47 protein-coding genes and 4 pseudogenes (1 of these 51 running past the window's edge) are annotated in these 57,671 nt (G+C 67.7%); 28 read left to right on the forward strand and 23 right to left on the reverse strand.

Translation table 11 applies throughout. The annotated features are described in order from the left end of the window. Positions 1 to 232 precede the first annotated feature (232 nt). Complete coding sequence (locus ACZ7G1_RS36690) at positions 233 to 1,621, reverse strand: MBL fold metallo-hydrolase (protein WP_470881332.1); 1,389 nt, start codon at positions 1,619 to 1,621, stop codon at positions 233 to 235. 77 nt (positions 1,622 to 1,698) lie between these two features. Beyond that, complete coding sequence (locus ACZ7G1_RS36695; RefSeq protein ID WP_470881323.1) at positions 1,699 to 2,022, reverse strand: rhodanese-like domain-containing protein; 324 nt, start codon at positions 2,020 to 2,022, stop codon at positions 1,699 to 1,701. Positions 2,023 to 2,211: 189 nt separating this feature from the next. Here ACZ7G1_RS36695 and ACZ7G1_RS36700 point away from each other — a divergent pair, with 189 nt between their 5' ends. Further along, positions 2,212 to 3,486 (forward strand): MFS transporter, encoded by a 1,275-nt coding sequence (locus ACZ7G1_RS36700; protein ID WP_470881321.1) that lies wholly within the window; start codon positions 2,212 to 2,214, stop codon positions 3,484 to 3,486. 404 nt (positions 3,487 to 3,890) lie between these two features. Here the strand turns inward: ACZ7G1_RS36700 and ACZ7G1_RS36705 are convergent, their stop codons facing one another. Together ACZ7G1_RS36705 and ACZ7G1_RS36710 are read right to left on the reverse strand one after the other, a co-directional pair. Then, positions 3,891 to 4,274 (reverse strand): hypothetical protein, encoded by a 384-nt coding sequence (locus tag ACZ7G1_RS36705; protein WP_470881320.1) that lies wholly within the window; start codon positions 4,272 to 4,274, stop codon positions 3,891 to 3,893. A gap of 99 nt (positions 4,275 to 4,373) precedes the next feature. Next, complete coding sequence (locus ACZ7G1_RS36710) at positions 4,374 to 4,859, reverse strand: hypothetical protein (protein WP_470881319.1); 486 nt, start codon at positions 4,857 to 4,859, stop codon at positions 4,374 to 4,376. Positions 4,860 to 4,990: 131 nt separating this feature from the next. Between ACZ7G1_RS36710 and ACZ7G1_RS36715 the strand changes: the two genes are divergently transcribed. Together ACZ7G1_RS36715 and ACZ7G1_RS36720 are read left to right on the forward strand one after the other, a co-directional pair. Further along, positions 4,991 to 5,194: a hypothetical protein gene (locus ACZ7G1_RS36715; protein WP_470881317.1), complete on the forward strand. Its 204-nt coding sequence runs from the start codon at positions 4,991 to 4,993 to the stop codon at positions 5,192 to 5,194. 570 nt (positions 5,195 to 5,764) lie between these two features. After that, a complete protein-coding gene (locus ACZ7G1_RS36720) occupies positions 5,765 to 6,994 on the forward strand; it encodes an IS110 family RNA-guided transposase (protein WP_470881315.1) in 1,230 nt (409 codons plus the stop codon). 20 nt (positions 6,995 to 7,014) lie between these two features. Here the strand turns inward: ACZ7G1_RS36720 and ACZ7G1_RS36725 are convergent, their stop codons facing one another. Further along, complete coding sequence (locus tag ACZ7G1_RS36725) at positions 7,015 to 7,590, reverse strand: SMI1/KNR4 family protein (protein ID WP_470881313.1); 576 nt, start codon at positions 7,588 to 7,590, stop codon at positions 7,015 to 7,017. Between the two features lie 139 nt (positions 7,591 to 7,729). Here ACZ7G1_RS36725 and ACZ7G1_RS36730 point away from each other — a divergent pair, with 139 nt between their 5' ends. Continuing rightward, positions 7,730 to 7,984, forward strand: coding sequence for a hypothetical protein (locus tag ACZ7G1_RS36730; protein ID WP_470881312.1), 255 nt, complete (start codon positions 7,730 to 7,732; stop codon positions 7,982 to 7,984). A 183-nt stretch (positions 7,985 to 8,167) separates the two neighbouring features. Here ACZ7G1_RS36730 and ACZ7G1_RS36735 read toward each other — a convergent pair whose 3' ends face one another. The 7 genes from ACZ7G1_RS36735 to ACZ7G1_RS36765 all read right to left on the reverse strand — a co-directional run bounded on the left by ACZ7G1_RS36735 (position 8,168) and on the right by ACZ7G1_RS36765 (position 13,054). After that, entirely contained in the window at positions 8,168 to 8,845 is a 678-nt protein-coding gene (locus tag ACZ7G1_RS36735) for an HNH endonuclease family protein (protein ID WP_470881330.1), read from the reverse strand. A 217-nt stretch (positions 8,846 to 9,062) separates the two neighbouring features. Continuing rightward, a complete protein-coding gene (locus ACZ7G1_RS36740; RefSeq protein ID WP_470881310.1) occupies positions 9,063 to 9,626 on the reverse strand; it encodes a hypothetical protein in 564 nt (187 codons plus the stop codon). A 176-nt stretch (positions 9,627 to 9,802) separates the two neighbouring features. Further along, on the reverse strand, positions 9,803 to 10,225 hold the full coding sequence (locus ACZ7G1_RS36745; protein WP_470881308.1) for a zeta toxin family protein: 423 nt from the start codon (positions 10,223 to 10,225) through the stop codon (positions 9,803 to 9,805). Between the two features lie 68 nt (positions 10,226 to 10,293). After that, a complete protein-coding gene (locus ACZ7G1_RS36750) occupies positions 10,294 to 10,590 on the reverse strand; it encodes a hypothetical protein (RefSeq protein WP_470881306.1) in 297 nt (98 codons plus the stop codon). 279 nt (positions 10,591 to 10,869) lie between these two features. Beyond that, positions 10,870 to 11,079 carry a DUF397 domain-containing protein gene (locus ACZ7G1_RS36755; protein WP_470881304.1) on the reverse strand — a complete coding sequence of 70 codons (210 nt, stop codon included), beginning with the start codon at positions 11,077 to 11,079 and terminating at the stop codon, positions 10,870 to 10,872. A 179-nt stretch (positions 11,080 to 11,258) separates the two neighbouring features. Beyond that, entirely contained in the window at positions 11,259 to 11,786 is a 528-nt protein-coding gene (locus ACZ7G1_RS36760) for a GNAT family N-acetyltransferase (RefSeq protein WP_470881302.1), read from the reverse strand. Then, on the reverse strand, positions 11,783 to 13,054 hold the full coding sequence (locus ACZ7G1_RS36765; RefSeq protein ID WP_470881300.1) for an XRE family transcriptional regulator: 1,272 nt from the start codon (positions 13,052 to 13,054) through the stop codon (positions 11,783 to 11,785). Before ACZ7G1_RS36765 ends, ACZ7G1_RS36760 begins: the two co-directional genes overlap by 4 nt. Before the next feature lie 162 nt (positions 13,055 to 13,216). On the opposite strand from ACZ7G1_RS36765, the gene ACZ7G1_RS36770 reads away from it, so the two are divergent. The 9 genes and pseudogenes from ACZ7G1_RS36770 to ACZ7G1_RS36810 all read left to right on the forward strand — a co-directional run bounded on the left by ACZ7G1_RS36770 (position 13,217) and on the right by ACZ7G1_RS36810 (position 21,123). Further along, a complete protein-coding gene (locus ACZ7G1_RS36770; RefSeq protein WP_471204410.1) occupies positions 13,217 to 13,615 on the forward strand; it encodes a hypothetical protein in 399 nt (132 codons plus the stop codon). Beyond that, a complete protein-coding gene (locus ACZ7G1_RS36775) occupies positions 13,612 to 14,034 on the forward strand; it encodes a restriction endonuclease (protein ID WP_470881297.1) in 423 nt (140 codons plus the stop codon). Before ACZ7G1_RS36770 ends, ACZ7G1_RS36775 begins: the two co-directional genes overlap by 4 nt. Before the next feature lie 328 nt (positions 14,035 to 14,362). Further along, positions 14,363 to 14,653: a hypothetical protein gene (locus tag ACZ7G1_RS36780; protein WP_470881296.1), complete on the forward strand. Its 291-nt coding sequence runs from the start codon at positions 14,363 to 14,365 to the stop codon at positions 14,651 to 14,653. A gap of 14 nt (positions 14,654 to 14,667) precedes the next feature. After that, the gene (locus tag ACZ7G1_RS36785) at positions 14,668 to 15,240 is read left to right on the forward strand and encodes an RNA polymerase sigma factor (RefSeq protein WP_470881295.1); all 573 of its coding nucleotides are present in this window, start codon (positions 14,668 to 14,670) and stop codon (positions 15,238 to 15,240) included. After that, entirely contained in the window at positions 15,237 to 16,865 is a 1,629-nt protein-coding gene (locus ACZ7G1_RS36790; protein ID WP_471204413.1) for an IclR family transcriptional regulator domain-containing protein, read from the forward strand. Before ACZ7G1_RS36785 ends, ACZ7G1_RS36790 begins: the two co-directional genes overlap by 4 nt. Positions 16,866 to 17,055: 190 nt before the next feature. Beyond that, entirely contained in the window at positions 17,056 to 17,634 is a 579-nt protein-coding gene (locus ACZ7G1_RS36795) for a hypothetical protein (protein WP_470881292.1), read from the forward strand. Between the two features lie 156 nt (positions 17,635 to 17,790). Next, positions 17,791 to 17,946 (forward strand): annotated as a pseudogene (locus tag ACZ7G1_RS36800) (transposase); the annotation flags it as partial. A 365-nt stretch (positions 17,947 to 18,311) separates the two neighbouring features. Continuing rightward, complete coding sequence (locus tag ACZ7G1_RS36805; protein ID WP_470881290.1) at positions 18,312 to 19,052, forward strand: hypothetical protein; 741 nt, start codon at positions 18,312 to 18,314, stop codon at positions 19,050 to 19,052. Positions 19,053 to 19,155: 103 nt separating this feature from the next. After that, complete coding sequence (locus ACZ7G1_RS36810; RefSeq protein ID WP_470881288.1) at positions 19,156 to 21,123, forward strand: hypothetical protein; 1,968 nt, start codon at positions 19,156 to 19,158, stop codon at positions 21,121 to 21,123. A 572-nt stretch (positions 21,124 to 21,695) separates the two neighbouring features. Here ACZ7G1_RS36810 and ACZ7G1_RS36815 read toward each other — a convergent pair. The 3 genes and pseudogenes from ACZ7G1_RS36815 to ACZ7G1_RS36825 form a co-directional block, all read right to left on the reverse strand. Next, positions 21,696 to 22,364 carry a hypothetical protein gene (locus tag ACZ7G1_RS36815; protein ID WP_470881286.1) on the reverse strand — a complete coding sequence of 223 codons (669 nt, stop codon included), beginning with the start codon at positions 22,362 to 22,364 and terminating at the stop codon, positions 21,696 to 21,698. A 302-nt stretch (positions 22,365 to 22,666) separates the two neighbouring features. Continuing rightward, the gene (locus ACZ7G1_RS36820; RefSeq protein WP_470881284.1) at positions 22,667 to 24,598 is read right to left on the reverse strand and encodes a DNA/RNA helicase domain-containing protein; all 1,932 of its coding nucleotides are present in this window, start codon (positions 24,596 to 24,598) and stop codon (positions 22,667 to 22,669) included. A 1,098-nt stretch (positions 24,599 to 25,696) separates the two neighbouring features. Continuing rightward, positions 25,697 to 25,984, reverse strand: a pseudogene (locus tag ACZ7G1_RS36825) (transposase); the annotation flags it as partial. A 102-nt stretch (positions 25,985 to 26,086) separates the two neighbouring features. Here ACZ7G1_RS36825 and ACZ7G1_RS36830 point away from each other — a divergent pair. From ACZ7G1_RS36830 to ACZ7G1_RS36865, 8 genes are all read left to right on the forward strand, one after another. Next, entirely contained in the window at positions 26,087 to 26,236 is a 150-nt protein-coding gene (locus tag ACZ7G1_RS36830) for a hypothetical protein (protein WP_470881283.1), read from the forward strand. A 1,071-nt stretch (positions 26,237 to 27,307) separates the two neighbouring features. Next, on the forward strand, positions 27,308 to 27,970 hold the full coding sequence (locus ACZ7G1_RS36835) for a hypothetical protein (RefSeq protein WP_470881281.1): 663 nt from the start codon (positions 27,308 to 27,310) through the stop codon (positions 27,968 to 27,970). After that, positions 27,883 to 28,683, forward strand: coding sequence for a hypothetical protein (locus tag ACZ7G1_RS36840; protein ID WP_470881279.1), 801 nt, complete (start codon positions 27,883 to 27,885; stop codon positions 28,681 to 28,683). The genes ACZ7G1_RS36835 and ACZ7G1_RS36840 overlap by 88 nt, the downstream gene beginning before the upstream one ends. A gap of 245 nt (positions 28,684 to 28,928) precedes the next feature. Then, entirely contained in the window at positions 28,929 to 29,228 is a 300-nt protein-coding gene (locus tag ACZ7G1_RS36845; protein WP_470881278.1) for a hypothetical protein, read from the forward strand. A gap of 46 nt (positions 29,229 to 29,274) precedes the next feature. Next, positions 29,275 to 30,198: a hypothetical protein gene (locus tag ACZ7G1_RS36850; protein ID WP_470881276.1), complete on the forward strand. Its 924-nt coding sequence runs from the start codon at positions 29,275 to 29,277 to the stop codon at positions 30,196 to 30,198. Positions 30,199 to 30,379: 181 nt separating this feature from the next. After that, positions 30,380 to 30,631 (forward strand): hypothetical protein, encoded by a 252-nt coding sequence (locus ACZ7G1_RS36855; RefSeq protein WP_470881328.1) that lies wholly within the window; start codon positions 30,380 to 30,382, stop codon positions 30,629 to 30,631. Positions 30,632 to 30,757: 126 nt separating this feature from the next. Further along, positions 30,758 to 31,954, forward strand: coding sequence for a hypothetical protein (locus ACZ7G1_RS36860; protein WP_470881274.1), 1,197 nt, complete (start codon positions 30,758 to 30,760; stop codon positions 31,952 to 31,954). Positions 31,955 to 32,468: 514 nt separating this feature from the next. Next, the gene (locus tag ACZ7G1_RS36865) at positions 32,469 to 33,449 is read left to right on the forward strand and encodes a DUF6292 family protein (protein WP_470881272.1); all 981 of its coding nucleotides are present in this window, start codon (positions 32,469 to 32,471) and stop codon (positions 33,447 to 33,449) included. Positions 33,450 to 33,848: 399 nt separating this feature from the next. Here the strand turns inward: ACZ7G1_RS36865 and ACZ7G1_RS36870 are convergent, their stop codons facing one another. After that, positions 33,849 to 35,153: a hypothetical protein gene (locus tag ACZ7G1_RS36870; protein WP_470881271.1), complete on the reverse strand. Its 1,305-nt coding sequence runs from the start codon at positions 35,151 to 35,153 to the stop codon at positions 33,849 to 33,851. 489 nt (positions 35,154 to 35,642) lie between these two features. Here ACZ7G1_RS36870 and ACZ7G1_RS36875 point away from each other — a divergent pair. Both ACZ7G1_RS36875 and ACZ7G1_RS36880 read left to right on the forward strand, forming a co-directional pair. Next, positions 35,643 to 36,257, forward strand: a pseudogene (locus ACZ7G1_RS36875) (transposase family protein); the annotation flags it as partial. A gap of 1 nt (position 36,258) precedes the next feature. Next, positions 36,259 to 37,218, forward strand: coding sequence for a transposase (locus tag ACZ7G1_RS36880; RefSeq protein ID WP_470881269.1), 960 nt, complete (start codon positions 36,259 to 36,261; stop codon positions 37,216 to 37,218). Positions 37,219 to 37,255: 37 nt separating this feature from the next. On the opposite strand, the gene ACZ7G1_RS36885 is transcribed toward ACZ7G1_RS36880, so the two are convergent. From ACZ7G1_RS36885 to ACZ7G1_RS36895, 3 genes are all read right to left on the reverse strand, one after another. Further along, positions 37,256 to 37,804: a DUF4262 domain-containing protein gene (locus ACZ7G1_RS36885; protein WP_470881267.1), complete on the reverse strand. Its 549-nt coding sequence runs from the start codon at positions 37,802 to 37,804 to the stop codon at positions 37,256 to 37,258. 377 nt (positions 37,805 to 38,181) lie between these two features. Next, the gene (locus ACZ7G1_RS36890; protein ID WP_470881326.1) at positions 38,182 to 39,111 is read right to left on the reverse strand and encodes an endonuclease/exonuclease/phosphatase family protein; all 930 of its coding nucleotides are present in this window, start codon (positions 39,109 to 39,111) and stop codon (positions 38,182 to 38,184) included. Positions 39,112 to 39,252: 141 nt separating this feature from the next. After that, positions 39,253 to 39,711 (reverse strand): hypothetical protein, encoded by a 459-nt coding sequence (locus ACZ7G1_RS36895; RefSeq protein ID WP_470881266.1) that lies wholly within the window; start codon positions 39,709 to 39,711, stop codon positions 39,253 to 39,255. Between the two features lie 102 nt (positions 39,712 to 39,813). Between ACZ7G1_RS36895 and ACZ7G1_RS36900 the strand changes: the two genes are divergently transcribed. Next, positions 39,814 to 40,155, forward strand: coding sequence for a C40 family peptidase (locus ACZ7G1_RS36900; protein ID WP_471204416.1), 342 nt, complete (start codon positions 39,814 to 39,816; stop codon positions 40,153 to 40,155). 556 nt (positions 40,156 to 40,711) lie between these two features. Beyond that, complete coding sequence (locus tag ACZ7G1_RS36905; RefSeq protein ID WP_470881263.1) at positions 40,712 to 41,230, forward strand: hypothetical protein; 519 nt, start codon at positions 40,712 to 40,714, stop codon at positions 41,228 to 41,230. A 78-nt stretch (positions 41,231 to 41,308) separates the two neighbouring features. Here the strand turns inward: ACZ7G1_RS36905 and ACZ7G1_RS36910 are convergent, their stop codons facing one another. From ACZ7G1_RS36910 to ACZ7G1_RS36920, 3 genes are all read right to left on the reverse strand, one after another. After that, a complete protein-coding gene (locus ACZ7G1_RS36910) occupies positions 41,309 to 42,025 on the reverse strand; it encodes a zf-HC2 domain-containing protein (RefSeq protein WP_470881262.1) in 717 nt (238 codons plus the stop codon). Beyond that, complete coding sequence (locus tag ACZ7G1_RS36915) at positions 42,022 to 42,594, reverse strand: sigma-70 family RNA polymerase sigma factor (protein WP_470881260.1); 573 nt, start codon at positions 42,592 to 42,594, stop codon at positions 42,022 to 42,024. Before ACZ7G1_RS36915 ends, ACZ7G1_RS36910 begins: the two co-directional genes overlap by 4 nt. A gap of 165 nt (positions 42,595 to 42,759) precedes the next feature. Next, the gene (locus tag ACZ7G1_RS36920) at positions 42,760 to 43,731 is read right to left on the reverse strand and encodes a DUF1996 domain-containing protein (protein WP_470881258.1); all 972 of its coding nucleotides are present in this window, start codon (positions 43,729 to 43,731) and stop codon (positions 42,760 to 42,762) included. A gap of 283 nt (positions 43,732 to 44,014) precedes the next feature. Here ACZ7G1_RS36920 and ACZ7G1_RS36925 point away from each other — a divergent pair, with 283 nt between their 5' ends. Beyond that, positions 44,015 to 44,947: an SCO0930 family lipoprotein gene (locus tag ACZ7G1_RS36925; RefSeq protein WP_470881256.1), complete on the forward strand. Its 933-nt coding sequence runs from the start codon at positions 44,015 to 44,017 to the stop codon at positions 44,945 to 44,947. A 588-nt stretch (positions 44,948 to 45,535) separates the two neighbouring features. Here ACZ7G1_RS36925 and ACZ7G1_RS36930 read toward each other — a convergent pair. Beyond that, positions 45,536 to 45,697, reverse strand: a pseudogene (locus tag ACZ7G1_RS36930) (ester cyclase); the annotation flags it as partial. 1,611 nt (positions 45,698 to 47,308) lie between these two features. On the opposite strand from ACZ7G1_RS36930, the gene ACZ7G1_RS36935 reads away from it, so the two are divergent. Both ACZ7G1_RS36935 and ACZ7G1_RS36940 read left to right on the forward strand, forming a co-directional pair. Then, positions 47,309 to 51,076, forward strand: coding sequence for a LamG domain-containing protein (locus ACZ7G1_RS36935; RefSeq protein ID WP_470881255.1), 3,768 nt, complete (start codon positions 47,309 to 47,311; stop codon positions 51,074 to 51,076). A 168-nt stretch (positions 51,077 to 51,244) separates the two neighbouring features. Then, positions 51,245 to 57,671, forward strand: partial view of a TreTu family toxin gene (locus tag ACZ7G1_RS36940; protein WP_470881253.1) — the 5' portion only. It continues 437 nt past the right edge of the window; the window shows 6,427 of its 6,864 coding nt (coding positions 1–6,427); it begins with the start codon at positions 51,245 to 51,247; its stop codon lies beyond the right edge, outside the window.

Raw genomic sequence — 57,671 nt, forward strand, 5'->3', positions numbered from 1 at the left:
ACGACAGGGCCAGGCACGTGAAGAGGGACCGACCCCCGTTTTGGGGGGGGGGGGGCTCCCCCCCCCCCCCCCCCCTCGCCCCCCCCCCTCCCCCCCCCCCCCCCCCCCCCCCCCCCCCCCCCCCCCCCCACCGGTGGGAGGGCGGGGGGCAGTGCGGCCCCCGGCTCCTCCACGGGCCGGCGGTGCACGGCGGGAAAGGTCCCGGACTCGTGCCCGACCGGCGATCGGGTGGTCAGACGGCTGCAGGCTCGGCCGCGAGGGCCCAGGCGGCCCAGCCGCCGAGGATGTCGGAGACGTCCTCGAAGCCGCGGTGGCGCAGCAGGCTGGCCGCGATGGAGGACCGGTGGCCGCCCGCGCAGTGCAGGACCAGGGGCCGGCCTGTGGGGAGTTCACCGGCTCGGGCGGGCAGTTCGCTCAGCGGGATGTGCAGGGCCTCGGGGATGAAGCCGTTCGCCTCGCGCTCGCCGCAGGTGCGTACGTCCACGACGAGCGGCGGGTTCTCCCCGGCCAGGGCGGCCTTCAGCCCGGCGGCGGTGAGGCGGCTGGCCGGGGCGACCTCGTCGGCCAGCACGCGAAGCGCGTCCTCGGGGTTGCGGACGTAGCCCACGACCCGGTCGAAGCCGATGCGGGCGAGACGGGTGACGACTTCCTCCTCCCGGTTCTGCGCGGCCATGACCACCAGCTCGTCGGCGGGATCGAGGACGGTGCCCGCCTGCTCGGCGAAACGGCCGTCGGCTGGCACGTTCACCGTGCCGCGCAGGTGCCCGGCCGCGAACTCCTGCGGATCGCGCGCGTCGACCACGACCGCCCCGCCGACGCGCAGTTCGGTGAACTCGGCGAGCGTCAGCGGCCGGGCCGCGACGGTCGCGTCGTACAGGGTGTGGTCCTTGCGGTTGAGGTCGGCGTCGTAGGCGAAGTAGCCAGGGGCGGTGGACTGCCCCGCCGCGACCAGGGCCACAAACTCCTCCCGGCTCATCGGGGCGCAGGCGTAGTTGGTCGTCCGCTGTTCGCCGATGGTGGAGGACTTCTCCGTGGACAGGTTCTTGCCGCAGGCGGAGCCCGCGCCGTGGGCGGGGAAGACGCGGACCTCGTCCGGCAGGCCCATGAGCTTGTTCTGGACGCTGTCGTGGAGCATGGCGCCCAGTTCCTCGGCGGTCACGCCGACCGAGGCCAGCAGGTCGGGGCGGCCGACATCGCCGATGAACAGGGCGTCACCGGTCAGCACCCCGTACGGAACCTCGTCGGCGGCGTGTTCGTACACCAGGACGCTGATCGACTCCGGGGTGTGCCCGGGAGTCTCCATGATCTGCAGGGTGACGTCACCGAGCGAGATCCGCTCGCCCTCGGCGAGGTGCCGGATGGGGTACTCGGTCTCGGCACGCGCGCCGTAGCCGATCCACGCGCCCGTCTCGGCCGCCATCTCCAGGTGGCCGGCGACGAAGTCCGCGTGGAAGTGGGTGTTGATCACGCCGACGACGGTGAGGTCACGGGCCCGGGCGTCGGCGAGGTACTCGGAGACGTCCCGGCGCGGGTCGACGACGACCGCCTGGCCGGTCTGCTCGTCGGCGATCATGTACGACGCCTGAGACAGGCAGTCGAGGTAGTACTGGGCGAAGAACACGGCGAACCTTTCGACGGAGAGAGCGAGCGCGGGGCGGAGCCCCACGGAAGTGCGGTGGGAGAGCGGTCGGCCGGCGTTCAGGCGGCCCGGGCGTCCGTGCCGCGTACGACGGGGCGGCCGGCGCGGACCCACCCGGAGGTGCCGCCCGCGACCGAGACCGCGTGGAAACCTGCGGCCTCCAGGTGCTCGGCCGCCCAGGCGCTGCGGTTGCCGCTCGCGCAGATGACGTAGACGGGCCGGTCCGCGGGGAGCGCGGCGAGATGGGCACCGAGCTCGGAGAGCGGTGCGGGGCGAACCCCCGGCACATGGCCCGCCGCGTACTCGTCCTGCTCGCGGACATCGATGGTGAAAGCGCCCTGAGCCAGCTCGGCCGCGAAGAGGTCCAGATCCACTTCACGCATGGAAGATCACCCTTTCGGATACCCCCCGGGGTACTTACGTCATCGACTGTAGGCAGGGCCAGAAGGGGAAGTCAAATACCCCCCTGGGTATCCCATGTCACAGGGAAGGTCGCGCGAGAAAAGGAGGAGATGAATACCCGTGGGGGTATGGTGATCTGCGGATACGAGAACGGAAGGGACGGCGGCGAGATGACCCAGAGGACCATGGCGGCCCCGCCGCCCTCCCCCGGCGCCGTCCGGCTGGGGCTCCGGGAGAACCGCGCGCAGTTCACGCTGCTCGTCGTCGTCACCGCTGCGGTCGGGGCGCTCGTCGGCCTGGAGCGGACGACGGTCCCCCTGATCGGGACCGAGGTTTTCGGACTCGCCGGGAACCTGGCCGTCTTCTCCTTCATCATCGCCTTCGGCCTCGCCAAGGCCCTCACCAACCTCGCCGCCGGCGTGCTCACCGCCCGCTTCCGGCGCAGACAGCTCCTGCTGGCCGGCTGGCTGATCGGCGCGCCCGTGCCGTTCGCGCTCGCCTGGGCGCCCTCGTGGTGGTGGATCGTGGCGGCGAACGTCCTCCTCGGCGTCAACCAGGGACTGACCTGGTCGATGACCGTCAACATGAAGATCGACCTCGTGGGGCCCGCCCGCCGAGGGCTCGCCACCGGCCTCAACGAGGCCGCCGGTTACGTGTCGGTGGGCGCCACGGCCCTGCTCACCGGCTACCTCGCCACCTACTACGGGCTACGGCCCGCGCCCGAACTCGTCGGCGTGGTCTTCCTCGCCGCCGGGCTCGGCCTCTCCCTGCTGGCCAAGGACACCGCCGCCCACCTGGCGCTCGAACTCTCCCGCCACCCGGCGCCCGGAGGCGGCCCGGTGGACAGACCCTCCTTCCGGGAGACCTTCGCCCTCGCCTCCTGGCGCGACCGCTCCCTGCGCGGCGCCAGCCAGGCGGGCCTGGTCAACAACCTCAACGACGGCCTGACCTGGGGCGTCTTCCCCCTCCTCTTCGCCGACCACGGCCTCGGCATCGCCGCCATCGGCCTGATCAAGGGCCTCTACCCGCTGCTGTGGGGCATCGGCCAAATCCCGGCCGGCCACCTCGCCGACCGGATCGGCCGCAAACCGCTCGTCGTCACGGGCATGCTGCTCCAGGCCGCGGCGCTGCTGTCGGCCCTCGCGCTGCTCGATCGCCCGCTCCTCGCCGGCGTCGTCTCCGCCGTCGGCCTCGGGCTCGGCACCGCGCTGGTCTACCCCGCGCTCATCGCCTCGGTCTCCGACCACGCCCACCCCGCCTGGCGCGCCCACGCCCTCGGCACGTACCGCTTCTGGCGCGACATCGGCTACGCCGCCGGCGCCCTGGTCGCGGGCGTCCTCGCCGACGCGCTGGGCCTGGACGTCACGGTCCTTGCCGCCGCCGCCCTCACCGCCGCGTCGGGCTTCCTCGCCGCCCGCTGGATGACCGACCGCCCCCGAACCTGACCGACCCACTCCGCCAGAACCCCTCAGGGCGTTCCGGGCCGAGGCGCCAGGCGGACAGAGCGCGGACTGGCTCTGATTGCCTCACCGACAGCGCCATCACCTGAGCGGGTGATGGCACCACACGTGTTGCGCGGTGTAGCGTCCACAGAACGCCGCTGAGCTGCAGTGAAGCCTCTATCTTGTCTCGCGCCACAGCTTCTGCCCCCGAGAACCCGCTCTGCCAAGAGCACCAGCGTGAAATCGCCGCCCTGCAGAAGCCCAAGCCCTCCGTCGGCTGACGCCCAAACTGCTCCGGGCCTGCCCGCCCGCGGGCGTTCTTTCCCGAGGAGGCGCTCGACGACCTCCCTCACTGGCTTCCCCGAGAAGCCTGGGTGATCCTCTAGGCGTCGCGCGGGGTGATCCACTCAGGCCGACTTCCGGCGTCGAGCCGGAGCCTTCTTCGCCGCGGTCTTCTTGCCCGGGGTCTTCTTCGCCGCCTTCGTCGCGGGCATCTCATGCACGGTCGCCTCGCGCCCAGGCCCTTCACCGCGGGCCTCCTTGGCCTTGGCGACTGATGCCTCCAGCGCGGCCATCAGGTCAACGACCGGTGTGGACGGCGCTTCCTCACCTGGAGCCGGAGCGGGGACGCGGTTCTCCGCCTTCGCCTCGATGACCTCAAGGAGCGCGTCGGTGTAGTGGTCGGTGACGTCCAGCTCGTCGATGGAGGCGAACGCCATCGTTTCCATCAAGGTGAGCGCACCTTCGATCTCCTCGTCGGTGAGCCACGCGGAGGGCCAGTGCCCCAGCACAGGGCACAAGGATCTGCGGTTGGTGCTGATCTCAGAGGTCGCCAAGGGTCATTCGAGCTGCTCTCAAGAACGCCCTACGCAGACGGCCTGTGGCGCGCCTCAGGCCTCGTTGAGCGCTTCACCGCTGGCCTTCAGGAATTCTCTCCGTCGCTGATTTACCTGTCGTTGCAGGTCCGTGTGTGTCTCGTCGGTACTGCTAGCAGCGTCCATGAGGGCTCGGATGTACCGTTGGCCAGCAGTGGCTACGGCCGTTGGTCCTTCGACCTGAAGCGCTGCCAGACCTTTGGCCAGTTGTGGCGTGAGTTCCTGTCTGGCCATGAAGGGAGAGCCGCTTTCCTGGTTACCTTCATCGGCTGCGACGAGGAACTGGACGTACACCTGCCGTCGCCGTTGATCCGATCGGGCCTGGCGCTGATCATCCAGGGTGGCTTGGACGGTCGAGACCAGCGCGTTCGCCTGCGCCTGCCCTGCGGCCTCCGCTGCGGCGGCTTGTCGGTGGCCGGCCTTCCACGCGAAGAACCCCGTCACGATGCTGCCCAAGATGGCCGACCCGGCGGCGATCAGGGCGATCCCCCACTCACTCATACGGCGGATCCTGCCACGCGACGCTGACGGCGCCGTCCCGAACAGAACTGGTCCGCAGTGTCACTGACTCCCACCCCCGGGGCGCGCTGCGCTAGCCTCAGGGATGTACCCGACCAGCGAGGGGGCCCGCCGTGGCGCACCTGACCTTCAGCGAGACCGAGCAGCGTGAGCTGCGGGAAGCCGCCCGTGCCGAATTCCCTGGGAACCCAGCGCTCGCGTACGTCCTGGAGAACTTGGCGGCCGAGGGCATTGACCTCGATCGGTGCCGGGACTGGGACGACATCAGGACAGAGAGGGGTCTGCCGGAGCGGGACGAGGCCTCCGAAGTTGCCTAATCCGTACTTACGAGCGTTCTGCAGGAGCGGGTGCTTCTCGGAGCGTTCGAGTACCAGACCGTGACATCCAGGTGCAGCCGGGCTGTCGAGGCCTCAACGTAGATCGGTGCGCGGTCTGGTGCGAGTGGTGGCGGTCACGTGGGCGCCGGACGGACGCCTAGAAGTTGCCAGGCGGTCGATGCCTCTGCTTAGAGCGGCGCCGTTCGACGTCTGCGTGACCGCCACCACAACTGGTGTTGGCGCCCGTCGGCGCTGGACGGATGCCCAAAACTCACCCGGCATCGATGCCTATTAAGAGAGCGGCGGCGTCCAGGGCCGTCGCGCGTCAACACCTCTCGACTTGATCACTCGTTGGGGTTGGTGGTGCGAGCCCGCCCGACGGTGACCTCTCGACACGCCCGAGCCATCCGAGCTCCCGCATAGACCGAGGCCCGTGGGGTGCGCTGGTGCCACGAACGGCTAGTGAGGTGGCGGCCCGACCGCACTGCGGTCGAGGCCTGGGATTAGGTCGCTGCGTGGCCCGCATGCGCTCGTGACCAGCGCAAACACCGAACTCTGGGGAGGGGAACCTTGATCTACTGCGGAATCGACTGGGCGGAACGAACCCACGACGTCGCCCTGGTCGACGACACCGGCCAACTGCTGGCCAAGCGGCACATCACCGACGACGCGGCCGGCTACAAGATCCTGCTGGAACTGCTCGCCGAGTACGGCGACAGCGAGGAGGACCCGATCCCGGTCGCGATCGAGACCTCCCGCGGCCTACTCGTCGCGGTGCTGCGGACCGGCACGCGCAAGGTGTTCGCGATCAATCCGATGGCCGCCGCCCGCTACCGCGACCGGCACAGCGTCTCGCGCAAGAAGTCCGACCCCGGCGACGCCCTGGTCCTGGCCAACATCCTCCGCACCGACATGCACGCCCACCGGCCCCTGCCCGACGACTCAGACCTCGGCCGCGCGATCGCCGTCCTCGCCCGCGCCCAGCAGGACTCTCTGTGGAACCGGCAGCAGCTCGCCAACCAGCTCCGGTCCCTGCTGCGCGAGTACTACCCCGCCGCCCTGGCCGCCTTCGCCGCCTGGACCAACGGGCTGTGCCGTCCCGAGGCCCGGGAACTGCTCAAGACCGCCCCGACCCCGGTCCGGGCCGCACGGCTGACCCGCACCCAGATCCAGGCCGCGCTCAAGCGAGCCGGCCGCCAGCGCGGCATCGAAGCCGAGGCCGAACGTCTCCGCGAGGCCTTCCGAGACGAATGGGCCCACCAGCCCCCACTGGTCGAGGACGCCCTCGGCAAGCAGATGCTCGCCCTCCTCATCCAGCTGGACGCCGCCTGCACCGCCGCCGACCAGCTCGCCGAGGCAGTCGAAGAGGCCTTCCCCCAGCACCCGGACGCCGAGATCCTGCTGAGCTTCCCCGGGCTCGGCATCCAGCTCGCCGCCCGCGTCCTGGCCGAGATCGGCGACGACCGCACCCGCTTCGCCGACGCCCGCGGCCTGAAGGCCTACGCCGGCTCCTCACCCATCACCCGTGCCTCCGGCAAGAAGTCCGCCATCACCAGACGCTGGGTGAAGAACGACCGGCTCAACCACGCCGGCTACCTCTGGGCCTTCGCCTCACTACGGGCGTCCACCGGGGCCAACGCCCACTACCGGCGCCGACGCGAACAAGGCGACTGGCACGCGGCCGCCCAGCGCAACCTCTTCAACCGCATGATCGGCCAGCTCTACCACTGTCTCCAGCATCGCCGCCGCTTCGACGAGAGCCTGGCCTTTCCAGCCTCAGCAGAAGCCGCGGCCGCGTAGACCAGCCAGCCGAGCCGTGCTCAGCAGGGGGTGACTTCGGGGTCAATCGGAGGCAGTCCCCAGGGGTCCAGGGTGCCGTTGCAGTACTCGGCGAGGAACTGGACAGCGCCGCCCTCGTAGTGCCACCAGCCTCCGTTCCTGGAGGCGATGGTGACGAGCCACTGTTCTGGGCTGTCACCCGTCGTGCTCCAGAGGAACTTGTCGCCTTCGTTCGACTCGGCCCACGGCAGGAGACCGCCCGGAGCGGGATGCGGCCGCAGACCGATCGACATGCCTGCCTCCCAGTAATCCTGGAGGACTCCTTCCAGATCACCGCGGATACCGCGAAGGCGGTAATGCTCCATACCCGGATCCGGGAGGCCCACGAGCAGAAAGTCCCCGATGGCGAAGGCCTCGTACCTCTCTGCGAGGCGCTTGAAATCGTCAGGCAGCGCAGTGCCCAGGCCGTCTTCGAGCACGGCCCAGTCGATCACGGCAGGCTCTGGCCGACGGTGATCAGTCAGCCCTGGAATCGCGCGCTCCAGCGCCTCGATCGCCTGCTCCGGACCCGTGAGGCGCTGCGCTGGTGCCTGCGTACCGATCAAATCGTCAGTCATGGCAGCACCGTGTCGTCCTGCTCGGCCAGCGTCTCCACGACACGCACCATGTCGACCAACGTTCCACCCCACCCGTTCGAATAGGCAGGTCACGCTACACGGGCCGACCATCCCCGGCTTGACGGCATAGCAACGTGAGGTGTCTAAGCACGCCCGCCGGCGCCCTCGCATCGTCTTCATCGAACCGGCCGAGACGCAGGTCCGCATGCTCTCCGCGAGCCAGACCGCAGTCCTGGACAGCACGCTGAACACAATCGCGACTGACCCAGCCGCCGTGAAGCAGCACGCGACCGCATCGGCTCTGCGGGATTTCCAGCACGACGGTGTCCGTGTGATCTTCTACGCGACCGCGCTCGGCAGCATTCTCATCGTCACCTACGTCGAGGTCGACTGAGCCGGGCGTCAACCATCGGCTGCGCCCTGTAGCTCATCCTGATCAACCACCCTCCAGCCGCGCCTGGCGGCGCTGCGCGACCACTACGGTGGGCCGTGGGTGGGTGCGCCGACTGGTCAAGCTGGTGTGCCTCCCCTGTGCCCCGCGCCTCACCCGGTGCGGGGCACAACGCGTTCCGGGCGGTTACGGGGCCGGTGTGTAGTGGACGACGGTCGACTCGCAAGCCTCCGCGTACACCGCGAGCGCGTCGGCCTCCGTCTGGTCTGCGGACAGACCCCAACGGAGCTTCGTCGCGGTCCACTCGCCGATGTACCGGCAGTGCGCCTCCGGCAGCGGCGGCATCCACTGGGCCGGATCCTGGTCGGCCTTGCTCCGATTCGTGCGCGCGGTCACAGCGACCAGCGAGGCGGCAGCGTCCTGGTCGTTGGCGTACGCCTCCCGTCGCGCGGGCGTCCAGGCGCTCGCGCCGGAGTCCCACGATTCGGCGAGCGGGACCATGTGGTCGATGTCGAGCTTGGCGGGGTCGGTGACCTCCTGGCCGTCGTAGTACGACGCCCACGAGCCGCCGGCGAGCTTGCAGCCGGCTGCTACTTCCGGCGCGACCACGGCCTCGGACAACAGCACCTCCGCCCGGGTGTTGCAACCGTCAGTCTTGTCCAAGCCTGCATTCCAGTGCTTGAACTTCTCACGCGAGTAACCGTCACGGGATTCGTCGGCGACGGAAATCTGCCGGACGGCGTCGGCAAGGTTCAGCACCTCCGCGGCCGCCGGTGCCGCCGGCGCGGCGGTAGCGGGTGTGGGAAGAGCGAGCGGGGACAGGGCGAGGGAGAGCGCGGCAACGCGCAGCATCTTCTTGATCACGGACGACAGATAGCGGCCCACGACCAGACGGTGGGTGGTTCTTCAGGCCGTCATCAGCCGTCCGGGCGAGGAGATTCACCGCAGAAACGCCACTCCCCATCGCCCTGAACGCGCGGCAGCCGGACGCAGGGCGCAGCATGGGAGCAGAGCCCGCCTGGGAAGCCGTCGCACGTTGCACTGGGCGGGCACACTGCCGTTCGGAGACGGCGCGGGACGTCTACCTGGTGCGCTTCGTGTCCGGTGTCTGGCGCAGGGCCCTACGAGCGGCGGCAAGGAACACTGCACGATGCAGGTCGACCTGACCTCTGGCGTCCCAGTACGTCGTCAACGGCTCCTGCGGGCGGTCCTCACCGGTGACGTACTGCGTGGCGATCCCTACCGTCAGGTTGTCGATCGTTTCCAGCATCGCCGTCACGGTCCCTTCGACGGCGTCAGGGCCGAGCATCTGCACACGCTCAGCGGCCCGCTGGAACGGCGCCCGCTCTGCCAGCGTCCGTTCATGAGCGTCAGTACCGGCCCCGTCCCACGTGTCCATACGGTTCAGGTAGGTCGTCGCTTCTTCGTCGAGGACTTTCTCCTCGAACTTCGGGATGAGTTCGTCCCAGAGGGCTATCAGTTCGACGTACGCCTCCTGGCGCTGGCCCCGGAGCCATTGGCCGTGCTCGACCTGTGCTTGGTCGCGAACTTGTCGGCGGCCCATCCACATGCCGATGAAGGCGCCGGCCAGCGCGACGGCTCCTGCCACTCCGGCCGCGATGACGGCCGCCCACCCCTGGTCCATGACGTCATCCTGCCGCACTGGTGGGGATCGCTGACCGCCCCGGAACCACACCTCGTGAACAAGGCCACCAGACCCTACTCATCCTCAGGTCCCTTGCTGTCGCTGAGGTGGCAAGAAGCCCGGGGGCCAGACCTGCAGTCTGGGCCCCGGGCATGTGGAGTGGCCGTCGGCTGAGTTCAGCGCCCTCGGCCCTGGCGGTGCTGCGGATCGGTTCGGACTGCTCGCGGCGAGTTCTCGTGCCGGGGCTCGCCGGCGACCGGTCCTCTGGGGCTGGTCGCCGACCGGCTTCTCGCGTCGATGGCGCGGACCTCGGTTGATACCGCCGTCGGCTGCCACAGTGGCCGGAGGGAGCGTTGCATCGCCGTGTAGGCGGCGGGGTGGAGGAGTGGCCGTGCGATGTCGACCAGCGCGGCAAGCTCCTGCCGCGAGGCGTCGCGCATGTCGCCTGTCAGCGATTCGATCCGCTGGAGGGTATGTCCCGTAACGTCAGCGAAAACCCGGGACATCGAGATGATCGCGGTCTTGCCTGCCCCGGTCTGCCCGGAGACGATGACGGCGATCGGTTGTTCCTGCGGCGTTCCGGCCAGCTGCTGCGGCACGATCCGCTCGCGGAAGATCCGTTCGCTCTCCTCCTCCGACAGGACTTAGCGCGTGCGGTCGACCTCCGTCACGGGGCGCTCCGCAGCTGTTCCAGGACCTGTGCTGACTCGGTGGTGATCGCGTCGACCTCACTGCGGTCTTCCGGGGTGAGGCTCTTGCGCCGGGCGGCCCATGTTCCCTGGGCCGCGGTCAGCTCGCCGGCTCGGTCGGTCTCGCCCGCTTCTTCGGCCTTGGCGATCAGCCGGGAGTAGGCGCCCACCACGTGGCTGATCCCTTCCAGGGCCACCTCATATGCTGTGCCGTCCTCGACCGGCCACGATGCTGTCCCCATCCCGGCCAGTATCGCGTTCTCCTTCGCCACCATGCTCCCCTGTCCTCTCGGTCACACACGGGCCGTGGTGGTCGCCACCACGGGACGAACAACTCGACTGTGTCAGAAAGTACCGACAACGCCCGCGTTTTTGAGACCCCCCTCCTCCTTGCGGGCAGCCCGGGCGGGGCGGCTCGGCTCTGGAGACCAGCACCCGCACCAGCCACTTCGCAGCACTTCGCCCCGCCGACCAGAAGGTCGACGGGGCGAAGTGATCAGGGCCCGGGATTAACCAACAGTGTCCTGATCAGGTCCGGCTCTCTCCGTGGGGCCTTAGAGCTCGCTGGCTGTCAGGGCGTCGATGGCGGTGGTGAAGGCGGTTTGCTCGAAGGTGAGGATCGGGCCTTCGGGGTTCTTCGAGTCGCGTACGCCGACGCGGTTGCTCGCAATGTTGACCTCGACGCACTCGTTCTGCGCGGCGCTGGCTGACGACTTGAACCAGGCGGCGGTGGGGAACTGGGCGGGGGGCTTGGCGGCGCTCATGCGTCGTACTCCGATCGTGTGGTGTTCGGCAGGTCCAGCGTCCGGCCCTGGTCGGCCGCCTGGCTGCGCAGGTCGTCGAAAATTTGGATGACAGCGGTCAGCTGCTTGCGATCGCCATCGATGGCGTACGAGCATGCTGAGCCGGGGCTCTCGCAAACGTTCCTTTGCTGGGCAGCGGCCTACGTGCTGGGCAGGCCGCGGACCATCACGGCGTACAGCGGGGAGTCGGCGAAGGGCTGGCGCTCGCCGACCTTGGTGTAGCCCCAGCTCTCGTAGAGGGCTTGGACGCGGGGGTGGGTGACGTCGACGAGGAGCGCTGCGAGCGGTTCGTGGCGGCGGCCGACGAGCTCGGTGTGCAGCTGGGTGGAGAGACCGGTCTGACGCCATTTCGGGCGGACCATCAGCTCTGAGAGGTTGAAGGTGTCGTGGGATTCGGGGGCGGGGGAGAGGTACTCGCGCCACCACTCGCGTTCGTGGACGGCGGGGGCGCCGTAGGCGTAGCCGGCGGGTTCGTCGCCGTCGTAGGCGATCACGCAGTCGAAGTCGGGCTGGCCGCTCCAGTGGTCGACGAACCAGGCGAAGCGGTCGCGGTCGTGGAAGTCGTCGGTCTCGGTGGCGTAGGCGTCCTCGTGGACGTCGAGGAGTATCTGCCGGATGTCGGCCGCTTCGGAGTGTCCGTAGCGGCGGAAGGTGTAGGAGGAGGTCACGGGCGGCTCCATTCGGTGCGGTAGCGGTCGGCCCAGTCCCTTGCGGTCGTCGAGCCGGGGGCGAGGGTGATCAGGTCGCGGTGGAAGTCGCCGATCAGCGAGCGCACGCGGCCGGGCAGCGGCGCGCCGCACATCTCGTCGAAGACTTTCGCGGTCGTGGCGGTGGCCTGCTCGATGTCGCCTTGGTGGAGCTGAGCCAGCGACAGGCGGGCGGTGGCCAGGGCGCGGTTGCGGCGGAAGGCGTTCGGCAGGACGGCCAGGGCTTGGAAGGAGGCGGCCTCGGCGTCGGCGGCGTCACCGAGGCGGTCGCGGACGATCGCGGTGAGCGCGAAGAGCTCGGCGCTTCCGTAGAAAGCGATCCAGCTTGGCCTTGGCTGTGCGAGGTCGGCCTTGTCGAGTGCGGCGGCCGCGAGGTCGAGGGCACGCAGTGCTGGGCGGGCTTCGCCCAGGTGTGAGTGGGCGACCGCGGTACGGGCGTGTGCGAGGCTCGCGTAGAAGGGATCGCGGCGGGTGATGGTGGTCGCCTTCGCTGCCTGGCCGGCCGCGAGCGCCTCGGAGGGCTCGCCTTGCTGGCGGGCGAGCATCGACACCGAGTTCCAGACCCTCATCGTCAGGGCCCCGTCCTGGGCGAGACCGGCCAGATACAGGGCTCGGTCCAGGTAGGTGCGGGCTCGGGCGCGTTCGCCGGCGTCCACGCAGGACCAGGCCGCGGTGGCGGTGAAGTCGGCGGCGAGTGAGAACAGGCGCTGCCGGGTGCGTTGGGTGGCGGACCGGCTTTGGAGCGAGATGGCTTCCTGGGCTCCGGCGAGCGCCGCTTTCTCGACCCGGTCGTGGCCGCCGCGCTGGTCGTCGAGGGCGTTGACGGTGTCGAGTTGCTGCCGCAGGCGCAGCACGTCACCGCTGCCCACGGACGGGGCGGCCCCGGTCAGGACGCCCGCGCCGACGGAGGGCGCGAGGCTGAGGAAGGTACGGCGGCGCAACGGGTCCTCCGGGGCGGCACGGTGCTTGCGGCGATCGGGCGGAGTGAACCCTAAGTCCACCGCTGACTGCCCGCTGACCTGCTCCAGAGCCATCCTGGCCTTGGCCTGCGGCCATGTCGTCTCGCCCGAGCGCCACTTGCGTACCGTCACCTCCGACAGCCCACCGCGCGTGGAGGTGCTCTGAGTGACGTCGCGAATGACGGCGTTCAGGGCATTGGCGAGTTCGAGGGCTGTCCAGCCGTTCGTCGCCATCCAGGCGACGAACGCCTCATTCCGCACGCGGGGCATCCCTCCACGGTAGAGGCGAACGGCCCTGCCGCGAGGGTCAAGTAATGGTCAATTCGCTACACGGCATGTGGGCAAGTCCTGCGACTTCGATATGCACCTTCCCGGTCTTGGCGCGGTTGTCTGGAGCAAGACGCCGACAGACCGCCTTCGGGAGGCGAAGCCGTGCCTGACATCCCCTTGAGAAGGCCCGCGCCTGCGCGGCGCGGGGCGGCCACGAAAGCCGCGCTGTATGCGACGGACCCCGACCCCAGTGTGGTGAAGGGGATGCTCGCCTCCGCCGCTGTCGTCGCCGACGCCCACGGCTGGACGACCGTCGAAAACGGAGAGATCTCCGACGACTGCCTCCTGACGCAGAAACCGCAGTCCCGGGCCGGCTGGGACCGCCTGCGAGGCATGGCCGAACGGGAGGAGATCAACGTGGTGGTCGTCCCGAGCCTTGGGCACATCGGATTCACCTGGCTGGAGTGGCAGGCGCAGCAGCGCTTCCTGCACCGCCACGGCGTATCCCTCGCCTCCGTCGAGTCGATGCTCGACGCCGTCCTGACGGGAATGAGCCGGTGACCTACGGCAGCGTCGTTCATGACCCCACCGGCTCCTGGGACAAGGACCTTCCGCTCGATCGCGGCGTCCACGAGCGGCTCGCGGCCACCGTGCTGACCTGGGGGCAGAGCGACGTCCCCGCCCCGCCCCAGGCGGACATCGAGCAAGCCTCACTCCAGCTCTCCGGATACGCCAACCTCGTGGTCGAGGAGCTCCTGGCGGCGCTGGACCGCCTCTCTGAGGGGCCGGCGCGGCCCACGGACGTTGCCCTGCGGACCGGCATCACGATCCGCGAGGCCATCCGGCGGCTCCAAGCACCCGCGATCCGCTGCGGCGACCCGCTGCACCAAGCACACTCCAAGGCCCGGCTCGTCGACGCCCTGCACAGCGCCCTCGACCGCACCCTCGCCGAGGAGCCCGCCCCCACACCGGGTGGCTGAGACCGCTGCCCGCCTGCTCCGTCCGCACGGAGCCGGCGCGCAGCTCGGGGCCCGCTGGCCGAGCGGGCCCCTCAAGCCTGAGGCGACGCCGCCGAGGCGAGTGAGAAGGGGGCACTGGTGGTGGAACGGGCTCGGATAGCCCTGCGGGGTACGTCCCGTATTCGCGGTCACATAGCGCCATGCTCCGGTCGAGAGTCGGTCAGTAGTAGTTGGCTTCGATCATCTGAGGAAATGTTCGGTCGCGCGGGGGATAACTGGGGAGCGGGATCGTCGGGTGGGGCGAAGGCGCTTGGTGCGCCTCCTGATACTGACGATGGAGATCAAGTCGATGACGTCGTGCTTGGCCGTGTCCGAGCTCGCCGCGGTGGCAGCGGCAGTGGTGCAGACCGCGGCCGCCGTGGTCCAGGTGTGGTGGGACCGGCGGTCGTACCGTGCCGGGACGGCGCTGGAGCCTGGAGCCGTCGACGCCGAACCCCTCCCGGCGACCAGCCCGGGACCGGTCGGCGTCAAGATCGCCGTCCTGACGCCCGCGCAGGTGGAGATCTCGGTCTTTCTCCCCTCCGGAGGTCATGCCGGCCTGGTGCCGCGGGGACCGGTGAAGGAGAACGGCCCGTGGTAGGCGGTGATATGTCCGTGCAGCCCTCTCTCACCGATGTGGAGCAGCGGCTGCTGGACTGCTACTCGATGTTCATGGCGACCGAGCCGCTGGTCCTGCGCAAGAAGTACTACCCGCTGCTGTCACGGGCGGCGTGCGAGGACATCGCGCAGGAGGCGTACGACCGGGTGGCGGCCAAGGCCGCCTGCGGCGGGCTGGACTCGGTGACGAAGCTGCCCGGATACCTCAGAACGGCCTCGCGGAACCTCGCCAAGGACGCGCTGCGCGTCCTGAAGAACGACCCCGTCTGCTACGACAGCGAGCTCGTGGCCGCGATCCCGCCGCCCCGGGTCTCCGCCGAAGACGTCGACCTCCTGGAGCGCCTCGTCGTGCCCCTGATCGACGCGATGCCCCGCACCCAAAGCCGCAAGATCGTCCAGCTGCAGAGCCAGGGCCTTGAGGACACCGACATCGCCAGCGTCCTGGGCATAGACAAGCTCCGGCTGCACAAGGACCGCTCATCAGCCGTCGTCGAGCTACGCGGCAAGCTGGGCAAACACATCCGTGACGGCCACCGCAAGCAGACACGACGCGTAGAGAAGGATGGGTGACAGCGGTGCGCCGCTTCAGCAAGGACAACGGCGCCGGCAGCCCCGCGCCCGAATCCCCTGGCGAGCTGCTCGCTCTCCGCAGGCAGTTGCAGGGACCCCCGGACTTCTGGGACCGGCCAGCCGGAGACTTCGGCCCCCTGGACCGCCTCCGCGCCCACGGCGTCGAAGCCCGCAAGAAGGCGAACTCCTTCTACCGGCTCGGGTCGAAGGCGCTGCTGCGCGGTGAGCTCGCCCACGCGGTGGACTGGCTGGGCACCGCCGCAGCCGCAGGACACCCCGGCGCGCTGTTCCGCCTGGCCCTGATCACACTGCGCACAGGACCGGAGTGGGTCGAGGACGCGCGCTTCCTCATTGTGGAGGCGGCCCAGCAGGGGCACGGCGACGCGCGGCGTCTCCTGCGCGACCTGGACGCCGTGGACCCGGAGTCACGGGCACGTCCCGAGGACGAGATCTTCTTCGACGAGGTCCGCGAGCACCTGGCCGCCGCAGAGCCGGCCACAGCCGAAGTGGACCCCAGCACACGACCAGAGGCCGATGGGCGCCAGGAAACCCAGGCGGGCGCGGGGACAGGCGTTTGCGACCTGGTCTTGGTCTCGGCGCCCATCCTGCCCACGATCCCCAGCCCGCCCTCACGCCCCAAGGACGACCCCGCCACCCGCAGGGCACACCTGCACGCTGTCCCCACAGGCCTGTCGCTGTCCTTGCCCGAGCCTCAGCAAGAGCCGCCCCGCAGACACCATCTGATCCTGCCGAGCAGCTCCTCAGGTTGGTCGGCAGGCGCCCTGCGCCCCGCCAGGCTGAATCAGCTGGCCCGGTCGGCGTCGCCGCTGGCTGCCGTACCGGAGAAGTGGCAGATCACCCAACGCGCGCGGGACATGCTCCAGCTCATCAGGCCCGACGGCATCGACACCCGCACCCTCGCCCGCCGCACCGGGGTAGCCATGAGCTTCGCCGTCCAGATCCTCAGCTGGCTGCGCGAGCAGAGATTCCTTGAGACCCGAGACGGCATCCACTACCCCGGCCCCCTGATGACGACGCTGACCACCAGCTCGCTTCTGACCGAGACACTCGCCGAGCTCCGCGACGAGCTCGGCGCCGCCGTGTACATCAGCTCCTACACGAACGGAGAGATCGTCATTCAGGAGTCGTCCTCCAGTGAGGCCGCCCCGGCCGTCGTCGAGCAAACTCCGTTCGGGGTAACAGCCCACGCGAACGCGGTCGGCAAGAGCCTGCTGGCCCAGCAGAACTTCGCCTCGCGGATGGACCACCTCAGCAGATACCCGTTCATCCAGCTGACCGACCGCACCATCACCGACGAACGCACGCTCTTCCAGCACCTCGACGGCGACGGCCCACACGCAGCCCAGTTCGACCTACTGGAGTACGCCGACACCGACATCTGCGTCGCCTACTCCCTCGGCCTGCCCAGCAGAGCCTCCAGCCTCGCCCTGTCCATGCCCGCCAATCAGTACCCACGCTTCATCGCCGCCGCCCGTACCCTCAGCCAACGGGCGACCGGGATCCTCCTGGCCCACCTCCTCGCCGACGAGATGAACCAGCCCACCACTCACCACACAGGCCAATGGGAGCGTGCCGCACCCGTGGCACGGCACGCACTGCCCTAGAACCCCTGGGGCCCGGCACCCTCGTACCGGGCCCCAGGGGCGCCGGCTTCGCCAGGGGCGCGTAGCGCCAAGCGCGCAACCGATGTGCTGCTGGAATATGCCAACTCTCCTGCGGGCAGCCGCCCCGCTACCCCATCGTGGCGAGGGCGGGCCGTCGGCACCGCCTCCGCCGACGACGAGGAGAAGCCCAATGGGTTGGCAGCGCGAGGGATACGAGACACACACCGGCGAAGTCGGGGTACTGCTGGCGGACGGCAGCGAACCGGGCCCGGTCGCCTTCGACCTGGGCAGCGGCTCCCACTTCAACGAGTCGACCGACTGGTGGGCATACGACGGCTCCCTGCGCCGCCCCACCGCGACATCCATGCGAGGCAGGTGCGCCTGCGGATGGCGCGGTCAGCGCACCTTCCCCCTCGACTGGGAACAGGTCCTGCGCGCCGGCCGCAACGCCTACGACACCTCCGGGCCCGAAAACGACTGGGAAGCGCACATGGACGACGTCGCCGCCCGCACGGTACCTCTGCCCGGCGATGTGGCGGGCCTGCTGCACACCCTGCGCGAGCGCCTGGACGAGCTCGTCGACGACGAGCCGCTCGTCGTGCTGAAGGCAGCCGGGAAGCTGGAGGCGATCCTCGCCGACTACGGCCCGATCGCCGCCCGATTCATCACCGGCCAAGACATCCCCCTGCCCAGGGTCGCTGAGGCCCTCGGTACCACGCAGAAGGCCGCCGCCTCCCGCTTGACCCACTACAAGTACGCCAGCCACTGAAAGCCCGCGAGGCCTCGTGCTCTGCAGCCAGCGCTGCATGGATGCACGCCGTACGGCTGACGTCCCGAGGTGTGAGTGACCTGAAAGCCCCGCACCGCACTAGGCACTGTCCGGCGGATCATGCGACTTTCCGATTGGTCGCGCGTTGGTTCGGTCATGGGGCGGGGAGATCCAACGAATCGCGAGTGGTCGCTTGTGGAGCCGCATCTGCCGCTTTCTGGCAGGCGGGGAGGGCGGTGGAACGATCACCGCACCGTACTCAACGGGATCCTGTTCCGAATCTGTACGGGCATCCCGTGGTGTCAGTTACCTGCGTGGTTGCAATGTGGTCGCCTCCTTGAGCTGGGGTGTTGCACTTCTAATGGCGGGTATTTCTAGGTGGTCTGACCTGCATGGCTACATCCTGCTTCGATCGGATCATGCCTCTGAGCTGTGATGCAGCACTTTGAATTCGAGATGTTGCAACTCCAGAGGTAAATGCTTTGAGGGGTGACGCCGACGGGGGCGCGCAAGATATCGGGGTCATGTCAACGAGTGTGACGCCAAGGCCGTGCCCGGCAGGCGGGGACCGCCAGCGCAGGTAGACGCCTGAAAGCCACTCCGGCCCGGCTGCACAGCGGCACCTTGCGCCCGGACGACGAAGTGATTGTCAGTGCCCACGGATAGCCTTCGCCGCTATGACCACGACGCGGCGTCCCGCCTCCGAACTGCCTGCCGACCCCGCGCACCTTCGACTGTCCTACAGCCACCAGCACCCTGCCGAGCCCTACGACTTCGAGGACACCCTCGAGGCGTGGCACGTGTCGATCCGCACCTACCACTTCGAGGAAGACGAGTGCGAAGGCGGCTGTACCGAAGCGTGTCAGGACCGGATCGACAAAGGCAGCAGCGCCGGCTACCTCCGACTGTGGCGGCTGAGGGACTACACCGGTGACAGCCGCTGGGAGGCGGCCGACGCGGAGTCCGGTGACCTGGAGTCCATCGCCGCCACTGTCTTCGATGCCCGAACCAACGAGTACTCGCAGGACTTCGAGAAGTTCATCGAATGCCCGGTCGGTGACCTGCTCATCCTGGACCGCGTGTTCCTGGACAAGGAGTGGCGCGGCTTCGGACTGGGACCGGTCTTTGCCGCGGAGGCGATCCGGCGCCTGGCCGGCGGCTGCTGCGCGGTGGCAGCCCAGCCCGGGCTGGGAGAGCTGCCGGACGGCGCTCATGAGGTCCCCCGCGCCTACCGCGAGCAAGCCACGAAGAAGATCGCCGCCTTGTGGCGGAGCATCGGCTTCCGCGACTTCACAGACGGTGTCCAGCTCCTCGACCCCGCACTGAACGAACTGTCAGACCAGCTGCGCAACGCCCGACAGCACCTCACTTCCCTCTCCCACGCCTACCAGGGCCAGACCGTCCGCGGGCGTGCGTAGGCAACCCCGGACGAGCAGCTCCCTGGGGAGGCGAACGACAGCACGAGCACACTGCTCCTCCCTTTAGCCCACCGCACAACAGCGACCGCCCGTGGAACGACCCATGACCTCATACGCCTTCAAACTGTCCTACTCACAGATCAGCTGCCCCGGATGCGGCATCAGCCGCATCCGGGGCGTCGACTGCCCTGACTGCGGCCACTGTCCCCAGCCGTGGGAGATCGACACCGCCGGCCGTGCACGCCGCGAGGCTGCTGCTGAGGCGCGGAACCTGCTGGCACAGCCCGTCACCCCACTGCCCGACGGCCCACTCGGAGTCCCCGAGACCCTGCACGCTGCCCTCTTCAAGCGCCTCGCAACCTGGTGCAGCGGCTTCTTCACGGCAGTAGCAGAAGCAGCACAGGCCACCGACCATGGAGCGCCAGATCTCAAGGTCCGCGTCGCCGAGTTCACCGAACTGCGTGCCCTGGTGCACAACGCCGACGCCAGACGCCCACTGAAAGTACTGCTCACCACCCTGCGTGAACTGGTCGCCGAGCTGACCTCGATGATCGACGCCTACCTCGCCGCGCTCCTGGCCTCCACCCCCCTGGAAGCACAGAAGCACGGGACACAGGCCCAAAGCCACCACGACCGCGCCGCAGCACTCATCGAGGCAGCCAACACCACGGCCGACGGAGCGCAACTCCTGTCCGCCGAGCGGGACACCGCGCGGATCCAGACACTCCTCCTGACCCGCGCGCTGCGCACCTACCAGGTGCCCGATCTGCTGGCCCTCGACGCAGCAGCCCGGGACCAGCTCCAGGGGGTCACCGGCTCACGAGGCGTCGACGGCTCCGGAGTCATGTACGCCATCGGGCAGGTCCTGGCCCAGAGCATCTTCGACCCGGAGCGCTTCGGTGAGGTCATGCGCCTCGCCTACGGCGTGTTCCGCTCCAACTCCGAAGTTCTGCGGACACTGGCACAAGAACCGGTCTTCGAAAGCGACTTCAAGCGCGCCCTCCACGAGCTCTTCGACGGCTCGATGGAAGCAGTCCACGCCGTCGACCATGCCACTCACTCCCGGCAGGCCGGCCGAGCCCTGCTCGGCATCGCCATGGCCCAGGTCGAAGGACCGGGCCAGGTCATCGCCTCCGCCCTCCTGCTGGCCTGCGGCCGCAAAACGGCCGCCTACACGAACCTCCGGCACAGGAACGCCACCGAGCTCATCACCGCAGCGCAACAGGACCCAGCCCTGCACGGCCTCCTCGACGGGCTGGACAACGACCTGCGCACCGGCCGCGCCCACGCCCTGGTCCACTACGACGACACGGGTGTGGTCATCGAGCGGAAGAAAACCACCCGCACCGTGGTGTGGCGCGACGTCATCGACGGTGTCTTCCAGGGTTACGAAAGCATCCATGCCTGCCAGCTGGCGCTGTGGCAGGCCATGGGCGAGCTCGGGTTCACCAACTTCGCCACCGAAGGCCTGTGGGAGGCGCTGGGCCTCACCCCCGAGCAAATGATCACCGTTATGCTGGAGAACTCCGGCTACCGGGACATCGCCGTCACACCGGGGGAGAGGCACTGGAAGGTGGGAGCCTGGACCCAATCCACTCCTGCGCTCTCCACTCACCTGGGCCTCATCCGCCTCCACCTGCCAGCTCACGTGGACGAGCTCAGTTTCACCGTGCACCAGAAAGACGAAGTCCACACAATGGCAGGCCCCCTCGCTCCCTGGCGCGAGTTCGCGACGGCACCCCAGGATAGCGAGGCGAAGCTGATGGCCTACTTCCGAGCCCAGCTCTCATGGACATACGACAACGCCCCCGTCCTCTCCGCCCAGCATGTGCGCCGATGGACCGCTCTGCAGGCCGCGCAAACCATGGACCAGACACCTGCAGAAGCGATCACCCGCCTGCGCGGCTTCCGGGATCTGGCAAAGTTCGCTGGTGATGAAGAACTAGCCTGGGCACTCACCGGACTCATCCGATACAAGCGCCTCGGGAAGACGTCAGCCCAGGCAACAGCCGAACTGTCTCGTATGCATTCCTGGTGCAGCCTGCCGGCCGTACTTCCCGAGTGGCTCTGAACCCGAGAACACAGGAGTGACACAGGCGCCCGCCGCCCCGCGGCACGGAGTTGCCAGGGGTGTCGGGCAGCCTGCCGGACCTCCTCGATCTGCCCACGCAGACGCGCCGGCATGGGGCCGGTCAGATCAGCCCATTCGCTGGGGCCATGCGGCTGGTAGAGGGTGATGAATCCGCAGAACTGGCCCGGCCTGTATGCGGTGATGAGGTCCTTGTGGTCCTGGGGTAGGCCCGAGCCCAGCGTTTCTTCGACCCGCTGCCAGTCGGGAGCAGGGGGAACGACAGCAGGAGGCGGGCACAGCGCGGTCAGCGCGGTGAGAGAGGTCATCGGTTTCCTCGGCGGTTAAGGACGGCGTCGCGGGCGGGGCTCAAGGTGGGCGGGGTTGTCGAAGAAGGTTCCCTCGTCGAACAGCAGGTTTCCGCCGCGGTCCTTCTTCGTGCCGAATGCCTCGACCTGGATGGTCTTGGGAGGTGAATCGGGAGCGTCTTCCGCATACTCCAGGTACACGCTGTACTGGACGACAACACATCGACCGATGCGGATGCGGAGCAGGTACCGCGCATCCGCTGATCTTTACTCCCCGGGGAGCTGCCGCTGACCCTCTGGGGTGAAGGTGAAGGTCTGGCGGAAGGGACCCGTTCCGAAGCGCACTGCAAGCAGCAGGGGTTCTGTATGTGGAGGTGGCCATGATGGGCTGGCTCCCGGAGCAGTGCCATTCCAGAGATGGAAGGACACCATCGGGTCCTCCGGGTTCTCAGTCAGGTAGCCCAGGGCCTTGCCGAAGTAGGGATTGTTGCCGCCGAACAACATGGACGGTGTGCCGAACTCGTCGACGATGTCCGTCCACACGCGGTCCTCTCCCGCCCAGTGACGGACCGCTCTCTGCAGGGCTGCGTACTCGTCTCGCTCCAGTACGCGGTCGGGCTTGAGCCAGCCGCGGTGGTGCGCGAACTCGGCGTACACCGAGGCAATGCCGTATTCGCAGTAGCGCTCCGGGGTCAGATGGCGGAACACGCCCGCGACGCCGGCGCTGGACCAGGCGCCGCGCTCTTCCCAGATCCGCTGCTGCTCGGCCAATGCCCCGGGCTCGCACTCCACGAACAGCAAGTGGTCCATCAGCATGCGCAAGGCCAGCTCCGGCTCTCTCCCGAACATTCCGGGACGGCGCAGGGCACGATTCAACTGATCGATGAGATAAGTGCGTAGCGCATCGGAGGCTGCAAGCGATCTGGAAGTAGGCACCTCACAGTCTCCCGCAGATGCCGCCGGATCGCGATCACGGGCTGACACTCAGCCATTCTTCCGAGCCGGATCCTGGCCCGTCGCCCGCTACTGTTTCTCCGCCGTGCTGCTGACCGGCACCGACACCTACTGTCTCGCTACCCCCCGACCCCGCGCCGAACAGCACGTCGTCGGCTGATTCGCTGCCCGCACCACTCGACGCTACCGAGCCCACTGCTCCACGAACCGGGGCGCAAGGTTCCGGCGGTATGCGTCTGCAGGCATGGGGCCGGCCGGGGGCTACGCACTGATGGATGGGGATCTCAGATCATTGGAACGCCCAGATCAGCGAAAAGCTGGCGAGTGGCCGGATCAGCTGAGTACAGCACGGTGCCGCGAATGGAGCGGGTCATGAGAACTCCGTACGCGTTGCGGATTCGATCCGCCAGCTCGTCGTCGGAGCGAATGCGGCTGGCCTTGCTGTGCACATGCTGACGGTCCAGGACCCAGGCCCCTGAGGTCCAAGTGAGATCGGGGCCCATGATGACGCCGCCCCACTCGTACTCGAGGCCTTGTGCTGTATGGACACAGCCGATCTGTCCGAAACCACCCTGATCTGTGGCCCAGAACCGGCGCTTTGGCACACCAGGTGTCGTATGGCTGTCGCCAGCGTTCCATGGCCTAGCCCATCCCTTCTCCGGGGCGACATCCGGTGCGGTGCCCGTGTCATCGGTCCACTTCCAGCACATTCCCGCAGACATCCGGGCGCTCAATCCCGCGTCCAGCTTTGACTGCAGGAGATCTTCCATCCGTGCGGCACTGTCGGTGTAGTACAGCTCGAACGGTTCCCGTTCCTCTCCTGCATCGGGGTTCCACGGCAGCGGGTCGCCGAGGAGGAGACGCTGAACCCATGTGTCGTAGGTAGAACTTCCGACCGCGCGTAGGGCCCGATCGAGATGAATCGGCACCACCTCCGCTCTCAGGTCATGGATCGCGTTGATCAGTTCGCTCTCGGACCAGATCTCCTCCGCGAACAGTCGCTGGTCGCCGTCGATGAAGAAGACGGGAACCTTGGCCCGGTTCACGATCACGGCAACCGAGGATTCGCCGCGCCGCATGGAGAACGAGCCCGTCATCGGGCGTTCGGTAAGCCTGTGCGCTTCATCGCACAGCAACAGGTCTAGCTCGTTGGGGCCCAGCTTGTCCGCGACCTGGTTCAAGGTCATAAAGGCCTTGCCTTTGCCCCGAACGCCGCGTTTGAAGTTCTCCCGTGAGGCCACGCCTCCTGATACGAAGCGGGCGTCAGCGCCCTCCTGGAGGGCCTGGCCCAGTACAGTCAGCGCCACAAGTGACTTCCCCGTGCCTGCCCGGCCGCTGACGACATACACCTTCTTCGCGCCGGGTGACGGGGCCCGGACTGCGGCCATGATGCCGTCGACAGCTTCACGCTGCTTCTCCAGCAAGCTGAACGTCGTGTAGCCGTTGACGACCGCCCCGACTTCAGACGTCAGCAACGAGGTCGAGCGGCGCCTGGCCAAGAGCTCCTGAGCTGCCGTTGCGTCCGACGTGGCGCTGAAGTGGCTTTTGAGGAACTTGCGAAGGTCCGCTGGCTGGCGGGCGGTGAACGTCGGGATGCCTGCAGCCGGCCGGACCCTACTGATCCACTGGGACTGCGGATCCTTAAGGTTGTGGAGGTATGCAGCCCCGACAAGGTGCACGTACCGGTCGTCGAACATGCTGTGATGACGCCTGAGCGCGTCCAGGTTGTCCTTGACCTGCATGGCAGGGTGCTTCTTGTGACGTCCGTAGAAGGGCGCAAAGACGCGCTCCACGGCACAGTCGCCACACAGCAGTCCCGTGATGGCCTTCCTGCACTGGGCGCACAGCCCGTCCTTCGCCTTCGCCGGGTCGGGACGTTCGGCCTCGCCCCACTGCTTCAGTTCGATCGCGGCGAAGCTGAGCCCACCGTCGGGGTGACCGCCAGCAAGCACCACGTCAATCGGGTTCATGCTCGGATGGACGCGGTACTCCACGAAGACATACACCTGCCCCAGCCCCAGATCGGACAGCGCTGTGGCCAATTCGTAGACGCTTTCCCGCCACGATTCCTTGTCGCTCTCTGAGGGCGCCTTCCCCTGGGGATGCGCGGCCTCGTAGCAGGCCACAATCTTGGGAATCAGGCGGTGCCGGTCCCGCACCAGCTCCTCAGCCGGCCAGAACGCCTCCAGTTCCGACCACGTACCCCCGCTAGCCATGACGCCCTACCTTGCTTCCGATGCCGACCGTCTGCCCCGCCCCCACGCTCTCCACCGCAACGCTTCAGGGAACATGAGGTGGACAAGTATCTCAGTTACCCAAGGTGACGACAGCGGTCACCCGTCGAACAGCGAACTGCTACGGTCGCACTACGGCGGCGCGGACATGCGGCTAAGCGAAAGCTCATCGACTCGCTTCCGCGCCGCCGGCACCGCAGAAGAATCGCGGTGACGCCCAGGGCCGCGGCACGGCAACCACACACCGGATCACTTGTGCCCTGTGAAGACCGCCGAGAAAGTCTACTGGAGCGCCGGCGAAGCGAAGCTTCCGAGAATTGGGCCCCAGGCACCCGCCATGGCCACAAGCCGACGAGATCGGACCAACGCCTGCCCCGCCTTCGAACGGTTCTCAAGCCTCAAGACTTTGGGCAGTGAAGATGCGCTGGTCGGCACGTACTCGCCGACCAGCGCTGGGCCCTTCCTCGTTTTACAGGCCGAGCCAGGAGCAGATGAGCTGTCCAAGTACGTAGACGCTCAACTTAACCAAGGCCTGTCCGACGTGCTGCAAAACAGTCCGCCGCTTAGTCCGCTTGGCCGTTTCCAAGAGGTTTCCTCTCTCAGCAATGGCCCGCCCCAACCGGTGCGGGGAGCGCCTCCCGGCGACTCCGCCAGGAGGCCGAACCCGCGTATCGGGTGCAGCAGATGAAGCTTGAGAAAGGGCTTGGGCAAACAGTACCGGTCTGCGCGTACCTGCGTTTGATGCGGGGTCACGTCTTGAAGCCGTGGAGCCAGCTGCCCCGGCAGTGATGTAGATCACCCGGCAACCAACGCGGGTGGTGGTCCCGGGCCTGACGGTCGAGACCACCACCCCCTGCGACTGCGCCAGTCAGGTCTCGTTGAGGGCGCGGGGCGCAACTGCCAGATACCGGTCTCGCGCCGCCAGCACCGCTTCGATAGTTGCATTGTTGCTGGCGCTAGTAGTGCTTCGTTAGGTTCTGAGTCTGGTTGTGTTGCGGGGCAGGCGTCGGCCGCAGGTGGTGCAGGTGCCGGTTCAGCACTGCAGCAGGTTTTGGAGGGTGTCGAGGACCTGGTAGAGGGTCAGGCTGGCGTGTGGGCTTTTCGGTCGAGCCGCCGCAGGGTGAGGAAGGCCTGGGCGGCGGTGACGAGGGTGACGTGGTGGTGCCAGCCGCGCCAGGTCCGGCCCTCGAAGTGGTCCAGGCCCAGGCCGTGCTTGAGCTCGCGGTAGTCGTGTTCGACGCGCCAGCGCATCTTCGCCCAGAGGACCAGGTCGGTGACGGGGGTGATGGCGGGCAGGTTGGTCACCCAGTAGCCGGTCGGCACGGCGGCATCCACCGGCTGCTCGACCAGCAGGGTCCGCAGCGGCAGACCGAGGGGGGACGGACCCCTCCCGCCCGCAGGACCGTCGAGGGATACGCCCGGATCTGCGACCTCGACCCCGTCGAGGCGGTGGAGGTATGGACGCGGGCGGTGAACGCCCACTGCGGCATCACCCGCCGCACCTACACCCGCGCCCCGCACATCGAATTCGTCCGCACCCGCGACGAGCTCGCGGCCGCGCTTGTGCGGGTGCGGGAGAAGAATGGGCGCCCCGACACGGGAGATGGAGTGGCGTACTAATCGCCGCTACCAGGAGCACAGGGACTACGCCTTCTTGTCCCGCAGTACCGCCTGGCGGATATCGCGGCGTGAGTCCCTGCCAGCGCCGGAACGGGCGCTGCTGTCCTACCTGATCGCCTGCGAGGTTCCCGAGCGTCTGTTCTCCGAGTGGGTGCAGACGTGGGGCCGAGTGAACGGCAAAACGGCCCCAACCCACGACAAGCGCGCGCTGGCACGGGAGTCCCGCGTTGCTTCACGCCGCCGGGGCCGAGGCCGGGAGCGGGAAGCCGTCGCACGGAGGCACACGCCCTGACCCGCGTCGTGTGCGGGCGGCGGTCGAGCGCGTCCCGCCACCTCGGGGCCTGGGCAGGCCGGAGGGCGACCGGTGACGGCCGCGCGCTGCAGCCCTGCCGCCAAGTGAGGTGCTCGCAGGTGATGAGCGGCTCGGGGAGCTCCTCCGCGCCCAGGACGAAGAGTTCCTGACCCTGCTGGGGTGGGACTGGGAGCGGCGGGTGATCACCTGGCCGCGGCAGCATCCGGTGATCGGCCTGCCCGACTGCCCCGTCTCTCTCTGCCCGCTGGCGATCACCGTGCTGACACGGCCGATGTGCGGTGGCTGCATGGAGCGTTGGCGCGGCTCCAGCCTCCCGCTGGAGGAGTTCCTGCTCGTGCCGAAGGCAATCAGCCGCGGAGTAGGGCAGGGTCCTTGTGCCGTCGGAGGCTGCCGGCGTCCTCGCGACAGTGTCACCAGCGGGCTGTGCGAGGCACACCGTTCCCAGCGCGGAACGACCGACCTGAGTGCCTTGACCTGGGAGGAGTTCCTCGCCCATCCCCGCGTGAACGGGTACGCCTCCCTCGGGCCGTGCAAGGTAGCCGCGCTGCTACCTCGACCGCGTCGGCCGCCAGGACCCCTACTGCAAGGCCCACCTGCACCGTCTGTACCGGGCTCGGGCGGCACCGGGGTTCGACGAGGCCCTGTGGCGGCGTGCGGACAAGGCGATCTGCACGAACCGCGAGGTCAGCCTTCGCGGTCTGCCAGACCGGCTGGTTGCTGAGGTCCTGTACGGGCTGTGGGCTCGGACGCAGGAGGGCATGAAGGCCCGGCCTGAGTGCCTGCGGCTGCTCTACGACCGGCTGCGCGCGCATCAGGTGCAGGAACTGCAGGAGGTATCGGATCCGGCAGGTGCTGGGCACAGCCGCGAGCAGGGCACGATGATCCGGGCCTGGCAGCGGGCACTGCGCCTGCTGAACATGACGCCGGAAGCCGAACGCGTCAAGGACGTCTGGGACATGGCGGTTTTCGGCTATACCGGCCACATCTCGTTCGCCCCCGTGCTGCAGGAGCCGCTGTGGGAGGCGATGAAGATCTGGGTCTACGACGACCTGCCCCGCCGCCGGAACAAGAACGCCGCCCAGCACGCCCGCGCGATCATCGCAGCCGTCGGCATGCTCTCGGAGAGCCTGCGCCTGCAGCGCCAGGACCGCGGCGCGGAGCCCGCTGCATGGGGTCGCGGCGACATCGTCGCCTTCACCAACTGCATGGGCTACTTCACTTCGACCGGGAAGATCAGCCCGGCCCGGCGCCTAGCCTTGCCAGGTTCGTCCGCCGAGTCCTCCTCCGCTTCCGTACCCTCGGGCTCACTGCGAAGGGGCAGCTGCTGGAGGGCATGCCGACCGAGTTCGCGGTCGGGCCGGAGGACATGCCCGATGAGCCCGAGGGCACTGAGGCCGGCCGCGACCTGCCGGACGAGGTGATGCGCGCACTGTGTGCCCACCTGGACGGGCTGGAGGTCATGAGCAGCGCCGAGGTCCGCGTCGCCACCGAGTTGCTTATCGACACCGGACGGCGCCCCGACGAGATCCACACTCTGCCGTTCCACCGCCTGGAGCAGGATCCGGACGGCTCCGATGTCCTCATCTACGACAACCACAAGGGATACCGGCTCGGACGGCGCCTGCCGATCGGCGCCGAGACCGCCGCGGTCATCCGCCGTCAGCAGCAGCGCGTCCGCGAGCGATTTCCTACGGCAGACCCGACCCGGCTGCGGCTCCTGCCGCGACCCAAATCCAACCCGGAGGGCACCAAGCCGCTCAGCGACATCTCCGGCTACCACCGGACCTGGGTGAGGTCCTTGCCCGACTTGCTCGTGCCCGTCGTCGTCACCGAGGAAGACCGCCGCATCACCCAGATGGTGCCATTCGACAAGACCCGGATCTTCCCCTATGCCTACCGGCACTGCTACGCCCAGCGGCACGCCGACGCTGGCGTCGGCGTGGACGTCCTCAAGGAGCTGATGGACCACTGTCTGATCCACACCAACCATGGGCTACTACCGCGTCGGCGACGAACGCCGCCGCGAAGCCGTCGATCGCGTCACCGCCCTGCAGTTCGACCGCCATGGAAACCGGGTCTGGCGCACCGCGAAAAGCCTGCTCGACTCCGAGCACGTGCGCCGCGCGATCGGTGAGGTCGCCACCCCCTACGGCCCACCGCCCGCGCCCTCGGTGGGCCGGAGATGCGGGAGTACTTCTCCACCCGCATCCTCGTCCGCTACACCCTCAACGCCTGGAAGATGCTCGTCCCCGAAGTCCACCCCGCCCCCAAGCCCACCCGGCATCCCGGCCGCGTCCAGGTCGTCCTCGGCGGCACCGTCCGCGAGCCCCAGGTCCTCAACCTCTCCGAAGCCGAAGCCCGCGCTGGGCCATGGCCGGCGTGCCCGGCAACCAGCAGCCACTCACCATCCACAAGCCGGGTACGACCGTGGGTAACCCGCCAGGGGCGGAGAGTGGGGCCAGCTCCGAAACGGCCGACCTGGCCGGGAGCGGCGTGGGGCTGGTCGGGCTGCAGGCCGCGCAGCAGGAGCTGGACGGCATGACCCTCGCCGGCCTGCGCTGGGCCCGCCGCAACGACTCCGAGTTCCCTGCTCCGGCCGGCAGGGAAGGCGCGGAGTACCTGTACCGGGTCGACCAGCTGCGACAGAGGGCACGCAACCGGCCCCGGAACGCCAATTGAGATAACTCCCTGTTGGATGTGACCTCGCTCGATCTACCGTTGCCCGGTGACTGACATCTGGACTCCTCTGTCGACGCGCAACGCCGCGGGTCCGGCTCTCCGGGATGCACTGTCCCCTGCGCTGGAACAAGCTTTGCGTGTATGGATCGAGCAGGTCGCCGCCGGCTCGGTGAGCCTGGTCGAGCGCGTGCTGCTGCGCTGCGACATGGCACGAGACTTCGGCACCGAAGATGTCGACGACGTAGAGTTTCTCGCGTGGCACGCGTCGACAGAGACCGTCTACGACGTCGTCGACGCGGTTCTGGACCTGCTGCCAACGGGAGGGCCTACTCCGTCACGGAACGAGGTCTTGTCCTGGCGGGAGTCTTCGACCGCGACGGTCGCTTTCGCGGCCATCGCCGCCGGCCTCACGAACATGCAGTTCTCCACACACCGGTCTCCCTTGAAGCAGCTGCTGGAAGACGGCCGGTCCGTCTACACCCTTCGGAAGGACGGCCGTGCGCTCGTACGCCGGGTGGACCCCACGCTGAACCGGCTGGTGGACAGCGCTGCCGAGGCAGCCCAGCAGCCGGACCGAGGTTCGGCCAGTACCCACCTGCGTCGCGCCTACGACTCCGCCTACGCTCTGCATCCGGATCCCGTCAGGGCCTACAGCGAAGCCATTAAGGCCGTGGAGGCAGCAGCGCATGCCGTCATCCAGCCGAACAACCGGAAGGCCACGCTGGGAACGATGCTCGGCCAGATTCCTCAGATTTCCCACAAGCTGAAGGTCGTTCTGCCCGGGAAGACCGGCGACCAAGGACTGGAATCGGTCCGGTCGATGATGGAACTCCTCTGGACCGGACAGACCAGTCGCCACGGCGGCCAGCAGCCGACCGCATCCGAGACGAATGAGCAGGCTCAGATGGCCGTCGACCTCGCCACTCTTTTGGTCCGCTGGTTTTCTACTGGGGCTGTGGGCCGCTGTTGAGAACCAGCACTTGAGCGTGGCCGGGACTGGCCACGCGGAAATGACGAGGCCGCTTGGAGGACGGCGGCGTCGGGGTGATGTACACGACAGGGGCCCGAGAGGTCACTCCATACTTCGTCTGCCCCTGGGGACTGTCAGTGGTGACTGCGAAGCTTGAGTGGTGAACAGTGACGAGCAGCTGATGCGCGGCCGCGTGTACGGCAGCGACCACGACGATCCCGACCCGGGCCCGAAGCCCGGCCCCATCTACGCCGAACTGGTCGGCGGGCCACTGGACGGCCTGCTCCTCGACATCACCGGCAGGACCGCGGACGGGATCGAGACCGGGGTCTCCCTGATGACGGGCCTCGGCCGTTTCGGTTCCGACGGCCGTGCCCTGTACAAGCCGCGCTCCGGAGAGCCGGGCCGCGACTGGGAAGGCGACACCCCCTGAGGACCGCCGGGCACAGATACACGGGCGGTACGGAAATTCGGTTATATATCCGACCCGTTCTGAGTACCTTTGTCGGCAATCGAGTGCGCGCGGCGCGGACAGAGCGAGGCGAACATGCAAGACCGTGTGGGTGGTCAGAACCAGAGATCGCGTGTCGCCGAGTTCATCCGGCACCTCGCCCCTGACGTCCGCACGGCCCTGCGCTTCGACGACGCCGCCGTCCTCGGTGCAGACCTCCTCGTCTCGCTGTGTCGAGTGCTGATGGACGATGACAGCTCCCAGTCCTGGCAGGAGCGGATCAACGCCTTCTTTGATGAGTTCGAGACCGCAGAACTGCAGGCGGGGCTCGACTTCACGCTCGCCCAGATACAGGACCGCGACCGGTTGCTTGCCTGGATGAAGTCCTTCAAAGGCGGGAGTTATCAGATCTTCGCGCTGCGGCTGCTGGGTGCCGCCGAATTCAGGCGCCTGGTGGAGGCGTTCAAAGACGACAGCGCGATCGTAGCCCTGGCGCTCAGGCGTGGGGTCCGCGCGCTGATGCCGTTCGCTGTGGCCTGGAGCGACGCGCTCGGCAACATGACGGAGAACCAGCGGAAAGCCATCTCGAAGACCGACCTTCTCAGCATCGAACTGACCCAGGGGATCGTCGCGATCGACGAGATGATCGGAGAGAAGGTCATCTCCACGCTCCCCATGCAGCTCACGGCCGCCACGGCCGACGACCTCTCCAACTGGCGGCCCGACAACCTTGCGGAGATCGTCAGCAACGTCAGGCACTGTGTGGTCGAGTCCTCGGCCAAGAGGGTGGAGCGCGAGAACTCCCAGCTCGTCAGGAAGATCAGAGGGGCCAAGGACGCTTTGAGGCACTCCGAGGATGGGATCTCCCAGGCGGCCAACTCCCTGATCGAGCTAATCGACCGCATCATGCGCGAGGCTTTTACCAAGGCAGAGGTCGTGGCCTGGGTTGAAGCCAACCTGCCGGACGAGCCTGAGCTCACCCACGAGAAGGCCGGCGTCACCCTCCCGACCAAGCGGGCCGAGGCACTGTGCTTCGTCTACCGTGGCGGCACCGTAGCCCGCGAAGCCAACGAGTACGACAACGGCGGCGGACCGTCCCTCCTCCACGACGCCCTGGCTCGCGCGATCGTGACCACCCGCACCAGCCTGCAGAAGTTCAAGCACGACGACGACGGCACCCAGGAGGAGAGGGACCAGCTCCTCGCGCTGCTCACCGGCCTCGAAGGAGCGCTGCTGCTGGGCCTGTCCCTCAGCCAGACGGCCACCACATCGGACCGCGCTCCCGCCGAACTCGAAGCCGACTGACCACACGAGAGCGGGGCCGGACAGACAACCCTGTCCGGCCCCGCTCTCGTTCCAGTCCACGGTGATTTCGTGATGCGCGCGTTCACTGCGTTGGTCTGGTGCCGACCGATCCGGGCCAGTTCATGTCTCGCCGGTCTGGGTGCAGTGGGCGATCCGTTCTGGGGCGCGTACGGGCATCGGCGGCCGCTTCTCAGGGCCCGGGTTCCATGATCTACCAGCTGGTGCGAGACGCTGTGAGGACGTGGGCCAGGACGACGAGTGACTGACGTCCGCAGCCGTCCAGGACCATGGCCCGGTGAAGCGGCCGGCGCCCTCAGTCCGCCCGAAGGGCGGGTGGCACGGGCGGCCGGTCTACCAAGACACCCGCCGATCCAGGGACCCGCGAGGCTTGTCGGCGAGTGTAGCGCCGTAGCGACGCGAAAGGCATTCGGTACAGTTTTCTTGTCCGGGGCATGATCGTGGCTGCTCACGGCCGCGCCCAGCCCGCCTCATATCGCCCGTATTGGATTTCGCCGTGATCCGCGCTGGCCGCGTCGACAAGGTCCGCACCCTCGCCGATCTTGCCGGACAGCAGGGCTTGAGCCTCGGGCGCTACCAGGTCGTCAAACCGTACGCCGCGGAAGGCTTCCCAGCCCCGATCAGCTCAGACGGCGCCCGTACCCTCCTGTTCGACGCCGACAGGGTCGACGCATACCTCCTCGGCGCCCCCGTCCCCGAACTGTCCAGCACCGACAGTGACGAGGACCTCCTCGACCGAAGCGAAGCCGCTGCTGAACTCGGCGTAGCCCTGACCGGCTGGAGCGCCTACAAGAAACGCCCCGCCCTAGCCGACCACCAGGCTGTCGTCGCCGGCGTCGAGCACTGGCCCCGCGGCATCATCCGCGCATACCGCGACGCCAGGAACAGCCGCCCCGCCACCGGAGGCCGCCCCAAGAACGCCGGCGACCAGATCCCCCGCGACCGGCTCCTCGTACTCTCCGCGCCCCTCCTCGACGCCGACCCCGCCATCACTGCCGCGCGCGTTACAGAAACCCTCGGCGTCCACCGCGACACCGCACAGCGCGCCCTGACCCACCTGCGCGCCAGCCGGATCGCCGATCGCCTGGCCGCCGATTCCACCCTCACCCCCCAGCAAGCCGCTGCCGAACTCGGCTACCCCGCCGGTCAGGTGCGCACCGCCGTGCACCAGGCCCTCACCGAACTCCGCGCCCGCCAAGCTGGGGCCTACCTCACCACGATTACGGCTGCGCTGCACGACGCTGGCCTCACCGACACCCCCACCGCACCGGACGTCGAGCAGAGCCATGACACACTCCGTGCCGCAGTTCTTCTCACCTCTGAAGCGCCGGCGGCCGCGCTTGTCTGGGAAGAAGGCGAGGGATGGCGCACAGCCACCCGACGCCTCCACCCGTATACCGCACCAGGAAGCCACTGCCTCCTTCCCGGAAGCGCCGAGCCCCGTCCCGCCGAACTCCTGGCCGCACTCACCTTCTGACACACCGTCTCAAGCCCCTGAAGGCACCCGGAATCCAACCGCCTTCGGCGGGCTTCCGTTCTGTCGCTCAGACGGCAGTCGGGGCGCACTTGGCCGCCTGTTGGCCGGACGAGCCGGGGGAGCCGCACGGGGGCGCGGCGCCGGGCGCGGGCTGAGGGCCGGTGGGGCGCGCCCTGGGGACTTTCTTGGGGCTGGTGCCGTCGGTGGCGGTGGCAGAAGCGGTCGGGCGGCAGGCGTGGGAGCCGTGGGACGGCCGGTACGGGGTCAAGATCGAGTACCACCACATCGACCACCCCCGTGCTGTTCTCCTCCACTCAGGCCTGACTGCCCGGCACGACAAGGGGGCGCCGTCCGGGGAGACCCGGGCGGCGCCCCCTTGGGATGGGCCGGGTGCCACGCCTACAGCAGGAAGTCGACCGTGCAGTTGATGCGCTTCGAGAGATCGGGGATCGTGTACGGGGCGCTCGGCTGGAGCGCGGCCAGGTTGTCGACCAGGTTGTACTGGATGCGGCGCTGGTGGGCGCCGACGCCCTGGAAGATGTACGGCACCATCTTGAGCATGTGAATGTCGGTGCTGCCTGGTGTGGTGAGCCAGCCATTCGAAATTGGGAAGAAGCGGTCGAAGGCTTCGAGGGCTGTGGGGATTTCGTTGGCAGGGATGCCGGAGTATTCCGCCATCCACTCGAACTCGTCCCCGGTCCTGTCCTTCAGGTAGAACCCTCCCCATCCCCACAGGAACTGCTGCCAGAAGGTCGCGTAGCGCCGGAAGCTCGGCTGCTCCCGAAGCCACGCGATGCCGTCGTGGAACGTCTCCGGCAGGACGTGGTAGGTCAGCCCTTCGAAGAAGAAGGACTTCCCATCCTTGGACATGCGGAACTCAGGAGGGCCGTCGGGATGTGCGAGCGCGTAGTCCACGGCGGCCTTGAGGATGGCGAGCCGGGCCCGGTGCTCGAGGTACATGCACGCCTGGAGCTCAGGGTGCCTGCCGTGCCGGAGCGCCGCCTGACAGCTCGGACTGTCGCTCGCGGCCGTGTGCGGGTCGAAGTCTCCCCCGTCGATTTCGCGTGCGTAGCCCAGGGTCAGCTTGGGGTGCTCCCCGTACGCCTCGTAGAGCATCGCCAGCGATTCCTCTGGGGCCCTGGCGAAGAAGGTGCCGTTGTTGATCTGCCGGTGGTAGGTCTTCGCGGCCTTGGCGCCTTCGTCTCCGGCTCGCTCCTGCTTGTGGATGAGCTTGACGAACTTGCGCTCGACTCTGTACGAGTGCCGCCACAGACCGATGAGCCGCGGTTCCGCGAAGGAGCCGTACCCCTTCTCCGTGAACAGCTGCGGAGCGGTTGTGAAGTCGTCGAAGCACACGATGTCCAGACCGAGGGGCTCCATCTTCCGCAGAGCGGACGTGCGGTCCTCCCACCGGGTCATGAAGAACGCCCCATGCTCAAGGTCCAGGTACTTCATCCACCCCACGACCTTGAACAGGTCGGTGAAGCCCCACTTCCCGCCCTTGACCTCAACCAGCCGTCGCACCGCCTTTTCAGGCCCGTAATCGGTTGCGAAGATGTCGAGCTCAAGGATGTCGGCCGGATCCGACTCGATGATCTGTTTCTCCACGAAGTGACCAGACGCCTGGAACAGTGCGGCGATGTAGTCCTCGAGCTCCTCGCCGGCCTTCGGGATCTCCGGCAGAGTCACGACCTTGTTGCTCATCAGCAACCCCCTTTGCGCTGGGCGACCCTATCTGCACAACGCCCTCACCAGCCACGCCTTTCCGGTGGTCTCGACCGGCAACGTCGTGAAGTTGTGAGGGTTGCACCGGAGGGCGGCTGAACCGTCGCTTGGGCGGGTGAACTGGGCGGGGGAGCGGAGGTACTGCCGGAGGTGTAAACCCTGGCGCTGGTGACCCAGCCACTCGCTCGCCTCGTGGGTGTTCTTCCCCAGAATCTGACGGTATGGCAGGAGGGGGCATGTATACGCCCCCTCCTGCCACCCTGAACCCCATTTGGCTGCGTAGGTGAAAACGAGGTTCTGGCACAGATCTTGGGGAGCGGTCGCGGAGCGTTACCTCGATGTTCGATTGCGAGGGACTGGCTCGTGCGAGACGGCGTACGCCGCCGCGTCAGACAGCCGGAAGTGGCGCCCCCTCAGGTGTATTCCGTTCACTGCTTTGGTCGGCCGTGGACGGTGATGGTGTTGGTCATGCAGACCGATGCACCGTTCTGGGAGCTGGTGTTCGACGGGATCGACGAGGTGGAGGTCGGGGCGGTTGCGGCCGCGTTCGGCACGGTTGAGGTGGTGGCGAGAGGCCGCGCGGTCGCGGCGGCGTGTCCGGACTGCGGCCGCTTCTCGGAGCGGGTCCACGACCGTTACCAGCGCAGGCTGAGAGACCTTCCTCCGGCTGACCAGGGCTTTGTGATCCGGCTGACGGTCAGACGCTTCATCTGCGGGTCGGCGGACTGCCCACGCCGGACGTTCGCCGAGCTTTTCTCCCGGCTGACTGTCCCGCACTCCCGGTTCACCACGCGGCTCAACCGCACCCCGGAGCGGGTGGGGCTGGCCCTGGCGGGGCGGGCCGGCGCTCGGCTGGCTGCCCAGTTGGGCTTCGGTGCTGGACGGATGACCTTGTTACGCAGGGTCATGGCGCTGCCCGATCCGAGGCTCAGTACTCCGCGGGTGCTGGGGGTGGACGACTTCGCGATCCGTCGCGGCCAGACCTACGCCACCGTCTTGATCAGCGTCGAAGACCATCGCGTGGTCGATATCCTCCCGACGCGTGAAGCCGGGCCGCTGGCCGCCTGGCTGGAGCGTCAGCCCGGTGTGGAGATCATCTGCCGGGACCGGGCAGGCGCCTACGCCGAGGGAGCCCGACGCTCTGCAGGTCGCCGACCGGTTCCACCTGTGGCAGGGCCTCGGCCGCGCGGTGGAGATCTGCGTCGCTGCCCACCGCGACTGCCTGCGCAACCCGACGTCCAGCGGCATGTTGCCGCAGGACACTCGACCGGCTTCCGGTCGGCCGCAGGACGAAGCGGAGCCCGTCGGTCGGCGGGCCGAGCGCAAGAAGGCCGCACATGCCCTGGTCCACGAGATGCGCGCCCAGGGCCACTCACGCCGGGCGATCGCCCGGCACCTGGGCTGGGGGCTCAACACCGTGCTCCGATACGCGAACGCCGCACGCTGGCAGGACACCATCCGCGACAACCCGCCCCGGCCCAGCAGGCTGGACCCCTACAAGCCCTACTTGGAGCGCCGTTTCGCCGAGGGATGCACCAGCGTCACCCGACTGCACGGCGAACTGATCGCCGAGCAAGCTCCCGTCACCTACGGCATGGTCCGCGCCCACATCGCCACCTTGCGCGGGGCTCCGTCCGCCGCACCGCCGCGGCCGCCGACGGTACGGCAGGTGACCGGCTGGCTCACCCGCCACCCCACCGCCCTGAGCGAGGAGGACCGCGTCGGCCTGAAGGACGTCCTGGCCCGCTGCCCCGAACTGGACACGGCCGCCGGACACGTCCGCGACTTCGGCGAGATACTCACCAGCCGCCTCGGAAGCACGCTCCCTGCCTGGATCGACGCCGTCGACGCCAGCCGGCTGCCCGGGCTCACCGGCTTCGCACTCCACCTGCTCCGAGACCTCGACGCCGTGACCGCCGGCCTCACCCTGGACTGGAGCTCCGGCAGCATCGAGGGTGCCGTGAACCGCATCAAGAAGATCAAGAGACAGCTCTATGGTCGCGCTGGATTCGAGGTCCTACGCAAGATGATCTTGCTTCAGTAGTGCATTGCTCGCGTGCTGGCTCCCCGGCCACTTGAGATCAGAGTTCAGTCGTCCAGACCCCGACAGGATGGTCACTCGGAGGCAGCCACAGCTGAGGCTGCGACTCGCGATGCCTCTCGTCAGCCTGCTCGTCCCAGTGGAAACGGCCTTCGTCATCAGGCCACGCGACTTGCAGCACGGGCAGAGGCGGCCGCCGGTAGAACCCGATGACCTGCCCGAAGAAGGGCTGGTACCAGCCGCGATCGACGTGCCTGAGTACGACTCGATGACCGTCGACGACATCAGGATGGCTCTGGCCGTCCGCCAGCGCTTCGCCCGCGGCCGCCTTCTCTCCGAGGGCGTTGAGCATGCGGTGCATGGCGTGGACATCGAGCCCGAACATGGCAAGTTCAGGTCCGCCGTGCGTGTGCGCGAGGCCGATTGTGTAGGCGAATCCAGGGCCGATCTCATCTTCGGGAACCATCACGACGTGCCATCCGTGCTGCTGCACATGCTCGATGACTCTCAGATCCCTACGGTCTGCTTCGTCCCGGTCGCCGTAGTCATGGCAGAGGACACAGCGGCACTGGAATGGATCATCACTCAAGTGCGGAGGGTACGAGGTGAGCCCTCACGTCGAGCAACCGGGGTTTGGGCCCTCTCAATCGAACGGCGCCGTCACCCTCTGCGATGGCTCCCCAAGGTTTGTGCCAGAACCCGAAACTCAGCGACATCACTCTCCCGTGCAACCGGGCGTTCCTGCCGCTGAGCAATGGACGTTGCTGAAAGTCACCCACAAAGCCAGTTGGCCGGCCGCCGCCGACGGAGCGGATCGGCCGAATTCTGCGGCTCGATCCGGTCCCACATCACATCAGTGATCACTCATCGGGGGGACTTGAGTCAGAGATCTTCCGGAGATCGTCAGCTTCCCGGTCGGGGCGTGTCCTCTTGCCGGGCAGTGGGGATCTGTTGCCTGACGCGTTTCTACTCCCAGGCAGCTGCGCCGCGAAGGAGATTGTGGTCGGACATGTTCGCGGTCTTGCCCATGGCGTCGCCCTGCACGTCCTTGAAGTGGTCGGCGGAGACGAAGATGTAGTCCAGTTTCTTGTCGGGGAACGTGGTCTCCCCGGAGCGGCAGTAGGTGCCCGTGCAGTCAGGGGTGAAATAGTCCTGGTCGCGCTCGTCGACCTCTCCGTAGCTGCCCTGACCCCCCTGGAAGCCGTAGAACTCGTTCATCTCGACGTCGGTGGGCTGCGCGTTGAAGTCTCCCGCCAGGATCACGGGCAGGCGCTGCGGCTGCTGGGGGACGACCGTGGCCCAGGCGTCGACCTGGCTGCGGACGGCCTGGGCCTGCGTGAGGCGGCCGGCGTCGCCCTTGTGCGACAGGTGCGTCACGCAGGACAGCGCCTCGCGGTTCTCGATCTCGCCCTTGGCGCAGAGCAGGCCGCGCGGGTTGCCGTCCTCGGCATTGGCCGGCAGTGCTGCGGTGAGCCGTGTCACGGACTCGGTCTTGACGAAGACAGCCAGGCCGATGCGCAGGTCGGGGCCGGTCCCGTACCACTTGCCGCACCCACTGGCGTTGCTCGTCGCGTACCAGACGGGCGCGTATCCGGTGAGCTTGTCACGCAGGGCGGCGTACTGCCCGTAGCAAATCTCGCTGAGCATGAGGGAGTCCGCGGACCAGTTGTCCACGGAGGTCTTGATTGTCGTGGCCCACTGGTCCGCCGTGACGCCGGTGTGTGGACAGGAAGACGTGGAGGCGCCGCAGGCGTTGTAGGTGAGCATCCGAACGGAGGGCGCCGTCCCCGGCGTGACGAGGTCGGCCTGGGCGGACGAAGCCGCACCGAAGGTTGTCAGCAGCACGGCGGCGGCAAGGGCCAGTACCCGTCGTAGGTTTCTGAGCAGGAAATCCATGGACACGTTCATCCAGTCTTACCGCGTACTGCCGCGGTACGGCCCGCGGTTTGTGGTCGTGGATCAGCGGATGGCGTTCATCGCCTTCGGGCGAAAAGACCAGGCTGTGAGAACCGGTGCCACATCGCTCCGGTCCGCTGATCATACTGATCCCGATCTTGCCGCCCCTTCGAGCGGGAAGGTGTAGGGGACTATGTCGTAGGCGACGAGAAGCTCTCTCGCAGCGTCCCTTATCCGGTACCCCGCGGAGTCGAGGGCGGTGAGCAGAGCTGCGATCAAGGTCGTGCGGCCTACGACTTCCTGGACGTCGGCCCCTTCCAGTTCCTTCTCTCCACCTGGAACGGTTCCGGCCGCGACGCCAACGGCGACGGGACGGCGAATCCGCACAACGCCGACGATGCCGCCCTCGGCGCCACCGTCTATCTCTGCGGCAACGGCAACGGCAACAGCGGCAGCGGCAGTGGTCGCGACCTCGACGACCGCACCCAACTCCGCACCGCGATCTACCAGTACAACCACTCCACCGCCTACGTCGACGACATCCTCGGCTGGATCGACCGCTACAGCCAGCTCTCCACCGGCACCATCCCCCTCGGCCAACCCGCCACCGCCACCGCCCGAACCGTCATCAACGCCGCCCTCGCCCAAACCGGCACCCCCTACTCCTGGGGCGGCGGCAACGCCCACGGCCCCAGCACCGGCATCTGCTGCTCACCCAGCGGCAAGAGCGGCGCCCACATCCGCGGCTTCGACTGCTCCGGCCTCACCCTCTACGCCTACGCCCACGCCGGCATCACCCTGCCCCGCACCGCCTCCCAGCAAGCCGGCAAAGACCGCAGCACCCCCGCCTCAGCCGGCATCCAGGCCCTGAGCCCCGGCGACCGCGTCTTCTTCGCCTACGACCCCACCCGCGACGCCACCATCCACCACGTCGCCATCTACCTCGGAAACGGACAGATGATCAACACCCCCCGCCCCGGCACCAACGTCCGCTCCGAGCCCCCGTGGGACGACGGCTTCGCCGGAGGAGCCCACCTGCTGTGACCATCGCCTCCAGCGAGGAGCACCAGCTCCTCGGCCGGACCGTTGCGGAGCGTGCCGGATAGCGGCTGCGCGACGCGGACGCCGTAGTCGGTAAGGACGGCGACGGGCTCGCCCGCGATGCCGAAGCCACCCGCACCGCAAGCCAGCAGGCCGAGGCCGCCCGGTCGGCCGTCGAGCCCGACGACCTTGATGCCTTCGGCGGCATCATGCCCTTCCCCGTACCCCGGCAGCCGTACTACGTCGCCGAACTCACCGTGCACCTCAGCAACACCCCCGCGCTCGGGGAGGCCCGGTCGCAGGCCGCCGTCACCGCGCCTTCGGCGGCATTGCCCTTCCCCGTACCCCGGCAGCCGTACGACGTCGCCGAACTCACCGTGCACCTCGGCGACGCCCCCGCGCTCGGCGAGGCCCGGTCGCAGGCCGCCGTCACCGCGTACCGAGACGCCCGTGGAGGACGAGTGACCCTTCGGCGACGAGGCCGGCGCCCAGAGCGACCTCGCCCTCGCCCGCGCTTGCTCGTGGCGAGATCGAGGGCGCCATCGAGACCGTACGCCCCGTGCTCGACCTCCCCATCGAGCAGCGGAACTTCGGCATCACCAGCAGCGCCGAGCACGTCCACGTCGTCCAGCACGCCGACGGGCACCGCAACGGCGGCGACCCGGCCGGCCCGCGCGAGGACATCGATGCCTGCGCCGACATCGTCCGCGAAGCCGTCGACGCCCTCCACGCCTGGCGCGGCACCCCCGACCCTTCCGCCCTTCCGCCCCGCCGCCCCGCCCTCCCTGCCTTCTTCCACCGCCTCTCCCTGCACCGCGACCTCTACCGCGAGCTCCTACGCCCAGGAGGCAGCGGCCCCCTCGGCCACGTACTGCACGAGGACCTGCGCGCCCGCAGCCGCTCCGAGCGCGCCCTGGCCGGCGCCCCGGAACCCGACCTCGTCGCCTCGGCCGTCGCCGCCACCTTCGCCGGCGTCCTCGCCGACTGGCTCCACGGCCTCATCGACGCCACCCCCACCGAGATCGCCCACCATGTCCGGCGCCTCCTCGTCAACCTCCACCGAACCCCTCTGCCCTGACGGAACCAGATCCGGGAACCGGGCGGCCCGCCCTCACAGGGCCTCCCCCTGCCGGGGGGGGGCAGGGGGAGGAGATGGTCAAGCCTCGACGGCCACGTACTGCTTGCCCTGGTCGTTCTCGATGACGATCTCGGCGACGTCGTCCATCGCAACCGCCGCCGAGCCATCGATGTTCGAGCCCTTCTCCCCGTCGGCGACGCGCCAGCTGCCGGCGATCTCGCGATCGCCGTTCTTCGTGACCACCACCAAGCGGCAGCGCTCGCCCGTCGGGATTCCCGTGACCGAGGCGTTGAGGCGGATCCACTCGACGGCGGGCGTCACCCGGAGGCGTATCTCGCTACCGGTCGCCGCACCGCGGCCTTCGAAGACCTTGCTGCTGACCGGCGGCGCCGTCGGGACGCCCGCGGTAGCGGTGGGTGCCGGCGGGGCGGCCTCCGGGATCCGGCCGTCGGTGCGCTGGCCGATCAGCACTCCGCCGCCGAGAAGCGCGGCCGCGGCGACCGTCGCGGCCACGCCCAGGAGAACCCGTCGGCGCAACGCCTGCGCGGCGCGCTCGCCGCGCACCTGCCGCAGGGTCCGCCGCAGCAGCAGGTCCCCGGCCTCGGGCGGCCCGTCGAGGAAGGCTTCCGGGGGCACTTCGCCGAGTACGGACTCCATGTCCCGCAGCTCCTCCAGCTCGGCGCGGCACGCCTGGCACGTGGCCACGTGCTCGTCGACGGTCCGTGCCTCCCGCTCGTCGAGAGCGCCGAGGGCGTAGGCGCCGAGCAGCTCGCTGTGGTGTTCCTTGGGGCTCATACCGCCACTCCCTTCAACCGTACGGCGCCCGTTGCCTCCGGTCTGTCCGTGTACATGTCGCGCAGTGCCTTCAACGCGTAGTGCGACCGGGACTTCACCGTCCCGGGCGGGATTCCGAGGCTCCGAGCCGCCTCCGCGACACTCCTGCCCCGGAAGTAGATCTCCAGGAGCACGTCCCGGTGGTCGGGCGAGAGACGGTCGAGCGCGTCCGCGACCACCATCGAGTTCACCACGGCCTCCGCGTGGTCCCGCTCGACGGGTGGGGTGGCCGGCGATCCGGCGACCTCCGTGGGGCGTACGGCCTTGGCCCGGTACCGGTCCGTGACGATGTTGCGGGCCACGGTGAGCAGCCATCCGCGCACCGACCCCTTGCCGTTGACCAGGGCCTCGGGGTTCTTCCACGCCCGTATCAGGGTCTCCTGAACCACATCCTCCGCGGCGCTGCGGTCGCCGGTCAGGCGCTGCGCGTACGCGAGGAGGGCTCTGCCGTGTTCCTCGTAGAGGGACCGGACCAGTGCCTCGTCACCGGTGTCCCTCCTCTGCCGATTGCGGAACCCCGATAGCGCCATCCATCTCTCCGTCCTCTCCTGGGCCGACGAGGTGAACACGGCTGGCGGACGGCATCGGTTCAACCACGAGGCCATGGCGTCCGCGACACCGGCCGGCACTCCGGCGCTCGGTGGCTCCGGCCGGCCAGGGCCGCCGGAGCTCGGTGCTTCCGTCCGGCGCCGGGGTCATCCGGCTCGGCACGCGCGGTCCTGGTTCACGCAGCGCACGAGTTCCGCCATCCGGTCCTCGGACATCACGTTCACGAACATGGCGTGGTCGGTACGGGGATCCCGCAGCTGTTCAGGGAAGGAGTCCACGGCGAACGGGACGCCGGACGCAAGGTCGTAGGTGAGGGTGATCCGCAGCTGCGGCACCGGGAACGTGGCCCTCGGGCAGGTTCCGTCGGTGGTGGGGAACCGGACGTGGGCGCGATGGCCGGGGCTGTCGGTGTCGAGGCCGTTCCAGCAGCTGGGGAAGTCCAGGGTGCGGGTGGGGCCGCTGCCCGGCGGGCAGCGCACATAGCGGGAGCCGAAGCGGTCCGGATGACCGGAGCAGCCCCACTGCGCGCGGGCGTCGGTGCTCGCGGTAGTGGCGGCGACCGGGTCGCCCGTCACCAGACGCAGGAAACGGGGCATGCCGACCACCGAACTGGCCGGGTTGCCCCGGAACTCCACCCGCACCGACGAGGCCGTGAGGATCTCGCCGCTGTTGCCGTGCGCCCCGCCGCCGGGCTCGTGGGCGTCGTCACCGGTGCGGTCGAGCCGGCGCAACACGGGCCAGAAGTACGTGGACCGGTCACCGCCCACGCAGGTCGTGCGCGCGGTGGCCAGGCTCTCATCGGTGGACAGGGCGTCGGCGGACAGATTGCCGACGTAGTCGTGCGTGTGGTGGGCGCCGTTGACGACGCCCGGGGAGACCACGAGGTTGTCCGCGTTGCGGTGGCCCTCCTCGTTGCGGCCGCAGTCGACGGTGTAGCTCCCGGTGGAGGCGTCGGGCCCCTCGGCGGGCACCCGGGACCGTGCGACCACCGCCATGTCCACGTACTGGTGCTCGCCAGGTGCGGCGCCCGGTCGTCCGGCACCGCCCGCACCGAACGTCGCCACGCCCAGGAACAGGGACAGGGACAGGAACAGGAACAGGCACAACGCGAGCGTCACGGGCAGAACGCCCCAGAACAGGCGGGAGTCGGGAGGGGGAAGAGTGATCCGCACGTGAGCAGATTTCCATCAGGGCTCTGGCCGGGCAAGACGCCCCCGCGACCGGCACGGACTCGCTGCCACCCCTTCCTCCGCAAAGAAAACGCCCCGGAGTTGAACCGCCCCGCGGATGGGGCCGTTTCCGCAGTGACGCGTCGCAGGACGACGCCCTACGCCGCGGCGGCCCGTGAGGAAGTCATCCGCCACGGACACCGGAAACCGGAAACAGAGAAGAGGAACCCCTATGCGCAAGATCACTGTTATCCCGGCAGCGCTGGCGGTCGCGACAGTCATGTTGACGGCGGCTTGCGGAGGTTCCCCGAGCACGACGGCGACCACCGCCGCTTCCCCGGAGAACCAGAAGAAGACCCAGTACCCGGCCCCGGCGGCCGAGGGCGCACAGCCCTCGCGGGCGGGGACCGTCAGCGTCGGCAAGAGCACCCAGCTGGGGCCGGTCGTGACGGACGGCACCGGCTTCACCCTCTACCGTTTCGACCGGGACACGGCCAAGCCACCCACCTCGAACTGCGCGGGTGACTGCGCCACGGCCTGGCCCCCGGCGCTCGCCGACGACGCGAAGGCGGGCCGCGGCCTGGACCCGGCGCTGCTCGGTTCGGTGAAGCGCGCCGACGGCACCCGGCAACTCACCCTCGCCGGCTGGCCGCTGTACCGCTACGCACGGGACGCCGCGCCCGGCCAGACCAGCGGACACGGCGTCGGCGGCACGTGGTTCGCGGCCGCCCCCGACGGCACAAAGGCGAACAAGACCACGAGCGATCCGAGCGATCCGAGCGGACCGAGCCGGCCGGGCGCGTCGGAGAGCCTGCCGGCCCTGTCCACGGTCGACGACAAGGCGCACGGCCGGATCGTCCGTGACGGCAAGGGCCGTACCCTCTACCGCTTCACCAAGGACACCGCCTGGCCGATGAAGTCCCGCTGCGAGGGGGCCTGCCTCGAACTCTGGAAGCCCGCCAAACTCGTCGACAAGAAGGACATCAAGGGCATCGACCCGAAGCTCCTCATCCCCTACACCCGCCCCGACGGCACTCAGCAGCTCACCCTCAACTGCTGGCCGCTGTACTGGTACACGGGCGACAAGCAGCCCGGCGACACCACCGGCCACGGCGTGAACGGCACGTGGTTCACGGTCCGCCCCGACGGAAAGCTGGCCAAGTAGCCCTCGGCACAGATGGTGGCCCACACACACGGACGCCGGCCGCTGGGGCCAGACGACACGGACGATCCCGGCCGTCCTCGGTGACGTCGATCTCGCGCCGGCGGTACAGCCCGACCCGCAGGCGCTCCTCGCCGCCGGACAGGTCCACGCCACTCTCGGCCATGCATCGCGAGCAGGCGGCGGCTCGGCAACGCGCCCCTCCTGCCTTCTCGTTCACCGGGGCCCGTTGGCCCCACGTGCACAACGCATGTGCGGAAGGGCCGCCGAGCAGGAGCTCGGCGGCTCTTCAGGGTGATCTCGGTCAGGCCATGACGTACGAGTCGGAGACGGTGACGATCTCAGCCTCCGCCGCGCCCTCGGTGCCGCCGTGGTCGGCATCGCGGCCGTCGAGGCTGAGCCGGCAGACGACGCGGGAGCCGATGGCCGCCGGGCCAGGCCGGGCCCGGATGCCGTGAGAGTCCAGACGCTGTCGCCGATAGCCCGCTGCCCGCCCGCGACGCGACCGAGGAGACGTCCACGGGCGCGTCCAACAAGACAGAGCAACGCGATCCCGAAGCCGGTCGCGGGGGACGACCGGGCCGTCGGGCACTAGAACTGCTCGGTAGCCGCCGGCTGCAACTGGGCGGCGATTCCCTGCCGGTCGATCTGGATCCAGTACTCGACGATGAGCCCGTCCTCGACGCGATAGACCGCACTGGTCATCGCCGCGACCGGCGCCCCGGTCGGCGGATGGCCGTCGACGGGTCCGACGTGCCGGCCGTTTTAGCGATTGCCGGCACGCCGACGGCTTGTTGCGCCGGGTTTGTTCGGTGCCGGGATGGAATGTCTGTTTTGCTGGCTTCTGTGGAAGTGGTTCAGAAGATGCTGGGTGTGCGGTAGAACTGCAGGTCATCGAGTCCGCTCCCCGCGCCTGCGGGGATGGTCCCTCGACCGTGTCCCAGATGAAGTCCACGCTGAACTGCCCCCCGTGCATGCGGGGATGGTCCCTACTGTGAGTTGTCATTCTTTATGTGGTAGGTAGAGGGCTCTGAGCTGCGATGCTGCGGATAGCTGAGATGCTTCTTGGCGCTGCTCAGTGTGGTTGACCTGGGCTGCAGCAAGTTGGATGAGAAAACCGCAGGGATAGTGAGAATCCCATTGCTGTGATGGATCTCCACTGCCCGGGTGACTTCGGCGCAATCGGCCCCCTATGTGAGTTCTCATCCATGTTCTGGTAGAGGCATCGCTTTGGTCTGGCACGCTGCAGATGGGTAAGGGGTGCCTGGGGCTTCTTCATTGCTGATCAAGGGCGTTGACCTGTAGCGCTGCAAGCCTGTTGAGATGCTGCAGTTGTATTGAGAACGCCGGTACAGGCTTAGAGTGCTGGACCAGCTGCCGTCCGCGGTGTGACATCTGCGGTAACGACCGTCCTCGGGCCCGGACCTGCCGCGCGTCATTGCCGCGCGCTGACCCGCCCCTGAGCCGTCACGCACCGGCAAGCGCTGGATCCACCGCCAGGTGTGGTTTCAGTCGCCGGCTCGTGACACAGGGGTTGTCTCCGGGAGTGGCCATGAGAACGCTGTGCGGGCGGGTCCATAGTGGGCGTTTTGACTGGCTCTCAGTCGTCGATGTACAGGCCCGTGATCCGCCGACTGCTGACGATCGCTGCAACGAGTCACGGTCACCACCACTCAACCATGATCGGGCATCCTCGGCTCGACGTCTCACCGCTTACCGTGCACGAGCTCGTTAGGTCGTCCGTCGATGTGGGGCTGAGCGGCACTGCTGTGCGGCGGCGACGGGCATTCTGTTCGGTTGGCTTGGTGGTTCCGCTGTGTTGAGTGGGGGTAGCCGGGCGGTCAGCCGGTGCTGCTAGGCGGCGCTTTTGGTTGAGGTGCGTGCCAGTGCGCGGTGTGAGAACGGCGGCCGGCGTGTTCCGAGCGAGCTGGACTTCCTGGATCCGGCCTGGCTGCGGGCGGTCCGGGTCGCGTGGGTATCACGGTGCCGGGGCCCTGGGTGACGGCCGGTGGGGCGATGGCGTGTGGAGGTTCGCTGCGTCGGCGTGTTCGGTTCCATGGCCCGTGGCTGTTGGCTGCTTGATGCAAGTTCGCTCGTTAGTTCTGTGATGCCGAGTCGTGGTGGTCCTGGGTGATGTGTCCCTCCTTCGTGGTCCTGGAGGTGACATATATCCAGGTCAGGCTTGGTGATCAACCCCTGCAGGGCTACCGTCCGCCTTGTCGTTCACGAGTTCCACACATGTGGAACTCTCGTGATCGGCCACCTGGGGGGGTGACGGAGGAGTTACACGGATGCTCCTTCTGGTGGATTACGTACGGCGTCATCAGGTTGCGGGTTCGAGTTTCGATCCCCGAGGGATGGCGCATGGTGATGTTCTTCGCCATGGAAGAACCCAGCGTCCTTGGGATGCTGGTGTTTTTTCACTTCTCGCCTTCTCAGGTTCGCTCGTCGTGGGAGCGGCGATCCGGTCTTGCCTTGTCGGGTTTTCCTCGCCTGGCTGTTGAGAAGTGTGAGTGGTGCATGAGTAGACGTGCTCGAGTGGCGGGCAGACGTGGGTTGGCTGCGGCGACCGGTGCCTTGCTAGCCCTGGCGGGGGTCTCGTTGACCTCGGTTCCGGCGACCGCTACATCACCTGGTGATGTGGAGGTCCCTTCTGCTTTGGAGAGCCAGCCGGCCTCGCCGGAGGCTCAGGGCAAGACGTTCTGGGTGGATGACGACCTTCCTGTTCCTTCGGATGAGCAGAAGGCTTCACAGCAGGCGGTGAAGGAAGGCCGCAGTGTGGAGGTCGTCTCGCTCACGAGCGAGACGAACCGGGTCGTGGCCAACAGTGATGGCACCTTCACGCTCGAGTCCTCGCCCGTGGTCGAGCGCGTGCGCAAGAACGGTGTGTGGACGCCGGTCGACACCGATCTGGTGAAGCAGACTGACGGGCGCCTCGTGCCGAAGGCCGCGCAGGACATCAAGCTGTCCGGTGGCGGGACTGCGCCGCTGGCCTCGATCACCAGGGGTGGCAAGACTTTCGAGCTTGATGCCCCGTGGGCGCTTCCCGTCCCGCGGATATCGGGCGGGGTTGCCGTGTACGAGTCGGTGAAGCCGGATGTCGATCTGGTCGTCCAGATCCGTCCCGACGGTTTCACCCAGAACCTCGTTGTGCACACGCGTGAAGCCGCTGCGGACCCCGCGCTGAGGTCCATCAAGTTTCCTGTGAAGACGAACGGCCTGACGCTCAAGACGTCCAAGAGCGGATCAATGTCGCTGGTCGACGCGTCAAACCGCCCGGTGTTCGGCAGCAGCGCAGCTCTGATGTGGGACTCCGCTTCACCCAAGGACGGGGCCTCGCCCGTCGGCGTACAAGCGGCCGCACGAGTCGCAAGCGAGGCGATGGAGGAGGCGCCGGAGGATGCTGCCATCCCGGATCCGGGAGACCGCACGGCGGTCGCCGACGTGTCGGTGTCCGGGCAGACGCTGGCTGTCACCCCTGACCAGTCGTTCCTGACCGCCCCCAGCACGACGTACCCGGTCGTCATCGACCCGCCGGCAGTCACGGCCACGCTGACCGGTTGGACCTCCCTGTGGTCCAACCTCCCCTATACGAGCTTCTGGAAGACCTCCCATGCCTTGGGCGTCGGCTACGACGCCTACGTGGACAACAAGAAAGCTAAGTCGCTCTTCCAGTTCGACACGCGTGCTGTGGCCGGCAAGAAGGTCCTCGACGCCAAGTTCACCGCGTACGAGATCTGGTCCGCGAACTGTGACCCCAAGACCGTCGATCTCTACAAGGTCAACGCGATCTCCAAGGGCACGACGGACAAATCCGAGCCCCCGCTGACGTGGAAGTGGGTGTCGAGCAGGAACGTGGCGAAGGGGTATTCCTCCGCTTGCCCTGACGGCGATGTCGAGTTCAACGCCACTCCGGCCGTCAGCGACGCGGCCAACGCGATGCAGGCGACCACGACGCTCGGGCTGCGGGCAAACGAGTCCGACCCTCTGGCGTGGAAGCAGTTCTTGTCGCCGGCAGACCCGCAGGCCACCAACGAGCGCAAGCCGAGGCTGTCCATCACGTATGTGTCGAAGATCGACGAGGCACCGAAGTACGTGAAGATGAAGGACCCGAACCTCGCATGCTCCGCATCGGGCAGCCCGGCTCTGATCCGCAGCAAGACGCCGCGCCTGACCGCCACGCCGCTGTCGGATGATGGAGCCCAGAGCAGCCTGCGCTCGGTCTTCGACGTGTACGACCGCACCACGAGCACGAAGGTGACCACGCTTCGGTCGGGCTGGAATCCGTCCGGACAAGCCGGCGACGTGACCGCACCGACACTCACGTCGGGTCACACCTACAGCTTCTACGCGACGAGCGAGTACCAGTACACGTTCAACGGCACGACGACCATCATGGACGATGCACCCTACTCGTCCGGCTGCTACTTCACCGTCGACGCGACGGCGCCTCCCGAGCCCGTTGTCTCATCGGCTGTGTACCTTCCCTGTGCCCACACCGAATGCAAGGGCGACGCCGAACTGGGTGGAGTGGGTGCGTCGGGCCTGTTCACGATCCAGGCCGGTGCAAGTGACGTTCGCCGCTATGACATCTGGCTGAACGGCGTGCCGCTCCCGAGCAAGGTCTTCCCGACGAACACCAGCTCCTACCAGCTGACGGCCACCCCGGACAAGCGCGGGTTGAACACCTTGCGTGTGCAGACCGTCGACGCTGCTGGCAACACCAGTGCCGCGAAGGACTACCTGTTCAGCGTGGCCCAAGGGAGTGCCCCGGTCGCAGCATGGGACTTCGATGAGAACGCGGGAACCACTGCAGCCGACTCGAGCGGCAACGGCCGCACTCTGACCCTCAGCCAGGGGACCTGGGTCGAGAAGGCACGAGTCAAGTCCGGCATGGACGATGCCTCATCCACCACCTACGCCACGACTACCGGGCCTGTCCTGGACACGACTAAGAGCTTCACCGTCGCGTCCTGGGTCAAGCTGGACAGTAAACAGCAGACCACAGTCCTCACCCAGATGGGCACCAAGGTCGGCGCGTTCCAGCTCTACTACTCGACCGGCTACGACCGGTGGATCTTCAACCGGTATGCCGCTGACGCAACGGACACCTCGACTTCGATCGTGCGCGCGGTATCCAAGCGACCCCCCGTCGTCGGGGCGTGGACCCACCTGATGGGCGTATACGACGCGAACGCGAAGGAGATCCGTCTCTACATCAACGGTCTTCTTGAGTCAGAGACGCCTTTCACTACGCCATGGGCCTCGAACGGGTCCTTCGAGGTCGGGCGTTGGGGTAACCCGCAGCTCTGGGGCGATATCGACCACGTACAAGTCTGGAACAGAGCCGTGGTTCCCGACGAGCTCGCGCCGATCGTCAACGTGAAGGATGGCAACGACCACACCCAGACGACACTCCTGGCGAATTGGCTCATGGACGAGCCCGAAGGCGCAACGGTGGCAGCGGACTCCTCAGGCCGAGGAAAATCCCTCTCCCTGTCTGGAGGAGTCGCCTTCATGGACACGGGCGACCAGGGGCACGCCAACGTGCTGCTGATGGACGAGACCTTGATGCCCTACGGAACGTCCAATGTGCCCTTCGACGTGAACGGCAGTTTCACTCTCACCGGATGGTTCGACCCCAGCCACTACCCCATCCTCGAGGACACCCAGTCCGCCCATAGCCTGGCTCTGTTCTCCTGGCCGGGAGCCAAGAGCGACGCCCTGCGAGTATGGCTCCGGAAAGAGAAAGCGGAAGAGACCGTCACCTGGAACTTCGGCCTGCTCAGCAACGACACCCTCAACGCCCCCGGGTCCGTCATCTCCTCTTCTAGGGAACGGCCCTCAGGGTGGGTACACGTTGCAGCCGTCTACGATGCTCCCGCTCGTACTCTAAAGATCTACCTGTCAGGCAAGGAACTCGGCGGCGGCACCGGTGTCTTGGCGCCTGCGGGTGCGTTCCAACCCGATGGCCCCTTTAACGTCGGACGCAGTCGGCGCACCGACACGGGCGAACTCGAGAACTATCTGAGCGGACTCCTGGACGACGTGCGCGTGTACGCCGGTGTGATGTCCAGCGGGAACATTTTGATCCTGTCGCACGTCGAAGAACCCACCGTTCCGACCGGCTAGTTCCCGCGCCTTCCCACCTCAGTTTGTTCACCATCCGGGGTGTGCCGGGCAGTTTCGGTACACCCCGGAATTTCATGATGCGGAGATTCAGCCGTGCCCAGCACGAGACCATCCTCATGGTCCTGGTGGAAAGCCAGTCGCCGTCGAACAGCGGCCATCGCTCTTCCCGTGACCACCGCCGTGGTCACCACACTCCTCGGCGCCGCACCGGCCCAGGAATTCGAACGCGACCACACAGCACTGGAGAAGGCCCGCTACGGGCGGGCCGAGCAGTTCCAGGCCAAGCCTGACAACACGCCCGATCCCGCGCTGGCGGCTGATGCCAAGACCCGCCGGCGCGCGGCCGCTCAGCCCACCTGGCCCACCTCGGCGAGCGCGCGCGTCACCTTGCCGGCGACGGCCGGGAAGAAGACGAAGGCGGCCGGGCTCCCGGTTCAGCTCAGCACTCCAGCCGAGCACGCCAAGCGGTCCGGAACTACTGCTGGCATCGACGCGTCACCGGATGCGGCCGATGTAAAGGTGCTGGACCGCAAGGCCACAGCCAAGCTCGGCATCGACGGTGTCGTCCTCAGCGTCGCGCGCGGTGACGCGAACCCGGACAAGGCGCGCCTGGACGTCACGGTTGACTACTCCGGCTTCGCTGACGCCTACGCCGGCAACTGGTCTTCCCGTCTGCGTATGGTCCAGCTCCCGGCCTGTGCGCTCACCACCCCCGAGAAGCCCGCCTGCCGCAAGACCACACCGCTTCCCTCGGGAAACGACAACAAGGCCAAGTCGGTGACCGCGCAGGTCACCGTCCCTGAAGCGGCACCGTCAGCCAGCGCCTTCAGCGTCGTGGCACTTTCGGCCGGTGCCTCATCCGACCAGGGGACCTACGAAGCCACTCCGCTGTCGCCGTCCGCGACCTGGGCCGGCGGCGGTTCCAACGGCGACTTCACCTGGTCCTACCCGATCGATGTCGTGCCGGCCCCCGCAGGCCCGGCGCCTTCCCCTGCGCTCAGCTACTCGGCGCAGAGTGTCGACGGCCGCACCTCGTCCACCAGCGCCCAGCCGTCCTGGATCGGTGAAGGCTTCGACCTTGCCACCTCCTACATCGAGCGCTCCTACGGCAGCTGCGACGACGACGGCCAGGACGGCAAGTACGACCATTGCTGGCGCGAGGACAACGCCTCCATCGTTCTCAACGGCAAGGCCAGCACCCTGGTGAAGGATGCCGGCGGCAACTGGCACCTCCAGAGCGATGACGGCGAGCGGGTCGTCCGTGGCACCGGCGCCGTCAACGGCGACGACGGCGACGCCGCCACTGCGGAGACCTCGGGCGACAAGGGCGAGTTCTGGACCGTCACCACGGTCGACGGTACGCAGTACGTGTTCGGCAAGAACCAGCTGGAGGGCTGGGCGGCGGGCAAGCCCGTCACGAACTCGGTCTGGACCGTTCCCGTCTTCGGTGACGACAGCGGTGAACCCGGCTACAGCGCAGGCACCACCTTCGGAGCCCGCGCCAAGGACCAGGCGTGGCGCTGGAACCTCGATTACGTTGTCGACCCCCACGGCAACGTCATGACCTACTGGTACGACAAGGAGCTCAACTCCTACGCCAAGGCCGGCACCACCGGCAACGGTACCGAGTACACCCGCGGCGGCTACCTCAAGCGCATCGACTACGGGCAGCGCACCAACACGATCTTCTCCACGACCCAGCCGGCCGCGGCGCGTGTGAAGTTCGACGTCCAGGAGCGATGCAAGGTCGTCGCCGGGGGAGAGACCTGCACGAACCTGACAGCCACCAACAAGACCGCCTGGCCCGACGTTCCCTTCGACCAGATCTGCGCGAAGAACACCGTCTGCACCGACCAGCCGGCGCCCGCCTTCTTCAGCCGCAAGCGCCTCAGCGACATCACCACCCAGGTGTACAAGGGCTCCGGAACCGGCATCGACACCGACTACCGCGACGTCAACACCTGGCACCTCGAGCACTCCTTCCCCGACCCCGGAGACGGCTCCAATGCCGGCCTGTGGCTGAACTCGATCCAGCACACCGGCAAGTCAGGCACACCCATTACCCTGCCGGCCGTCGGATTCAAGGGCATCCAGCTCGACAACCGCGTCGACAAGACCGGAGATGACGTACCCGCCTACATCAAGTGGCGCGTGCGCACCATCACGTCCGAGACCGGCTCCGTACTGACCGCCACCTACTCCGACCCCGAATGCCTGGCCGGTACCAACATCCCCGCGGCACTCGACAGCAACACCAAGCGCTGCTACCCGGTCAAATGGATCCCGCCGTCCAACCCCACCCCCGGCACCGACCCACAGCCACGCACCGACTGGTTCCACAAGTACGTCGTCACCCAGGTCACGGAAACCGACCCCACCGGCAACGGCCCCACCAAGGTCACCAGCTACTCCTACGACCCGTCCGGCGGCGCCTGGGCCTACGACGACCAAAGCCCCATCACCCCCGCCAAGTACCGCACCTGGGGAACCTGGCGCGGCTACCAGAAGGTCACCACTCTCACCGGCGAAGCAGCAGGCGTCCGCTCCAAGAGCGTCAGCCTCTACTACCGCGGCATGAACGGTGACAAGCAGACGGACGGCACCACCCGCAAGGAATCCCTCACCGACTCCACCGGCACCACCGTCACCGACGACGAACAGTACGCCGGACAGCTTCGCGAACAGATCACCTACAACGGCACCACCGGCGCCGAGATCAGCGGGACGATCAACACCCCTTGGTCCCGCAACACCGCCACACAAACCCACTCCTTCGGCACCGTCCGTGCCCACATCGTGCGCACCGGCACCGAAACCAAGCGCACCCCCATCCCCAACGGCGCGCCGATCACCACCTCCACCACCAACACCTACGACACCACGACCGGACTGCCGCTGACCGCGCAGACCACCGGCGGCGGCCAGACCACCTGTGTCAGGACCGAGTACGCGGGCAACGCCACAACGCTGATCCAGAACCTGCCCAAGCGGATCGAGGAGGTATCGGTCGACTGCTCCGCCACCCCCAAGCGCGTCAGCGACCCCACCACCACCGACGTCATATCCGACACACGCGCGACATACGACGCTCTGGCCTGGGGAGCTGCGCCCACCAAGGGCGACGTGACCGCCACACAGCGCGTCACCGGATACGACGCAAACGGCAACGCTCAGCTGCAGACCGTCGCCACCGCGGCCTACGATGCCCTGGGCCGCAGCACCGACCAGTGGGACACCACCGGCACGCGTGCCAAGCACATCGAGTACACGCCGGCCGCCGGGGGACCGCTCACCTCGACCAAGGCCGTCAACGCCCTCGGCCACACGGTGACAACGGAGATCTACCCTGACTGGGGTGTCAACAAGGTCAGCATCGACCCGAACACCCGGCGCACCGAGCTGGCCTACGACGCCCTCGGCCGCCTCACCGACGTCTGGTTTGCCGACCGAAACCGCACGTCCCAGACCCCCAGCAAGAAGATCGAATACAAGATCCAGCAGAACAAGGCATCCTGGGTCGCCACCAAGTCACTCAACAACGACGGCACCACCTACCAGACCTCATACGCCATCTACGACGCCCTGCTCCGCCCCCGCCAGGCACAGTCCCCGGCCGCGGTCGGCACGGGCCGCGTCATCGCGGAGACCAAGTACGACAGCCGCGGCCTCGAAGTAGAGACCGCGTCGGAGTACATCGACACCACAGCGCCCACCGGAGACCTCGCCAACCTCATCACCGCGGCGCCCACGGGAACCACCACCACCTACGATGGTGCCGGCCGTCCCACGATCGCTGTCAATCTCGTCAACGGCCAGGAACACTCCCGCACCACCACGACCTACGAAGGCAACTCCACCACCGTCGAACCCCCGACCGGTGCCTCCGCCGTCCAAGAGACGGCCGACAGCCGCGGGCGCCTCGCTGAGAAGCGCGAATACGACGGCAACAAGGCCACCGGTTCGTACACGACCCTGACCTACACTTACGGCCGCAACGACCAGCTCACCCAGGTCAAGGACAGCGCGGGCAACGCCTGGACGTACGTGTACGACTTCCTCGGCCGTCAGAAGAGCGTCACTGACCCGGACGCCGGCACCTCGAAGACCGAGTACAACAGCCTCGACCAGGTCAGCGTCACCGAAGGCGCCAACACCGACAGCATCCTCAGCTACACCTACGACGTCCTCGGCCGCCCCACTGGAAAGCTCGCCGGACGCATCCCGGTCGTCAACGGAACACCCACCATCGACGACACCAAGTACCTCGCCCGCTGGTCCTACGACACCATCGCCAAGGGACGCCCCACCTCCTCCATCCGCTACGAAGGCGGAAAGAGCGGCAAGGTCTACGCCAAGACCAACGCCTCCTACGACCCCCTCTACCGTGTGCTCCGAGAGCAGTACACAGTCAGCACCAGCGAAGGCGCAGTCGCCGGCACCGGCGTCTACAGCATCACCAACGCCTACAACCTCGACGGCACCCTGCAAAGCCGCCTCATCCCCGCGATGGGCGGACTCGAGCAGGAAGCCCTTATCTACGGCTACAACCAGCAACGCCTGCCCACCACCCTCGCCGGCCTGAGCGGCATCGTCCAAAGCACCGCCTACCTCCCTGCCGGCGAGCACATCCGCACCACACTCGGCGTCTCCACCCAGGGCAAGTGGACGGAGATCAACCGCTCCTACGAAGACGGCACCAAGCGCCTCGCCCGCCAGACCGTCGTCACAGAAACCCACAGCGGCACCGACGCGGACACGTACTACCGCTACGACCCCGCGGGCAACCCCATCGAGGTCCAGGACACCTCCACCCAACAGGGCGACCGCCAGTGCTTCACCTACGACGGCCACCGCAGACTCAGCAGCGCCTGGACCGCCACCACCGACTGCACCACCGCGCCCAGCACAGCCACCATCGGAGGCCCGGCCCCCTACTGGAAGTCGTTCACCTACGACGCCGCCGGCAACCGCAAGACCGCAACCGACAACCTCGCCACCGGCGGACCGGCCACCACCACCTACAACTACGAAACCAAGACCACCAACGGAGTGATCCGCCCGCACCTGCTCACCAACACGGTGACGCCCCCCGCGGACGCGACCGCCCCGACCACCAGCTACACCTACGACGCCGCCGGCAACACCACGGCCCGAACAGAGGGTGCCAAGACCCAGACACTGACGTGGGGGCCCGAGAACACCCTCACCAAGGTCACCGAAGGCACCACAGAGACCACCTTCCTCGACGACGCCGACGGCAACCGCCTCATCCGCCGCGACGCCAACGGAACCACCCTCTACCTCGGCGAAACCGAACTCCGCTACGACAAGGCGACCGCCAAGGTCCAAGCGACTCGGTACTACAGCCACGCCGGACAGACAGTCGCCGTTCGTACACCCCAGTACCTCACCTGGCTCGCCACTGACCACAACGGCACCGCCAACCTCCAAGTCGACGCCGCAACCCAAGCCGTCACCCGCCGCTACACCCAGCCATTCGGTGAGGACCGCGGCACAACGCCGACGAACTGGACCGGCGAAAAAGGCCTCGTCGGCGGCACCAAAGATCCAACAGGCCTCACCCACATCGGCGTCCGCGACTACGACCCCAACACCGGCCGGTTCATCAGCGTCGACCCAGTGATCGATCTCAAAGACCCCCAACAGATCAACGGATACGCCTACAGCAACAACAACCCCGTAACCTTCGCAGACCCGGACGGACGCTTCCTCATCCCGTTCGTCGGCGTAGTGATAGCTGCAGTAGGCATTGTCCAAGTCGCTATAACAGCCTTGAACACGGCTAGTTCTGGAACCGGATCTGGAACCTCCTCCGCAGGGACCGGGAACTACAGCTCGGGGTCAAGTTCCGGAAGTTCACAGAGTTGCGGCAGCGGATATCCTGCCATGCGCCCAGAATGCGTAAGTCACGAACCGGCCGACCCGCGGCCGCAGGGAAGCTGGAAAGACCTCCTGGGTGGCGCCATTCACGGACTCATCTCATCTGTCGAAGACATGGCCAAACTCGCTCCTGTATGCATCCTTGGCTGTGACGGGGTGACGAAGCTCTACGATGACTTCGCCACCGAAAAGGGCCTGAACAAAGACACGAAAGCCTGGGACGCTGGTGACGCCGCCCAAGAGATCGCCAGTTACATCAGCACGGTCGGCGGATTTCGTTCTCTCCTCAAGCACCTACTGAAGGGGCTTGGTAAGAAGGCGGACAATCTCCCATCGGCGCGCCCTAAGGGGAACTGCTTCCTCGCCGGGACCCTCGTCCTTATGGCTGATGGAAGTACGAAGGAAATCCAGGACATCGAGGTCGGCGAAGAAGTTCTGGCAACCGACCCTGAAACTGGCGAATCCGGCCCTCGATCGGTCACTCAACTGATCCGAACCGAGGGAACCAGGAACCTCAACACGATTTCCATCGTGACTCCAGAGGGAATCGAAGCCATCACGGCAACATCCGATCACCCGTTCTGGTCGCCCTCCAGTAATCAATGGGTTGAGGCCAAGGATCTGAAGCAGGGCATGACCCTGCTCACGGACGATGGCAGCATCGTTGCCGTCAAGGGGAACGCTCACTCAGTCA

It is taken from the genome of Streptomyces sp. NPDC037273 (assembly GCF_055603625.1).

Excerpts from the sequence above, each read along its gene's own strand:
- ACZ7G1_RS36805 (WP_470881290.1), top strand. The coding sequence starts at position 18,312 with ATGACCACGACGCGGCGTCCCGCCTCCGAACTGCCTGCCGACCCCGCG.
- ACZ7G1_RS36935 (WP_470881255.1), top strand. The coding sequence starts at position 47,309 with ATGGTGATGTTCTTCGCCATGGAAGAACCCAGCGTCCTTGGGATGCTG.
- ACZ7G1_RS36835 (WP_470881281.1), top strand. The coding sequence starts at position 27,308 with ATGAAGGCCCGGCCTGAGTGCCTGCGGCTGCTCTACGACCGGCTGCGC.
- ACZ7G1_RS36910 (WP_470881262.1), bottom strand. The coding sequence starts at position 42,025 with ATGAGCCCCAAGGAACACCACAGCGAGCTGCTCGGCGCCTACGCCCTC.
- ACZ7G1_RS36890 (WP_470881326.1), bottom strand. The coding sequence starts at position 39,111 with ATGGATTTCCTGCTCAGAAACCTACGACGGGTACTGGCCCTTGCCGCC.
- ACZ7G1_RS36695 (WP_470881323.1), bottom strand. The coding sequence starts at position 2,022 with ATGCGTGAAGTGGATCTGGACCTCTTCGCGGCCGAGCTGGCTCAGGGC.
- ACZ7G1_RS36700 (WP_470881321.1), top strand. The coding sequence starts at position 2,212 with ATGACCCAGAGGACCATGGCGGCCCCGCCGCCCTCCCCCGGCGCCGTC.
- ACZ7G1_RS36840 (WP_470881279.1), top strand. The coding sequence starts at position 27,883 with ATGCCGACCGAGTTCGCGGTCGGGCCGGAGGACATGCCCGATGAGCCC.
- ACZ7G1_RS36740 (WP_470881310.1), bottom strand. The coding sequence starts at position 9,626 with ATGGACCAGGGGTGGGCGGCCGTCATCGCGGCCGGAGTGGCAGGAGCC.
- ACZ7G1_RS36820 (WP_470881284.1), bottom strand. The coding sequence starts at position 24,598 with ATGGCTAGCGGGGGTACGTGGTCGGAACTGGAGGCGTTCTGGCCGGCT.
- ACZ7G1_RS36710 (WP_470881319.1), bottom strand. The coding sequence starts at position 4,859 with ATGAGTGAGTGGGGGATCGCCCTGATCGCCGCCGGGTCGGCCATCTTG.
- ACZ7G1_RS36870 (WP_470881271.1), bottom strand. The coding sequence starts at position 35,153 with ATGAGCAACAAGGTCGTGACTCTGCCGGAGATCCCGAAGGCCGGCGAG.
- ACZ7G1_RS36765 (WP_470881300.1), bottom strand. The coding sequence starts at position 13,054 with ATGCCCCGCGTGCGGAATGAGGCGTTCGTCGCCTGGATGGCGACGAAC.
- ACZ7G1_RS36855 (WP_470881328.1), top strand. The coding sequence starts at position 30,380 with ATGCGCGGCCGCGTGTACGGCAGCGACCACGACGATCCCGACCCGGGC.
- ACZ7G1_RS36755 (WP_470881304.1), bottom strand. The coding sequence starts at position 11,079 with ATGAGCGCCGCCAAGCCCCCCGCCCAGTTCCCCACCGCCGCCTGGTTC.
- ACZ7G1_RS36810 (WP_470881288.1), top strand. The coding sequence starts at position 19,156 with ATGACCTCATACGCCTTCAAACTGTCCTACTCACAGATCAGCTGCCCC.
- ACZ7G1_RS36780 (WP_470881296.1), top strand. The coding sequence starts at position 14,363 with ATGACGTCGTGCTTGGCCGTGTCCGAGCTCGCCGCGGTGGCAGCGGCA.
- ACZ7G1_RS36750 (WP_470881306.1), bottom strand. The coding sequence starts at position 10,590 with ATGGTGGCGAAGGAGAACGCGATACTGGCCGGGATGGGGACAGCATCG.
- ACZ7G1_RS36925 (WP_470881256.1), top strand. The coding sequence starts at position 44,015 with ATGCGCAAGATCACTGTTATCCCGGCAGCGCTGGCGGTCGCGACAGTC.
- ACZ7G1_RS36725 (WP_470881313.1), bottom strand. The coding sequence starts at position 7,590 with ATGACTGACGATTTGATCGGTACGCAGGCACCAGCGCAGCGCCTCACG.
- ACZ7G1_RS36915 (WP_470881260.1), bottom strand. The coding sequence starts at position 42,594 with ATGGCGCTATCGGGGTTCCGCAATCGGCAGAGGAGGGACACCGGTGAC.
- ACZ7G1_RS36795 (WP_470881292.1), top strand. The coding sequence starts at position 17,056 with ATGGGTTGGCAGCGCGAGGGATACGAGACACACACCGGCGAAGTCGGG.